Origin of the sequence: Sphingomonas endolithica, assembly GCF_025231525.1 — a bacterium.
GTDB lineage: Bacteria > Pseudomonadota > Alphaproteobacteria > Sphingomonadales > Sphingomonadaceae > Sphingomonas > Sphingomonas endolithica.
The window spans coordinates 2,836,557-2,890,772 of the sequence record NZ_CP103057.1 but is presented as its reverse complement, the minus strand read 5'-3'; the positions used below and the strand labels follow the sequence as shown (position 1 = coordinate 2,890,772).

General features: G+C 66.0%; 63 protein-coding genes and 1 tRNA gene (2 of these 64 running past the window's edge). 37 read left to right on the top strand and 27 right to left on the bottom strand.

The annotated features are described in order from the left end of the window. Together NV382_RS13655 and NV382_RS13650 are read left to right on the top strand one after the other, a co-directional pair. Window positions 1-229 carry the final stretch of a ubiquinol-cytochrome C chaperone family protein gene (locus NV382_RS13655; protein WP_260597278.1) on the top strand. It extends 278 nt beyond the left edge of the window, so the window shows 229 of its 507 coding nt (coding positions 279-507); its start codon lies beyond the left edge, outside the window; its stop codon occupies window positions 227-229. Then, entirely contained in the window at window positions 226-750 is a 525-nt protein-coding gene (locus NV382_RS13650) for a YceD family protein (RefSeq protein ID WP_260597277.1), read from the top strand. The genes NV382_RS13655 and NV382_RS13650 overlap by 4 nt, the downstream gene beginning before the upstream one ends. 121 nt (window positions 751-871) lie before the next feature. Here NV382_RS13650 and NV382_RS13645 read toward each other — a convergent pair whose 3' ends face one another. The 3 genes from NV382_RS13645 to NV382_RS13635 all read right to left on the bottom strand — a co-directional run bounded on the left by NV382_RS13645 (window position 872) and on the right by NV382_RS13635 (window position 4,565). Beyond that, window positions 872-1,411, bottom strand: a complete 540-nt coding sequence (locus NV382_RS13645) for a SixA phosphatase family protein (protein WP_260597276.1) — start codon at window positions 1,409-1,411, stop codon at window positions 872-874. A 10-nt stretch (window positions 1,412-1,421) separates the two neighbouring features. Next, on the bottom strand, window positions 1,422-4,133 hold the full coding sequence (locus tag NV382_RS13640) for an ATP-dependent DNA helicase (protein WP_260600417.1): 2,712 nt from the start codon (window positions 4,131-4,133) through the stop codon (window positions 1,422-1,424). Between the two features lie 63 nt (window positions 4,134-4,196). After that, a complete protein-coding gene (locus tag NV382_RS13635) occupies window positions 4,197-4,565 on the bottom strand; it encodes a DUF4087 domain-containing protein (protein WP_260597275.1) in 369 nt (122 codons plus the stop codon). 132 nt (window positions 4,566-4,697) lie between these two features. On the opposite strand from NV382_RS13635, the gene NV382_RS13630 reads away from it, so the two are divergent. From NV382_RS13630 to NV382_RS13620, 3 genes are read left to right on the top strand one after another with little or no spacing between them, the layout of a single operon-like run. After that, entirely contained in the window at window positions 4,698-6,287 is a 1,590-nt protein-coding gene (locus tag NV382_RS13630; protein ID WP_260597274.1) for a lysine--tRNA ligase, read from the top strand. Continuing rightward, on the top strand, window positions 6,280-7,473 hold the full coding sequence (gene nhaA / locus NV382_RS13625) for a Na+/H+ antiporter NhaA (protein ID WP_260597273.1): 1,194 nt from the start codon (window positions 6,280-6,282) through the stop codon (window positions 7,471-7,473). The genes NV382_RS13630 and nhaA overlap by 8 nt, the downstream gene beginning before the upstream one ends. Then, entirely contained in the window at window positions 7,473-8,483 is a 1,011-nt protein-coding gene (locus NV382_RS13620; protein WP_260597272.1) for a histone deacetylase family protein, read from the top strand. The genes nhaA and NV382_RS13620 overlap by 1 nt, the downstream gene beginning before the upstream one ends. 44 nt (window positions 8,484-8,527) lie before the next feature. Here the strand turns inward: NV382_RS13620 and NV382_RS13615 are convergent, their stop codons facing one another. Then, entirely contained in the window at window positions 8,528-8,683 is a 156-nt protein-coding gene (locus NV382_RS13615) for a hypothetical protein (RefSeq protein ID WP_260597271.1), read from the bottom strand. Between the two features lie 126 nt (window positions 8,684-8,809). On the opposite strand from NV382_RS13615, the gene NV382_RS13610 reads away from it, so the two are divergent. Further along, complete coding sequence (locus NV382_RS13610; protein WP_260597270.1) at window positions 8,810-9,745, top strand: ribose-phosphate pyrophosphokinase; 936 nt, start codon at window positions 8,810-8,812, stop codon at window positions 9,743-9,745. Beyond that, complete coding sequence (locus tag NV382_RS13605; protein WP_260597269.1) at window positions 9,745-10,263, top strand: 2'-5' RNA ligase family protein; 519 nt, start codon at window positions 9,745-9,747, stop codon at window positions 10,261-10,263. Before NV382_RS13610 ends, NV382_RS13605 begins: the two co-directional genes overlap by 1 nt. Window positions 10,264-10,482: 219 nt before the next feature. On the opposite strand, the gene NV382_RS13600 is transcribed toward NV382_RS13605, so the two are convergent. Continuing rightward, window positions 10,483-11,013 carry a sterol desaturase family protein gene (locus tag NV382_RS13600; protein ID WP_260597268.1) on the bottom strand — a complete coding sequence of 177 codons (531 nt, stop codon included), beginning with the start codon at window positions 11,011-11,013 and terminating at the stop codon, window positions 10,483-10,485. A 147-nt stretch (window positions 11,014-11,160) separates the two neighbouring features. Here NV382_RS13600 and sucC point away from each other — a divergent pair, with 147 nt between their 5' ends. From sucC to NV382_RS13575, 5 genes are all read left to right on the top strand, one after another. Continuing rightward, window positions 11,161-12,360, top strand: a complete 1,200-nt coding sequence (gene sucC, locus NV382_RS13595; protein ID WP_260597267.1) for an ADP-forming succinate--CoA ligase subunit beta — start codon at window positions 11,161-11,163, stop codon at window positions 12,358-12,360. A gap of 5 nt (window positions 12,361-12,365) precedes the next feature. Next, window positions 12,366-12,656, top strand: a complete 291-nt coding sequence (locus NV382_RS13590) for a hypothetical protein (protein WP_260597266.1) — start codon at window positions 12,366-12,368, stop codon at window positions 12,654-12,656. A 39-nt stretch (window positions 12,657-12,695) separates the two neighbouring features. Further along, window positions 12,696-13,442 (top strand): electron transfer flavoprotein subunit beta/FixA family protein, encoded by a 747-nt coding sequence (locus NV382_RS13585; protein WP_260597265.1) that lies wholly within the window; start codon window positions 12,696-12,698, stop codon window positions 13,440-13,442. Continuing rightward, window positions 13,439-14,368, top strand: a complete 930-nt coding sequence (locus NV382_RS13580; RefSeq protein ID WP_260597264.1) for an electron transfer flavoprotein subunit alpha/FixB family protein — start codon at window positions 13,439-13,441, stop codon at window positions 14,366-14,368. The genes NV382_RS13585 and NV382_RS13580 overlap by 4 nt, the downstream gene beginning before the upstream one ends. Before the next feature lie 403 nt (window positions 14,369-14,771). After that, window positions 14,772-16,097 (top strand): glutamate--tRNA ligase, encoded by a 1,326-nt coding sequence (locus tag NV382_RS13575; RefSeq protein ID WP_260597263.1) that lies wholly within the window; start codon window positions 14,772-14,774, stop codon window positions 16,095-16,097. 22 nt (window positions 16,098-16,119) lie between these two features. Here NV382_RS13575 and NV382_RS13570 read toward each other — a convergent pair whose 3' ends face one another. Further along, entirely contained in the window at window positions 16,120-16,725 is a 606-nt protein-coding gene (locus NV382_RS13570) for a class I SAM-dependent methyltransferase (RefSeq protein ID WP_260597262.1), read from the bottom strand. 328 nt (window positions 16,726-17,053) lie between these two features. Between NV382_RS13570 and NV382_RS13565 the strand changes: the two genes are divergently transcribed. The 8 genes from NV382_RS13565 to NV382_RS13530 all read left to right on the top strand — a co-directional run bounded on the left by NV382_RS13565 (window position 17,054) and on the right by NV382_RS13530 (window position 23,467). After that, complete coding sequence (locus NV382_RS13565) at window positions 17,054-17,728, top strand: energy transducer TonB (protein ID WP_260597261.1); 675 nt, start codon at window positions 17,054-17,056, stop codon at window positions 17,726-17,728. Between the two features lie 48 nt (window positions 17,729-17,776). After that, window positions 17,777-18,133, top strand: coding sequence for a hypothetical protein (locus NV382_RS13560; protein ID WP_260597260.1), 357 nt, complete (start codon window positions 17,777-17,779; stop codon window positions 18,131-18,133). Window positions 18,134-18,156: 23 nt separating this feature from the next. Beyond that, on the top strand, window positions 18,157-19,140 hold the full coding sequence (gene ribD, locus NV382_RS13555) for a bifunctional diaminohydroxyphosphoribosylaminopyrimidine deaminase/5-amino-6-(5-phosphoribosylamino)uracil reductase RibD (protein WP_260597259.1): 984 nt from the start codon (window positions 18,157-18,159) through the stop codon (window positions 19,138-19,140). Between the two features lie 4 nt (window positions 19,141-19,144). Further along, complete coding sequence (locus tag NV382_RS13550; protein WP_260597258.1) at window positions 19,145-19,762, top strand: riboflavin synthase; 618 nt, start codon at window positions 19,145-19,147, stop codon at window positions 19,760-19,762. Between the two features lie 50 nt (window positions 19,763-19,812). Continuing rightward, the gene (ribB, locus tag NV382_RS13545) at window positions 19,813-21,114 is read left to right on the top strand and encodes a 3,4-dihydroxy-2-butanone-4-phosphate synthase (RefSeq protein ID WP_260600416.1); all 1,302 of its coding nucleotides are present in this window, start codon (window positions 19,813-19,815) and stop codon (window positions 21,112-21,114) included. 1 nt (window position 21,115) lies between these two features. Further along, window positions 21,116-21,538 (top strand): 6,7-dimethyl-8-ribityllumazine synthase, encoded by a 423-nt coding sequence (gene ribH, locus NV382_RS13540; RefSeq protein ID WP_260597257.1) that lies wholly within the window; start codon window positions 21,116-21,118, stop codon window positions 21,536-21,538. Then, window positions 21,535-22,023, top strand: a complete 489-nt coding sequence (locus NV382_RS13535; RefSeq protein WP_260597256.1) for a hypothetical protein — start codon at window positions 21,535-21,537, stop codon at window positions 22,021-22,023. Before ribH ends, NV382_RS13535 begins: the two co-directional genes overlap by 4 nt. A gap of 70 nt (window positions 22,024-22,093) precedes the next feature. Then, window positions 22,094-23,467, top strand: a complete 1,374-nt coding sequence (locus NV382_RS13530; RefSeq protein ID WP_260597255.1) for a cytochrome P450 — start codon at window positions 22,094-22,096, stop codon at window positions 23,465-23,467. Here NV382_RS13530 and NV382_RS13525 read toward each other — a convergent pair. Further along, window positions 23,445-24,332, bottom strand: coding sequence for an aldo/keto reductase family oxidoreductase (locus tag NV382_RS13525; RefSeq protein ID WP_260597254.1), 888 nt, complete (start codon window positions 24,330-24,332; stop codon window positions 23,445-23,447). The genes NV382_RS13530 and NV382_RS13525 overlap by 23 nt on opposite strands. A 93-nt stretch (window positions 24,333-24,425) precedes the next feature. On the opposite strand from NV382_RS13525, the gene NV382_RS13520 reads away from it, so the two are divergent. Then, complete coding sequence (locus tag NV382_RS13520) at window positions 24,426-25,328, top strand: LysR family transcriptional regulator (protein ID WP_260597253.1); 903 nt, start codon at window positions 24,426-24,428, stop codon at window positions 25,326-25,328. 152 nt (window positions 25,329-25,480) lie between these two features. Here NV382_RS13520 and NV382_RS13515 read toward each other — a convergent pair whose 3' ends face one another. Continuing rightward, entirely contained in the window at window positions 25,481-26,569 is a 1,089-nt protein-coding gene (locus NV382_RS13515; RefSeq protein WP_260597252.1) for an alkene reductase, read from the bottom strand. 99 nt (window positions 26,570-26,668) lie between these two features. Here NV382_RS13515 and NV382_RS13510 point away from each other — a divergent pair, with 99 nt between their 5' ends. From NV382_RS13510 to NV382_RS13485, 6 genes are all read left to right on the top strand, one after another. Next, the gene (locus NV382_RS13510; RefSeq protein WP_260600415.1) at window positions 26,669-27,577 is read left to right on the top strand and encodes a DMT family transporter; all 909 of its coding nucleotides are present in this window, start codon (window positions 26,669-26,671) and stop codon (window positions 27,575-27,577) included. Beyond that, window positions 27,574-28,239, top strand: coding sequence for a COQ9 family protein (locus tag NV382_RS13505; protein WP_260597251.1), 666 nt, complete (start codon window positions 27,574-27,576; stop codon window positions 28,237-28,239). The genes NV382_RS13510 and NV382_RS13505 overlap by 4 nt, the downstream gene beginning before the upstream one ends. A 91-nt stretch (window positions 28,240-28,330) precedes the next feature. Continuing rightward, a complete protein-coding gene (locus tag NV382_RS13500) occupies window positions 28,331-28,597 on the top strand; it encodes a FeoA family protein (protein ID WP_260597250.1) in 267 nt (88 codons plus the stop codon). 19 nt (window positions 28,598-28,616) lie between these two features. Continuing rightward, window positions 28,617-30,482 (top strand): ferrous iron transporter B, encoded by a 1,866-nt coding sequence (gene feoB / locus NV382_RS13495; RefSeq protein ID WP_260597249.1) that lies wholly within the window; start codon window positions 28,617-28,619, stop codon window positions 30,480-30,482. Window positions 30,483-30,508: 26 nt separating this feature from the next. Then, on the top strand, window positions 30,509-31,072 hold the full coding sequence (ssb, locus tag NV382_RS13490) for a single-stranded DNA-binding protein (RefSeq protein WP_260597248.1): 564 nt from the start codon (window positions 30,509-30,511) through the stop codon (window positions 31,070-31,072). Window positions 31,073-31,116: 44 nt separating this feature from the next. Then, window positions 31,117-32,640 carry a sensor histidine kinase gene (locus NV382_RS13485; RefSeq protein WP_260600414.1) on the top strand — a complete coding sequence of 508 codons (1,524 nt, stop codon included), beginning with the start codon at window positions 31,117-31,119 and terminating at the stop codon, window positions 32,638-32,640. Window positions 32,641-32,657: 17 nt separating this feature from the next. On the opposite strand, the gene NV382_RS13480 is transcribed toward NV382_RS13485, so the two are convergent. The 4 genes from NV382_RS13480 to metX form a co-directional block, all read right to left on the bottom strand. Beyond that, entirely contained in the window at window positions 32,658-33,053 is a 396-nt protein-coding gene (locus NV382_RS13480) for a response regulator (protein ID WP_260597247.1), read from the bottom strand. A gap of 64 nt (window positions 33,054-33,117) precedes the next feature. Next, a complete protein-coding gene (gene metW / locus NV382_RS13475) occupies window positions 33,118-33,705 on the bottom strand; it encodes a methionine biosynthesis protein MetW (protein ID WP_260597246.1) in 588 nt (195 codons plus the stop codon). Next, window positions 33,702-34,139 (bottom strand): GNAT family N-acetyltransferase, encoded by a 438-nt coding sequence (locus tag NV382_RS13470; protein WP_260597245.1) that lies wholly within the window; start codon window positions 34,137-34,139, stop codon window positions 33,702-33,704. Before NV382_RS13470 ends, metW begins: the two co-directional genes overlap by 4 nt. After that, window positions 34,136-35,284 (bottom strand): homoserine O-acetyltransferase MetX, encoded by a 1,149-nt coding sequence (gene metX / locus NV382_RS13465; protein WP_260597244.1) that lies wholly within the window; start codon window positions 35,282-35,284, stop codon window positions 34,136-34,138. The genes NV382_RS13470 and metX overlap by 4 nt, the downstream gene beginning before the upstream one ends. 66 nt (window positions 35,285-35,350) lie before the next feature. Here metX and hisC point away from each other — a divergent pair, with 66 nt between their 5' ends. Together hisC and NV382_RS13455 are read left to right on the top strand one after the other, a co-directional pair. Beyond that, window positions 35,351-36,451, top strand: a complete 1,101-nt coding sequence (hisC, locus tag NV382_RS13460) for a histidinol-phosphate transaminase (RefSeq protein WP_260597243.1) — start codon at window positions 35,351-35,353, stop codon at window positions 36,449-36,451. Further along, window positions 36,451-37,359: a prephenate/arogenate dehydrogenase family protein gene (locus tag NV382_RS13455; RefSeq protein WP_260597242.1), complete on the top strand. Its 909-nt coding sequence runs from the start codon at window positions 36,451-36,453 to the stop codon at window positions 37,357-37,359. Before hisC ends, NV382_RS13455 begins: the two co-directional genes overlap by 1 nt. A 17-nt stretch (window positions 37,360-37,376) precedes the next feature. Here NV382_RS13455 and NV382_RS13450 read toward each other — a convergent pair whose 3' ends face one another. From NV382_RS13450 to ftsE, 4 genes are read right to left on the bottom strand one after another with little or no spacing between them, the layout of a single operon-like run. After that, a complete protein-coding gene (locus tag NV382_RS13450) occupies window positions 37,377-38,069 on the bottom strand; it encodes a lysophospholipid acyltransferase family protein (protein WP_260597241.1) in 693 nt (230 codons plus the stop codon). Next, window positions 38,066-38,614 (bottom strand): YdcF family protein, encoded by a 549-nt coding sequence (locus NV382_RS13445; protein WP_260597240.1) that lies wholly within the window; start codon window positions 38,612-38,614, stop codon window positions 38,066-38,068. The genes NV382_RS13450 and NV382_RS13445 overlap by 4 nt, the downstream gene beginning before the upstream one ends. After that, window positions 38,611-39,504 (bottom strand): cell division protein FtsX, encoded by an 894-nt coding sequence (locus NV382_RS13440; RefSeq protein ID WP_260597239.1) that lies wholly within the window; start codon window positions 39,502-39,504, stop codon window positions 38,611-38,613. The genes NV382_RS13445 and NV382_RS13440 overlap by 4 nt, the downstream gene beginning before the upstream one ends. A 2-nt stretch (window positions 39,505-39,506) precedes the next feature. Next, window positions 39,507-40,214 (bottom strand): cell division ATP-binding protein FtsE, encoded by a 708-nt coding sequence (ftsE, locus tag NV382_RS13435; RefSeq protein WP_260597238.1) that lies wholly within the window; start codon window positions 40,212-40,214, stop codon window positions 39,507-39,509. 198 nt (window positions 40,215-40,412) lie between these two features. Between ftsE and NV382_RS13430 the strand changes: the two genes are divergently transcribed. The 7 genes from NV382_RS13430 to NV382_RS13400 all read left to right on the top strand — a co-directional run bounded on the left by NV382_RS13430 (window position 40,413) and on the right by NV382_RS13400 (window position 47,002). Then, window positions 40,413-41,180 carry a zinc-ribbon domain-containing protein gene (locus NV382_RS13430; protein WP_260597237.1) on the top strand — a complete coding sequence of 256 codons (768 nt, stop codon included), beginning with the start codon at window positions 40,413-40,415 and terminating at the stop codon, window positions 41,178-41,180. A 120-nt stretch (window positions 41,181-41,300) separates the two neighbouring features. Then, a tRNA-Leu gene (locus NV382_RS13425) sits at window positions 41,301-41,387 on the top strand. 68 nt (window positions 41,388-41,455) lie between these two features. Further along, window positions 41,456-42,586, top strand: coding sequence for a type III polyketide synthase (locus NV382_RS13420; protein ID WP_418066700.1), 1,131 nt, complete (start codon window positions 41,456-41,458; stop codon window positions 42,584-42,586). Further along, a complete protein-coding gene (locus tag NV382_RS13415) occupies window positions 42,583-43,269 on the top strand; it encodes a methyltransferase domain-containing protein (RefSeq protein WP_260597235.1) in 687 nt (228 codons plus the stop codon). The genes NV382_RS13420 and NV382_RS13415 overlap by 4 nt, the downstream gene beginning before the upstream one ends. Beyond that, entirely contained in the window at window positions 43,248-44,348 is a 1,101-nt protein-coding gene (locus tag NV382_RS13410) for an NAD(P)/FAD-dependent oxidoreductase (protein WP_260597234.1), read from the top strand. The genes NV382_RS13415 and NV382_RS13410 overlap by 22 nt, the downstream gene beginning before the upstream one ends. 29 nt (window positions 44,349-44,377) lie before the next feature. Next, window positions 44,378-44,782 (top strand): peptide-methionine (R)-S-oxide reductase MsrB, encoded by a 405-nt coding sequence (gene msrB, locus NV382_RS13405; RefSeq protein WP_260597233.1) that lies wholly within the window; start codon window positions 44,378-44,380, stop codon window positions 44,780-44,782. Window positions 44,783-44,851: 69 nt separating this feature from the next. Further along, a complete protein-coding gene (locus tag NV382_RS13400) occupies window positions 44,852-47,002 on the top strand; it encodes a transglycosylase domain-containing protein (protein ID WP_260597232.1) in 2,151 nt (716 codons plus the stop codon). Here the strand turns inward: NV382_RS13400 and NV382_RS13395 are convergent. Genes NV382_RS13395 through NV382_RS13385 form a run of 3 tightly spaced genes read right to left on the bottom strand, consistent with a single transcriptional unit; the run spans window position 46,978 to window position 48,686 of the window. Then, window positions 46,978-47,661, bottom strand: a complete 684-nt coding sequence (locus tag NV382_RS13395) for a M48 family metallopeptidase (protein WP_260597231.1) — start codon at window positions 47,659-47,661, stop codon at window positions 46,978-46,980. The two genes, NV382_RS13400 and NV382_RS13395, sit on opposite strands and share 25 nt — an antisense overlap. Window positions 47,662-47,664: 3 nt before the next feature. After that, window positions 47,665-48,108 (bottom strand): YcgN family cysteine cluster protein, encoded by a 444-nt coding sequence (locus tag NV382_RS13390; RefSeq protein ID WP_260597230.1) that lies wholly within the window; start codon window positions 48,106-48,108, stop codon window positions 47,665-47,667. Beyond that, window positions 48,096-48,686, bottom strand: a complete 591-nt coding sequence (locus NV382_RS13385) for an SCO family protein (RefSeq protein WP_260597229.1) — start codon at window positions 48,684-48,686, stop codon at window positions 48,096-48,098. The genes NV382_RS13390 and NV382_RS13385 overlap by 13 nt, the downstream gene beginning before the upstream one ends. 73 nt (window positions 48,687-48,759) lie before the next feature. Here NV382_RS13385 and NV382_RS13380 point away from each other — a divergent pair, with 73 nt between their 5' ends. After that, window positions 48,760-49,362 (top strand): ankyrin repeat domain-containing protein, encoded by a 603-nt coding sequence (locus NV382_RS13380; protein ID WP_260597228.1) that lies wholly within the window; start codon window positions 48,760-48,762, stop codon window positions 49,360-49,362. Between the two features lie 247 nt (window positions 49,363-49,609). Here the strand turns inward: NV382_RS13380 and NV382_RS13375 are convergent, their stop codons facing one another. From NV382_RS13375 to coaE, 8 genes are all read right to left on the bottom strand, one after another. Then, a complete protein-coding gene (locus NV382_RS13375; protein WP_260597227.1) occupies window positions 49,610-50,104 on the bottom strand; it encodes an MmcB family DNA repair protein in 495 nt (164 codons plus the stop codon). Between the two features lie 61 nt (window positions 50,105-50,165). Then, a complete protein-coding gene (locus NV382_RS13370; protein WP_260597226.1) occupies window positions 50,166-50,780 on the bottom strand; it encodes a cell wall hydrolase in 615 nt (204 codons plus the stop codon). 199 nt (window positions 50,781-50,979) lie between these two features. Further along, window positions 50,980-51,318, bottom strand: coding sequence for a DUF1491 family protein (locus NV382_RS13365; RefSeq protein WP_260597225.1), 339 nt, complete (start codon window positions 51,316-51,318; stop codon window positions 50,980-50,982). 10 nt (window positions 51,319-51,328) lie between these two features. Next, on the bottom strand, window positions 51,329-51,799 hold the full coding sequence (locus tag NV382_RS13360) for a PaaI family thioesterase (RefSeq protein WP_260597224.1): 471 nt from the start codon (window positions 51,797-51,799) through the stop codon (window positions 51,329-51,331). Further along, window positions 51,789-52,256 (bottom strand): PTS sugar transporter subunit IIA, encoded by a 468-nt coding sequence (locus tag NV382_RS13355; protein WP_260597223.1) that lies wholly within the window; start codon window positions 52,254-52,256, stop codon window positions 51,789-51,791. Before NV382_RS13355 ends, NV382_RS13360 begins: the two co-directional genes overlap by 11 nt. Window positions 52,257-52,322: 66 nt before the next feature. Beyond that, entirely contained in the window at window positions 52,323-52,910 is a 588-nt protein-coding gene (gene hpf, locus NV382_RS13350) for a ribosome hibernation-promoting factor, HPF/YfiA family (RefSeq protein WP_260597222.1), read from the bottom strand. A gap of 93 nt (window positions 52,911-53,003) precedes the next feature. Then, window positions 53,004-53,687 carry a DNA polymerase III subunit epsilon gene (gene dnaQ / locus NV382_RS13345; protein ID WP_260597221.1) on the bottom strand — a complete coding sequence of 228 codons (684 nt, stop codon included), beginning with the start codon at window positions 53,685-53,687 and terminating at the stop codon, window positions 53,004-53,006. 8 nt (window positions 53,688-53,695) lie between these two features. Further along, window positions 53,696-54,216, bottom strand: the 3' portion of a protein-coding gene (gene coaE / locus NV382_RS13340; protein ID WP_260597220.1) for a dephospho-CoA kinase. Its footprint extends 73 nt past the window's final position; 521 of the gene's 594 nt are visible here — the last part of the coding sequence; its start codon lies off the right edge, out of view — the gene reads right to left on this strand; its stop codon occupies window positions 53,696-53,698.

Below are 54,216 nucleotides of genomic sequence, written 5' to 3'. Positions count from 1 at the left end.
CGTCGGCAAGCATATCGGCAAGATGATGGGGATGCTGGGCGGTCGATTGGGCGCCTATCGCACCGGCCTGGCCGGCGGCGGGATCGATACCGCGCTGGTGCGCAACCTGTACCGCGGGGAAGCGCCCGCGCCGGCTGCACTGGCCCATGTCCGCGATGGCCTGCTGGCATTTCGGGATCGGCTTGGGGCGACACCGCTGGCAACGCTGCGCGCGGGTGACCTGCCATGAGCAATCCGGAATTCTCGCGTGTCGAACGCATCGACATGCTCGGCGCTGGGGAGCGCAGCGTGACGATTGCCGCCAACGAGACCGAGCGCCACGCCTTGGCGGCGCGGTTCGGGCTGGTGGCGGTCGATCGGCTGGAAGCGACCTTCCACGTGCGCACCGAGACCGCCGGGATCGTCGCGCGCGGGATCGTCTCGGCGTCGGTGGTGCAGAGCTGTTCGGTGACCGACGAGCCGCTGAAGGCCGAGGTGCGCGAAGAGGTCGCGCTGCGCTTCATCGAGGAAGCCGCGGTCGACGAGGAGGAAATCGAACTGGCCGAGGACGCGCTCGACACGATGTTCTATTCGGGCGGAACGATCGACCTGGGCGAGGCAGCGGCGGAAACCGTGGCGCTGGCACTCGATCCGTTCCCGCGCGGGCCCAATGCCGCAGCGGCGCTGAAGGCGGCCGGCGTGATCAGCGAGGACGAGGTGAAGCCCGCAGGCGCGCTGGCGGGGCTGCGGGATTTGTTGGGCAAGGGCTGAACTGTTCCCCGGCGGAGGCCGGGGTCCAGTCGTCGGACGGCAGGTGGCTGGTGCTGCGCTTCGTTACCTCTGCCCCTTGCTGGGCCCCGGCCTTCGCCGGGGAGCAGTCCGGGCGGGATTTTCAGTCCTCGTCCGGCCCCAGCGCCGGATCGAGGTCGCGCGGACGGATGAAGCGCGTCAGCGTTGCGGCGTTTGCCGCGACTTGTGCCCAGCTGCCCTCAATTGTCATCTCGGCCGTGCTGGCGGTGGGGAATTTCTTCTCTACCGTATCGCGCAGGTCGTCGGTCTCGCCGCCCGGAACGAGCAGCAGCACGAGATCCTCCAGCCCCGGATTGTGCCCGACCAGCAACACGCCCGCGGCGCTATCGGGCAGATCGTGGATCACATCGAGCAATGTGACGGCGGAGGCGAGATAGATGCGGCGGTCCTCGACCGGCGCCAATTGCGTGCCATAGCCGGATTCGAGGTGGGCGATCGTCTCCTGCACGCGCTTGGCCGGGGACGCGACGACATGGTCGAAGTGCAGCCCGAGGCTGCGCCAATGCCGGCCGACGGTCGCAGCGGCGCGCATGCCCTTGCCGTTGAGCGGGCGATCGACGTCGCGCGCGACCTTGTCGTCCCAGCCCGATTTGGCGTGGCGGAGCAAAGTCAACGTCTTCATGGGCTCTCCGTCAGGCGTCCAGGCGGGTCTCTTGCACCAGCCGCGTGACGGAAGGAAGACGCGATGCGCGCCATACCGCCTCGTCCAGCGTCACGCGCTCGACGCGCACGCCCGGCGGAAAGGCGGTCAGCAGCCGCGACGGCATGGCCGAGGAGAGCAAGACGAACATGCCGCGGTCATCCGCGCGCCTGATGAGACGGCCGAATGCCTGTGCCAGCCGCGCACGCACGATGCGGTCGTCATAGGCGCTGCCACCACTCGCCAGTCGCCGCGCGGCATGCAGTACCGTGGGTTTGGGCCAGGGCACGCCTTCCATCACCACCATACGCAGCGAATCGCCCGGCACATCGACGCCGTCGCGCAGCGCATCGGTACCGAGCAAAGAGGCACTCGCATCGTCGCGGAAGATATCGATCAGCGTGCCCGTGTCGATCGGATCGACATGCTGCGCGTAGAGCGGCAGGCCATCGCGCGCCATGCGGTCGGCGATGCGCGCATGCACGCCGCGCAGCCGCCGGATCGCGGTGAACAGGCCGAGCATGCCGCCATGGCTCGCGCACCCCAGTCTCGCATAAGCGTTGGCCAGCGCGCCCATGTCGCCGCGCTTGACGTCGGTGACGATCAGCACCTCGGCCTGTGTGGCATAATCGAACGGGCTCGGCGCCTCGAAGCGGCTGGCGCCGCGCAGCAAGTGCGACGCACCGGTGCGCGCCTCCGCCACTTGCCAACCCTCGTCCGGGTCGGCCCCGCCGCCGCGCAAGGTCGCCGAGGTGACGAGCGCCCCATGCGCCGGCTTGAGCACGGTCTCGGCGAAAGGCTTGGACGGATCGAGCCAATGACGGTGCAATCCGATATCATATTCGCGCCCCTCGGCCCGGTCGACCGCGAGCCAATCGACAAAGTCGGGCGACGCCGGCCCGCCGACGCGCGCGAGCAGCGACAGCCATGCAGCGACCGTCTCGGCGCGCCAGCCGATCGAGGCAATCGCGCCTTCGATGCGGGCGCGGGCGGGGCCATCCATCCAGTCGGGCGCTTCGGCCAGCACTGCTTCCAGGCGGCGGCCAAGCGCAACGAGCGGGCGGACCAGCGCGTCGAGCGCGTGCGCCGCTGGGCCGGCGGCTTCGACCAGGGCGGCATCGGGCTCGGCGAGTTCGGTCTCCAAGCCATAGCCGGCATCGCCATTCGCCTCGGCCCGGGCATAAGCCAGCCCGCGCACCGCGGCGAGCAACGTCTCGATCGGTCCGAACGGTGCGCCCTCGCCGACACGCTGCAGCCAACCGTCGCTGGCCAGCGCGCCTGCCGCCAGCACCGCCTCCGAGATCGCCCGCGCGCCACCCTCGTCATAGCTCGCCACGTCGGAGAGGCGCGCCTGCAGGCCACGCCGCCGCCCCCGCCCGCCCGACTCGGGCCCGAGGATCCAGCGCCGGATCTCGATCGTCTCCTGGCCGGTCAGCGCGGTGGAGAACATGGAATCGGCCGCGTCGAACAGGTGATGGCCCTCGTCGAACACGTAGCGGGTCGGCCGCGTGGTCAGCTCGCGGCCGCGCGCGGCATTGACCATCACCAGGGCATGGTTGGCGATGACGATATCCGCCTCGCTGCTCGCGCGCGCCGCGCGCTCGATGAAGCATTTGCGGTAATGCGGGCAGCCGGCATAGACGCATTCGCCCCGCCGATCGGTCAGCGCGGTAGAACCGTTGCGCCGGAACAGGGTGGGCAGCCAGCCCGGCAGATCGCCACCGACCATGTCGCCGTCCGCGCTGTACGCCGCCCAGCGCGCCACCAATTGCGCGAGGATCGCCGCGCGACCGGCAAAGCCGCCCTGCAGCGCATCCTCCAGATTGAGCAGGCACAGGTAATTTTCGCGGCCTTTGCGCGTCACCACCTTCTGCTTGCGGATCGCCGCATCGGGGAACACGCGCGCGCTTTCCTGCCCCAATTGCCGCTGCAACGCCTTGGTGAAGGTCGACACCCACACCGCGCCACCGGCCTTTTCCGCCCACAGCGACGCCGGGGCGAGATAGCCCAGGGTCTTGCCGATCCCGGTGCCCGCCTCGGCCAACACCATATTAGGCGATTCGCGCACCATGCGTGGGGAAAACGCGTCCATTGCCGCCTGAGCGAAGGCGCGCTGGCCAGGACGCTGTTCCGCGGTGCTGCCGGTCAAGAGCGCGAGCCGGTCCTGCGTTTCGGCACCATCCAGCGTGATCGTGCGCGGCGCCGGGCGCGGCGCGCCTTCCGACCATTCGGGCAGCTTCGAAAATAGCCAGCGCTCGGCCTCGGCCGGCTTGGTCAGATGGTCACCGACCAATGGCGCCCAGGGCCAGCGCATGCGGAACAAGGATTGCGCCGAGGTCCAGGCGCCTTCCTTTTCCGGCCAGTCCCCCTTGGGCAGATCGAGCAGCGCCTGCGCGGCGGCGAGCAGAAAGGCGGCGACATCCTCGTCGCGCGCCGGCGCATCGAGCCCGGTAACGCGCGCCAGCCCGCGCGGCGTCGGCACCATGAACCGCGCCGGGCACATGAAGGCGAACAGTTCCAGCACGTCGAGCCCCGACAGATCGCCATAGCCCAGCCGCTGCCCGACCAGTGGTGCATTGAGCACGATCACCGGCGTATCGGCAGCGATGCGGATCGCCTCGCCCCGGCCGATCGGTCGCGTGCCATCCTCGCTCGCGATCCAGATGCCGCTATGGCTGGCGTGGAGGGCAGGATAGCGAAGCATGGGCACGAGATACGCTATCGGAACAGAATGGCAACCTGGTCCAGGGTGGCTGCGGCCCTGTCTTCAGCGTTTCGGCAGCGTGCGATCGTTGCGGCACTGGCGCAGTGACCTGGGCTGGCCCGAGACCAGATCGATCACCCGCCGGCTCTTGGCGTCCGTCCGCGCGGTGATGCAGGCGCAGCTATAGCCATGAGGCCCATTGGTCGCGACGCCTCCTTTGCTCGACATGTCCGGCAGCCGATCGAAGCCGGGTGCTTCGTACCCGCCCTGCTGCGCGATCGTCCACCGACCGTCCCGATCGACGAGCTCGAAATTACCCGGCGTGACGTTGTCGAGCCAGCCGCAGCGCCGTTCGGCGGCAGCACGCGCCGGGGCCGGGCCAGTCAGCAGCGTCATGGTCATCGCAGCGCACCACCACAGCTTCACTGCCATCCGCCTGCTCCCCGTCGCCAATCGATTGATGCTATCGAACCAGCAACGTGCCGTCACCAGCAATGCAGGCGCTCAATGGCGATCTTAGCGAGCCGGGGTGACGAAAAGCGCACGTGTCGTTAGGAACGCGGCATGACGACCGACCTTCGCAGCTTCGCCCTCGAGTCAAAAGCCTGGCCATATGAAGAGGCGCGCAAGCTGCTCAAACGCTATCCGGACGGCAAAGCGGGCGACAAACCCGTGCTGTTCGAAACCGGCTATGGCCCATCGGGCCTGCCGCATATCGGCACGTTCAACGAAGTGCTGCGCACGACGATGGTGCGCAATGCCTTCCACACCCTGTCCGACCAGCCGACGCGCCTGATCGCGTTCAGCGACGACATGGACGGGCTGCGCAAGGTACCGGACAATGTGCCGAACCGCGAGATGCTGGCCGAGCATCTCGGCAAGCCGCTCAGCCGCGTGCCCGATCCGTTCGGCACCCACGAGAGCTTCGCTGCACACAACAATGCGACGTTGCGCGCGTTCCTCGACCAATATGGCTTCGACTACGAATTCGCCTCGTCGACCGATTATTATGCCAGCGGCACGTTCGACGAGAAATTGCGCGAGGTGCTGCGCCGCTATGACGACATCATGGCCGTCATGCTGCCATCGCTGCGCGGCGAGCGGCAGGCGACCTATTCGCCGGTGCTGCCGATCAGCCCGAAATCGGGCATCGTGCTGCAGGTGCCGGTCGAGGTCGTCAATGCCGAGGCGGGACTGATCGCCTTCGTCGACGGGGGAGAGCGGATCGAACAATCGATCCTGGGCGGCTTGGCCAAGCTGCAGTGGAAGCCCGATTGGGGCATGCGCTGGGCGGCGCTGGGCGTCGATTACGAGATGCACGGCAAGGACCTGATCGACTCGGCGCAGCTCGGCGGGCGGATCGCGCAGATCCTGGGCGGCCGCAAACCGGAGGGATTGATCTACGAACTGTTCCTCGACGAGCGCGGCGAGAAGATTTCCAAGTCGAAGGGCAATGGCATCAGCCTGGAGCAATGGCTGACCTATGCGCCCGAGGAATCGGTCGCGTTCTACGCCTACCGCGAGCCGAAAAAGGCCAAGTCGCTGCACATGGGCGTGATCCCGCGCGCGGTGGACGAATATTGGCAATTCCGCGGCAATTATGCAGCGCAGGAACCGAAGGAGCGGCTCGGCAACCCGGTGCATCATATCCATGACGGCAAGCTGCCGGCGGGCGAGATGCCGGTGACGTTCGGGCTGCTGCTCAACCTGGTCAGCGTGATGGGCGATGCCAGCAAGGCGCAGGTATGGGGCTATCTCGGCAATTACGTCGCCGATGCCACGCCGGACAAATATCCCGAGCTCGACCGCTTGATCGACCGCGCGCTGGCTTATGGGCGCGATTTCGTCACGCCGATGCTCAAGCGCCGCGCGCCGGAAGGCGTGGAGGTGGCGGCGCTGGAGCGGCTCGACAGCGAGCTTGCCGCCTTGCCCGCCGGCACGAGCGCAGAGGACATCCAGAACATCGTTTACGAGATCGGCAAGAGCCAGTTCGGCGACGCGGGCGGGTTCGACAATCTCCGCGACTGGTTCAAGGCGCTGTACGAGACGTTGCTGGGCGCCGAGCAGGGACCGCGCATGGGCAGCTTCATCGCGCTGTACGGCATCGACAATAGCCGCAAGTTGATCGCCCAGGCCCTCGCCGCGAGTGGCTGAGCGAAGCCGCACGGCAAGCGCACTGCGCGCGTTCCTGCGCGACGAGGCGGCGGGCGGTATCGTGCTGATCGCCGCCGCTGCCTGCGCGCTGATCGCGGCCAACTCGCCGCTGGCCGACGGGTATATGCACCTGCTGGAGGCGCGGACCGGGCCTGTGCTGGCGCCCGCGATCGGGCCGATGACGGTGCATCTGTGGATCAACGATGCGCTGATGGCGCTGTTCTTCCTGCTCGTCGGGCTCGAGATCAAGCGCGAGCTGGTGCAGGGCGAATTGGCCGATCCCGCTGGACGGCGGCTGCCGGTGATCGCCGCGGCGGCGGGCATGATCGTGCCGGCACTCGTCTATCTTGCCGCGACCGGCGGCGATCCTGCGGCGCTGCGCGGCTGGGCGATCCCGGCGGCGACCGACATCGCCTTTGCCGTCGGCGTGATGGCGCTGCTGCGATCGCGCGTGCCGGCGGCGCTCAAGCTGTTCCTGACAACGGTGGCGATCGTCGACGACATGGGCGCGGTGGCGATCATCGCCGTCGCCTATAGTCACGGGCTCGATATCGGCGCGCTGGCCGCGGCGTCAGGGGTGCTGGCGATCATGGCGGCGATGAACAAGCGGGTGCACAGCCTGGCGCCATATCTGGTCGCGGCTGCCTTGCTGTGGTGGCTGGTGCTGCTGTCGGGCGTACACGCGACCGTTGCCGGCGTGCTGGCCGCCGCGTTCATCCCGATCGGCCGTACTGAGGACTCGCCGCTGCACCGGCTGGAACATGCGCTGAGCCCGTGGGTGGCGTTCGCCATCGTGCCTTTGTTCGGCTTCGCCAATGCCGGCGTGGCGCTGACCGGGGGCGGCCAGGCGGCGGCTGGCTCCGCCACCGACCTGTCGATGCTGGCGATTGCGGTGGCGGCGGGGCTGTTCCTCGGCAAGCAGGCGGGCATCTTCGGCGGCGTTGCGCTTGCCGTGCGGTTGAAGATCGCCCCGAAGCCCGCTGGCGCCAGCTGGTTGCAGATCTACGGCGTCGCATTGCTGGCCGGGATCGGCTTCACGATGAGCCTGTTCATTGGCGGGCTGGCGTTTCCGGGAGATGCGGCGATGCTGGATTCGGTCAAGATCGGCGTGCTCGCGGGCTCGGTGCTGTCCGCGTTCGCCGGGTATCTGGTGCTGCGGTTCGCGCCGCAGCGGAGGAGCAAGTGATGCGGATGTTCTTCGATTCCCGCCAGCTGGCGCATGCGCCGGCCAAGGAGCTGCACAATGGCGCGTTCGTGGATCATGTCGAGACGCCCGCGCGGGTCGCGGCAATCCTCGCCGCGCTGCCGCCCATGGAAGCGCCGCAGGATCATGGCGAGGCGCCGATCCTGGCGGTGCACGATGCCGGCTATATCGACTTCCTCAAGACCGCACCTGCACGCTGGGCGGCCGCAGGGCGATCGGGTGACGTGATGGGCTATGTCTGGCCGATCGTCGGCCGGCGGCCGCTGAACCTCGATCGGATCGACGCGTTGGCCGGGCGCTACAGCCTGGATGCCTCCACGCCAATAACCGCCGAGACGTGGGACACGACCTATTGGAGCGCGCAAAGCGTGCTCTCGGCGCTGGATGCGGTACTGGCCGGCGATCCTGCCGCTTTCGCGCTGTGCCGGCCGCCGGGCCATCACGCGGGTGCCGATTACCTGGGCGGCTATTGCTACCTCAACACCGCGGCGATCGCCGCGCAGGCCGCACGCGACCGGGGCGTGGCCAAGGTCGCGATCCTCGATATCGACTATCATCACGGCAACGGCACGCAGGACATCTTCTGGACCCGCGGCGACGTATTCTACGCCAGCCTGCATGCCGACCCGCGTACCGATTATCCGTTCTACTGGGGCCATGCCGATGAGATGGGCGAGGGCGCAGGGCATGGCACGACGCTGAACCTGCCGCTGGCACAAGGTGCTACGCTCGATGCGTTCCGCCGCGCACAATCGACAGCGCTGGAAGCGATCACTCGCTTCGGTGCCGATCTACTGGTGCTGAGCTTCGGCGCGGACACCTGGGAAGGTGACCCGATCTCGCACCTGAAACTCACCACGGAAGATTATGCGGTGCTGGCGGCCGACATCGCAGCCTGCCGACTGCCTACAGTCGTTGCGATGGAAGGAGGATATGCGGTGGCCGCGCTCGGCGCCAATGTCGCGAGCTTGCTTGGAGGGTTCGCGCGCTAGGTGGGCGTGGCTCTAGCGGCTACGCCCCACCTGAACGCCACGCTTCACTTGTTGGGCGGTGCCAATTCACTGCCGGCGGGTTCGGGATAATCCTCCGGCTTCACCGTAGACTGGTTCTTCACCGCCTGCTGATCCTTCACCGGGCGCGCATCGCCATCGTCTTCGAAAGCACCGGCGGGTTTGTTGGGCTGGTCTGGCATGATCGTCTCCTCGGGCAATTGAACGTCCGGGATAGGCGACAGGTTGCGTGATCCAGATTCCGACCGCCTTGCGGTGAACCCCAAGCGGCGACTAAGGAGCGGGCCACAACGAGGGACGGGTACGCGATGAAACTTCTAACCGGCAATGCGAACCTGCCGCTCGCCAGCGACGTGTCGCGCTATCTCGAGATTCCGCTGACCAAGGCCAGCGTGCGGCGTTTCGCGGACGAAGAAATCTTTGTCGAGATCCAGGAGAATGTCCGCGGCGAGGACGTGTTCGTGCTGCAATCGACCGGCTACCCGGCGAACGACAATCTGATGGAATTGCTCATCATGATCGACGCGCTGCGCCGCGCATCGGCCAAGCGCATCACCGCCGTCATCCCCTATTTCGGCTACGCCCGACAGGATCGGAAGCCCGGCCCGCGCACGCCGATCTCGGCCAAGCTCGTCGCCAACATGATCACCGTCGCCGGCGCCGACCGCGTGCTTTCCGTCGATCTTCACGCCGGCCAGATCCAAGGCTTCTTCGATATCCCGACCGACAACCTCTACGGCGCGCCGGTGATGTCGGCGGACATCCTCACGCGTTTCGGCGACCGCAACCTGATGGTCGTCTCGCCTGACGTCGGTGGCGTGGTGCGCGCGCGCGCGCTGGCCAAACGGCTCAACAACGCGCCGCTGGCGATCGTCGACAAGCGCCGGGAGCGCGCAGGTGAATCCGAGGTGATGAACATCATCGGCGAGGTCGAAGGCCGCTTCTGCATCCTGATCGACGATATCGTCGATTCGGCCGGCACCTTGTGCAATGCCGCCGCGGCACTGAAGGAAGCCGGCGCGGCGGGGGTCGTCGCCTATGTCACGCACGGCGTGCTCTCGGGCGGCGCGGTGGCGCGAGTCGAGGGGTCGGCACTGGAGGAACTGGTGATCACCGACTCGATCGGCAGCCACGAGGTGATCGCGGCCGCCAAGAGCATCCGTCACCTGACGATCGCACCACTGCTGGCAGAGGCGATCCGCCGCATCGCCGACGAAAGCTCGGTGTCCTCGTTGTTCGACTGATGCCGTCGGAGCCGTTCCACCGCCTGTTCTTCGCGGTGCGGCCTTCGGCGGAGGTAGTGCCGCAAATCGCCCGGTTGCGCGATCATTTTGGTCAGGCGCGCAACATCGTCGCCGATGATCGGCTGCACCTGACGACGTGGCTCTTTCCGGACGAACAGGATTTCCCCGCCGACGCCGCGGCGTCGGCGCAAGCGGCGATGCAGGACGTGCCGCTACAGCGGTTCGAGATCGTGCTCGACGAGATGGTCGCCAGCCTGAGCCATGTCGTGTTGGTGCCGCGGCAGATTTCCACGCGCTACGGGCTGTTGCAGGCGCAACTCGACAAGTCGCTTCGCCGCCGCGGGTTGTTGCCGCGCCTCGGCTGGCGCTTCAATCCGCATCTCACCTTGGTCTATGGCGAGCATGAGGCGATATCATCATTTGCGCCTATCGCATGGACGGCGGAAGAAATCGTGTTGATCAACAGCGTCGTCGGCGAACGCCGCCACGATGTGATCGCGCGCTGGTCGCTTAACTAAGCCAGCCCATTGCTCGGAAGGCGGCGGCGCGGTTCCAGCTCCCAGCCGTCGCCGCGGACTTGTTCCGGGTCACCGTGCCGCACGCTCTGCTTTGGAAGAACGATCCTCATCGAAAGACGCCTGGTGGACCCCGGAACAGGTCCGGGGTGACGGATGGGGGTGATTGGCCGAGATCGTCATGTCTTTTCCACTAGCGAAGATCGGCATCGCCAGCGACGGTTACTCTACGCGAGCCGACTCGGTCCTGTCCTCGGCTCGCACCGGTGCACGCATCCCGGCGCGGTCGCGGCGCTTCAGCTCTGCCTTTAGGTCCTCGGGACGCGGCGCCCACAGGAAGCCGAAGCTGACCGTGCCGCGTTTGCTCTCCACCACATGGTGGAGCCGATGCGCCTGCATGATGCGCTTCATGTATGCCGATTTCGGCAGATAACGGTGGCTGACGCGGCGATGCACGATGATGTCGTGGAACCCGAAATAGATCGTACCGTACGCTGCGATCCCGCCACCGATCCAGGCGAAGCCGGGCCACCAGCCGAAATGCAGTCCCCCCAGCATCAGCACCACCGACGGCACGGCGAAGATCGCCGCATACAGATCGTTCAATTCCCAGATGCCATGCCGGGCGCGGTGATGGCTTTCGTGCAGGAACCAGCCGGGGCCATGCATCACGAACCGGTGCGCCACATAGGCGAACCCTTCCATGAAGATGACCGTCGCCAGGAACAGCGGGATGCCGATTGTCCAGTTCATATCCGTAATATAGCGGCGACGTCGCCCAGTTGCGAGCCGAAGCTGTCGCACATGGCCCCGGCTGGCGCCCCGGGGGTGGATTCCACGGGGCCATTGTGCTTAAGGCGGCTGCAATCCCCGATTTTCCTGAAAGGTGCGCGTTCACCCATGAACATCCATGAATATCAGGCCAAGGAGCTGCTGGCCAAGTTCGGCGTCCCCGTTCCCGCAGGCTTCGCGGCGCTGACCGTCGAAGAAGCCGTCGAGGCTTCGAAGAAGCTGCCCGGGCCGCTTTATGTCGTCAAATCGCAGATCCATGCCGGCGGCCGCGGCAAGGGCAAGTTCGTTGAACTCGGCCCTGACGCCAAGGGCGGCGTGCGCCTCGCCTGGAGCGAGGACGAAGTCCGCGCGGCGGCGACCGACATGCTCGGCAACACGCTGGTGACGATCCAGACCGGCGATGCCGGCAAGCAGGTCAATCGCCTGTACGTCACCGACGGCGCCGACATCGATAAGGAATTCTACCTCGCGCTGCTCGTCAACCGCGCCTCGGGCCGTGTCTCGATGGTCGTCTCGACCGAAGGCGGCATGGACATCGAAACCGTCGCGCACGACACGCCGGAAAAGATCCAGACGTTCGACATCGACCCCGCGACCGGCTTCATGCCGCATCACGGCCGTGCCGTCGCCAATGCATTGGGCCTTGAGGGCGATCTCGCCAAGCAGGCATCGAGCACTGCCTTCAAGCTGTATGACGCGTTCATCGGCACCGATGCCGAGCAGATCGAGATCAACCCGCTCGCTGTGACCAAGCAGGGCCAGCTGCTGGTGCTCGACGCCAAGGTCGCGTTCGACGGCAATGCCATGTTCCGCCACAAGGACCTGATGGAACTGCGCGACGAGACCGAGGAGGATCCCGCCGAGCTGGAAGCCTCCAAGTACGACCTCGCCTATATCAAGCTCGACGGCGACATCGGCTGCATGGTCAACGGCGCGGGCCTTGCCATGGCGACGATGGACATCATCAAGCTCAACGGCATGTTCCCGGCCAACTTCCTCGACGTCGGCGGCGGCGCCACGACCGAAAAGGTGACGGCGGCGTTCAAGATCATCCTCAGCGATCCCGCAGTGAAGGGCATCCTGGTCAACATCTTTGGCGGCATCATGAAGTGCGACATCATCGCCGACGGCATCGTCGCGGCGGCCAAGGAAGTGAACCTTTCGGTGCCGCTGGTGGTTCGCCTGGAAGGCACGAACGTCGAAGAGGGCAAGCGCATCCTGTCGACCTCGGGCTTGGCGATCGTGCCTGCAAACGACCTGGGCGATGCGGCACGCAAGATCGTGGCAGAGGTACAGAAGGCGGCCTGATGGCCATGAGCGATCTGATCCCGGTGATGATGCTGGTGGTGCTTGCCGCCAGCCTCATCCTGGGGCTGATCGGTCGCCATATCGGCTGGGCCCTACTCGCGTCGGCGGCCTTGTTCGTCACAAGTTTGTGGTTTCCGCAACCGGTCGCGGAAGAGCATATGCGGCTGCATTGGTTTCCCGTCTCGCTGCTGATCCTGATCCTGACGGTGATGGGCACGGCGGGAACATGGCTGATCGGGGTGGTGGCGCGGTTCGTTTATCGATCGATGCGGAACCGCCAGGCCGGAACTGCCTGACCGCGCGGCGGTTGTGAGAAGAACCTTGGAAGGATTGCGATGAAGGTGGTTGTTCCCGTCAAGCGCGTGCTTGACTATAATGTGAAGCCCCGCGTGAAGGCGGACGGCACGGGCGTCGATCTGGCGAACGTCAAGATGAGCATGAACCCGTTCGACGAGATCGCGGTCGAAGAGGCGATCCGCCTGAAGGACAAGGGTGTCACCGAAATCGTCGTCGTCTCGATCGGCGAGCAGAAGTCGCAGGAAACGCTGCGCACGGCGCTTGCCATGGGCGCGGACCGCGCGATCCTGATCGTGACCGAAGAGCGCATCGAGCCGCTGGGCGTCGCCAAGCTGCTGAAGGCGATCGTCGATGAGGAAAAGCCCGATCTGGTAATCCTCGGCAAGCAGGCGATCGACGACGACAACAACCAGACTGGCCAGATGCTGGCGGGGCTGCTTGGCGTGGGACAGGCGACCTTCGCCTCCAAGGTCGAGCTCGCCGCCGACAGCGTCACCGTGACGCGCGAAGTGGATGGCGGCTCGGAGACGGAAACGCTCAAGCTGCCGGCGATCATCACCACCGATCTGCGGCTCAACGAACCGCGCTACGCTTCGCTGCCCAACATCATGAAGGCGAAGTCAAAGCCGATGGCGCAGAAGACGGCCGCCGATTACGGCGTCGACGTGGCGCCGCGCCTCACCACGCTGAAGGTGGTCGAGCCGGGCAAGCGCACGGCCGGCATCAAGGTCGCCGATGTCGACGAACTGGTGATGAAGCTCCACGCGATGGGGATTGCGAAATGAAGACGCTCGTCTGGGTCGAACACGACAATGCTGCGGTCAAGGACGCGACGCTCGCTGCCGTAACGGCAGCATCGAAGCTCGGTGAGGTTCATCTGCTCGTCATCGGGCAAGGCGTGGGTGCCGTGGCCGAGGCCGCGACGAAGATCGCCGGCGTGGGCAAGGTCCATGTCGCCGACGATGCCGCTTATGCGCATGCGCTGGCCGAGAACGTCGCACCGCTCATCGTGCAGCTGATGGCGACGCACGATGCCGTGCTGTTTCCCTCCACCACCAACGGCAAGAACATCGCGCCGCGAGTCGCCGCCTTGCTCGACGTGATGCAGATCAGCGACATCCTGTCGGTCGAGTCGGAGGATACGTTCACCCGTCCGATCTATGCCGGCAATGCGATCGCCACCGTGCAAACCAAGGACGCCAAGAAGGTCATCACCGTGCGTGGTACCGCCTTTGACAAGGCCGAAGCAACAGGTGGTTCGGGCACGATCGAGCAGGTCGCCACCACCGGCGACACTGGCCTGTCGAGCTATGTCGGCAGCGAGATCGCCGCCAACGAGCGGCCGGAACTGACCAGCGCGACGATCATCGTTTCGGGTGGCCGTGCACTGGGTTCGGGCGAGCAGTTCCATGCGCTGATCGATCCGCTTGCCGACAAGCTGGGTGCTGGCGTCGGCGCGAGCCGTGCGGCGGTGGATGCGGGCTATGCCCCGAACGACTATCAGGTCGGGCAGACCGGCAAGATCGTCGCGCCGCAAGTCTATGTCGCGGTGGGCATTTCGGGCGCGATCCAACACCTTGCGGGGATGAAGGATTCCAAGGTGATCATCGCGATCAACAAGGACGAAGATGCGCCGATCTTCCAGGTCGCGGACATCGGCTTGGTCGGGGATCTCTTCAAGATCGTGCCTGAGCTGACCGAGAAGCTCTGACGCTCGCAAAGGGCTGGTGGTGCGGTGTGATCCCGCGGCGGCACTGACGGGCGACCATCATGGGGCGGTGCGGCTAGGTCGCGCCGCCCCGTCGTGTCTTTAAGACCTGCGCGAGTTACCCTGCTCAATGTTCGATGTGGGCGGGTCGTCATCGAGATCGGTGGTCGGAAGCTATCCCTCGCCGCGCGGTGGCAACGCGAGGTGCGAACAGAGGATGATTGGCGCGTGATCATGCGCTATCGTCACCGCGACTTGAATGTTCGCTGGGCGCCCAGTTCATAGGAACACCGAACGAGCGTTGGGCGCATTGCGTCTATACCGAAGAGGTTGGCCAACGGCTGAGGTGTTGCATCGAACGGTGCGAAGTGACGGCTGCGGTACGACTATAAGAGATTGATTTCGCATGACCATCATCACCCGCTTCGCTCCCTCGCCTACCGGGCGCCTGCATGTCGGCAATATCCGCACGGCGCTGCACAACTGGATGTGGGCGCACAAGAATGGCGGGCAGTTCTGGCTACGGATCGACGATACCGACGCCGAGCGTAGCGAAGAACGGTATGTCGATGCTATTCGCGCCGATCTTGCCTGGCTCGGCCTCGTTCCCGACGGCGAGGAACGCCAGTCCGCACGGTTCCATCGCTACGAAGCGCGTCTTGCTGCGTTGCATGCCGCGGGCCGGGCCTATCCGGCGTACGAGACGGCGCAGGAGCTGGACCTGAAGCGCAAGATCGCCGCCGGACGCGGCCTGCCCCCGGTCTATGACCGCGCCGCATTGGCGCTGAGCGACGACGATCGCGCCCGTCTGGAGTCAGAAGGCGTACGGCCGCATTGGCGCTTCCAGCTGGATCACGACACGCCGATCGAATGGGACGATCTGATCCGCGGCCATCAGAAGTTCGATGCCGCGACGATGAGCGATCCGGTGATCCGCCGCGCCGACGGCTCGTGGCTGTACATGCTCCCCTCGGCGATCGACGATGCCGAGATGGGCGTCAGCCATGTCGTGCGTGGCGAGGACCATGTGTCCAACACTGCGCTGCAATTGCAGATGTTCGATGCGATGGGAGCCGCCCCGCCCGCATTCGCGCACGAGGCGCTGTTGGTGGGAAGCGAGGGCAAGCTCTCCAAGCGGCTGGGGTCACTGGGTGTCGATGCGTTTCGCGAGATCGGGATCGAGCCCGAGGCGGTGCGCGCATTGCTGGCGCGGATCGGCACCAGCGATCCGGTCGAGCCGATCGCCGACCCCGAGCGCCTGATCGAGACGTTCGACTTTGCGCGATTCGGCCGGGCGCCGGCGCGATTCGATGATGCGGAACTGGCGGGGCTCAACGCCAAGATCGTCCATGCGATGAACTATGATATTGTGGCGCCGCGCCTGCCCGCCGGCATGGGCGAGACGGAATGGCTGGCGGTCCGTCCCAATCTGAAGACGGTCGCCGAGGCGGCCGATTGGTGGGCGGTGATCGACGGTGAGGTGCCGGGCGACATCGACGACGCCGATCGCGACTTCCTGGCCGAAGCGGTGCGAGTCGCGGGCACGATCGATTGGTCGGCCGATCCCTGGCACGCGCTGACCGGCACGTTGAAGGCCTCCACCGGCCGGAGCGGCAAGGCACTGTTCCTCCCGCTGCGTCGCGCCTTGACCGGGCGCGATCACGGGCCGGACATGGCAGCGTTGCTGCCGCTTATCGGCCAAGACCGCGCAGTGGCACGGCTGGGGAGCTAAACCCACCGAGCTGCCGCGTCGCTCAACCGCGTTGTCGGGCCAGCCAGATCGTACGGAAACCGCAGGTCGGATCCTTCTCGGCATGCGCAATGACGGCAAAGCCCGCCTCGTCGAGCAAGCTGCGATACTCCTCGGCATCCAGGCTACCATGATAGAGAGGATCGCCCTCCAACTCACCCATAGCGACGCCCTCGACGTCTCCACTGGTGAACATCAATGCCGTCCCAGCGGCGGCATGTGCCTGGAAGCGCGGGAACATGCCCCGTTGATCGCTGGGGGAGAGATGAAAGAAGCTGTCCCAGGCGAGCAGCCCCGCAAACCGTCGGCCGAGGGCGAGTTCCCGCATGTCGCCAAGATGGGCTGCGATGTTGGGCAAGTTGGCCTGGAACTGCGCCAGCATCGTCGGGGTCGCGTCCAACCCGGTGACATCATAGCCGCGCAGGATCAGCTCGCGTGCGATCGGCAGGCCGGAGCCGCATCCTATATCGAGCACCGCCGCGCCCGTCGGCACCAGCGCGCAGAAGCGGTCGAGCCACTTTTTTTCGACCAGTCCATCGCCGCGCAGCCTCGCCCAGGCCGCGCCGTGACGCTGATAGACATCGATCACGGAGTCGGTGCTGCTCGCCATTCTTCCCTCGCTCCGATGCTAGGCCCACGTGATAACAGAAGGTGTCCGATCGTTCCTAAGCCATGGCTGTTCGTTATCGCAATTCGCCTATCCGGGGTGGGCACCGGCGTTGGCGTGCCAGACGCGACCCGTTCTATAAGGCGTGCAATCGTGTGCCGCATACCAATCGCAAGCGTGCGATTACCCATAAGGTAGCATGAATGGCGCTAATTTGCCCGAATGTAACAAAGTATCCCTTGCCCCGGGATAGTGATGATGTATCATCGCGGCGTCGAGTCCGACATGAGACCGGGCCGGCACACCCGCGAGGAGATAGAGGAGACGGCCAATGTATGCGGATCGTTACGGGAAGCCGGGGATCAAGCCCGGCGCGCTGGGTGTCGCGGTTGGGTTGAACGGGGCGATCATTGCCGCGTTGATCTTTTCATCGCCGGAAATCCTGACGCATATCGACTCCAAGTTCGAAGCTATCAACATTCCACTGCCGCCCAAGCCGCAGCCGATTTCGGACAAGAAGCCAGAGCTCAAACCGCGGCTCAAGACCGAGCAACGCACCGTGACACCGCCGCCGCCGGAGCGACCAACCACGACCGACAGCCCGAGGCCCGATACGAGCGGCTTCACCATTGATCCAGGCCCTCCCGGGCTCGATGGCGGGGTGATCGGCGGTACCGGTACCGTGCTGCCGCCCTATGTGCCGCCGCATGTGCCGGTTCTGGTCGGTGCCCGGCCCGATCCGCGCTTCGCCCGTGCGCTGCAGCCGGATTACCCGCCGGGAGAGCGTCGTGCCGAGCGCGAGGGGCGGGTCACCGTGCGCGTGCTGGTCGGCATCGATGGCCGGGTGAAGCAGGTCGAGCTGGTCAGCGCAGCGAGCGATCAATTCTACGAAGCGACGCGCCGGCAGGCGCTGGAGAAATGGCGGTTCACGCCGGCAACACGCGACGGCATACCCGAAGAAGCATGGCGCACGATGAGCGTCACGTTCGTACTCGCCAACAGCTGACCGGGTATACACGCGCAGGGCTGGCGTACGCCACCCTGCGCGCTTATCTTGGGTGCCATGCAGTTCTTCCGGCACTTCAACATCCTGCGCGCGATCAACGATCTGCGCGTGTATCTCTCGCAGGAATCGCCGCACAAGCTGGTCTTCCTGGTGCTGTCCGTGGTCGTGTTCGGCGCGATGCTGGTCGGCTTCACGCTCGATAGCCGGCAGGCGCCGGTCTATCACCGCGAGATCACCTATGTCGAACAGTGGCCGGCGGACCGCACCGATGCGCAGATCATCGCGCAGCAGAAGATCGACGGGCCGATCGAGGCCAAGCGTAAGGCGGAGGCCGATGCGGCGCGGCGCAAGCTGCAGCAGGATTTCAAACGGCTGAACGACAAGCTCGAGAAAGTCGGCATCTGAACGCCGCTCGCGATGCGCGGATGATGGCGGCGGCGCTGGCACTCGGCGTGCGCGGCCGCGGTCGCACCGCGCCGAACCCCGCGGTCGGCTGCATCATCGCGCAGGGCGAGCGGATCGTCGGCCGCGGCTGGACGCAGCCCGGCGGCCGGCCGCATGCCGAGGCAATGGCGTTGGAGCAAGCCGGCGCCGAGTCGCGCGGCGCGACTGTCTATACGACGCTGGAACCGTGCGCGCATGTGTCGCCGCGCGGACCGGCCTGTGCCGATCTGCTCGTGGCCGCCGGCGTCGCGTGTGTCGTCGTGGCGCTAAGAGATCCCGACGTGAGGACGAACGGCCTCGGCCTGGACAAGGTGCGCGCCGCGGGGATCGTGGTCACCAGCGGCGTGCTGGCGGACGAGGCGCGTCGCGCGATGGCGGGGTTCCTGACGCGCCAGGCGCGGGGTCGGCCGTTCGTCACGCTGAAGCTTGCGCTCTCGCTCGACGGCGCGGTTGCCATGGCTGATGGCACCAGCAAGTGGATCACCGAGCCCGAGGCGCGGGCGCATGCGCATCTCGAGCGCAGCCGGCACGAGGCCATCCTGGTTGGACGCGGCACGGTCGATGCCGATGCGCCGACGCTTGATGTGCGGCTGCCCGGGCTGGAGGATCGATCGCCGCGACGGGTAATGCTGTCGAGCACGCTTCCTCGCTCCTGTGGAGGTGACGACGCGCGTTCCGCGTGGACGGTCATCGACGCGCCAGCCGACATCGCGACGTTGAAGGGTGTCGACCACCTCATGGTCGAAGGCGGTATCCAGACCACGGCCGCGTTCCTCCGCGCCGATCTGGTCGACCGGTTGCTGCTGTATCGCGCGCCGATCCTGATCGGTGGCGGGCGCACGCTGCCGGATATCGGCCTTGCCGACCTGCCCGAGGCGCACGCCCGTTGGACGCGGACCGACACTCGCCGACTTGGCACCGACTTGCTCGACGTCTACGAGCGCGCCCATAGTCTCTCCGGGAGTTAGCGCCATGTTCACCGGCATCGTCAGCGACATCGGCACGATCTCCGCCGTGGAAACGGTGGAGGATACGCGCGTCACGATCCACACCGTCTACGATCCCGCCACGATCGATCTGGGCGCGTCGATCGCCTGTTCGGGCGTGTGCCTGACGGTGATTGACAAAGGCACCGACGAGGATGGCAATTGGTTCGCCGTGGACGTGTCGGGCGAGACGATCCGCCGCACCGCCGAAGGTCAATGGACGGCCGGGCGGCGCCTCAACCTGGAACGCGCGCTGAAGCTCGGCGAGGAATTGGGCGGGCATATCGTCACCGGGCATGTCGACGGTATCGGCCGGATCGCGGACATCACCGATGAGGGCGGATCGAAGCGTATCCGCATCGTTGCCGGCCCCGACATCGCACCGTTCGTTGCCGAAAAGGGTTCGATCACGCTCGATGGGGTGTCGCTGACCGTCAACGATGTCGAGGATGCGGGCGGGCTGTTGACGATCGGCGTCAACATCATCCCCCACACGGCAGCCGTGACGACGTTCGATGGCTTGGCTGCCGGTGATGCCATCAATATCGAGATCGACGTGCTGGCCCGCTATCTCGGTCGCATGAAGTCCCTCCTTCCAAGCTGATGTGAATTCTATCGTTGACGATCACATTGTGGTGTGATTACCTGATGGCTATGAGTACGATCCTGATCCAGAAGCTGCGCAACCTCGTCACCGATGGTGGCATGTCGCGCTCCGGTCTCGCCCGCGCGGCGGGGCTGCATGCCAATACGCTGCGCGATCTCGACCAGCCGGACTGGAATCCGACCGCCGATACGTTGCGCAAGCTGGAGACCTTCATCTTCGCCAATGACGACACGCCGGCCTTGGTGTCGATCGAGGAGATCATCGACGAGGCGCGCAATGGCCGGATGTTCATCCTGGTCGATGACGAGAATCGCGAGAATGAAGGCGACCTGATCATCCCGGCGCAGATGGCGACACCCGATGCGATCAACTTCATGGCCACGCATGGCCGTGGTCTGATCTGCCTGGCGCTCGGCAAGACACGGATCGATACGCTCGGCCTCGAACTGATGAGTCGCGCCAACGGCACGCGGCATGAAACCGCTTTCACCACCTCGATCGAGGCGCGCGATGGCGTGACGACGGGCATTTCCGCTGCCGACCGCGCGCGCACCATCTCGGTTGCGATCGATGCGTCGAAGGGCAAGGACGATATCGTCACGCCGGGCCACGTCTTCCCCTTGGTCGCGCGCGACGGCGGCGTGCTGGTGCGCGCCGGGCATACCGAGGCGGCGGTCGATGTCGCGCGGCTGGCCGGGCTCAACGCCTCGGGCGTGATCTGCGAGATCATGCGTGACGACGGCACGATGGCGCGGATGGACGATCTGGTCGCCTTCGCACGGCTGCACAATCTCAAGATCGGCACGATCCGCGACCTGATCGCCTATCGCCGCCGCCACGATCATCTGGTCGAAAAGCGCGCGGAGATGACGTTCGACAGCAAATGGGGCGGCGACTGGCGCGCGATGACCTTCTTCAACAAGGCCAGCGGTGACGAGACGATCGCCCTGGTCAAAGGCCATATCGATCCGAGCAAGCCGACATTGGTGCGCATGCACACCGCCTCCTTCTTCGTCGACATGTTCGGCGAGCAGAACGAACGGTCGGGATTGCTGTCGCGCTCAATGGAAATGATCGCCGAGGCGGGCAGCGGCGTGATCGTGGTGATCAATCGCCCGATGAAGGACAGCATCTCGCGCTTCATCCGCCTGCGCGGCGAAGGCAAGGGCGCCGGCGCACCCGAGGTCGAGGAATTACGCGATTACGGTGTCGGCGCGCAGATCCTGGCCGAACTCGGCGTCGAGGAAATGATCCTGCTCACCAACACGCACCACACATTGGTCGGGCTGGAAGGCTATGGCCTGTCGATCGTCGGCGAACGCCCGATTCCGGGCACGGGAGGAGACTGAGTTGGCCAATATCCTGATCGTCGAGGCACGCTTCTACGACCATCTGAACGACCTGCTGCTGGAGGGCGCGCGCGCCGCGATCGAGGCGGCGGGCCATAAGCACGAGACGATCACCGTCCCCGGCGCGCTGGAAGTGCCCGGTGCGATCGCGCTCGCCTCAGATAGCGGGCGCTATGCCGCCTATGTCGCGCTTGGCGTGGTGATTCGCGGCGAGACCTATCATTTCGAGATCGTCGCCGGCGAAAGCGCGCGCGGGTTGATGGCGCTGTCGATGGATGGCCTCGCGATCGGCAATGGCATCCTCACCACCGAGAACGAGGCCCAGGCGCTGACCCGCGCCAAGAAGGACGAGAAGGACAAAGGCGGCGAGGCAGCCAAAGCGGCGCTCGCTATGCTCGCGCTGCAAGGCAAGTTCGCCCGGTGACCGATATCCCGCCCCCGCGCTACAAGATCGTGGAGCGTAAGGGGCGGATCGTCGTGACCGACACGTGGGCGGAGGGCGGGCGTCCCGGCCTGCCGCCGTCACCGCCGCCGGGCGGGAAGCGCAACCCATCTCTCGTCCCCGCTGGCACTCATGCCGCCATAGTGCGGTCTCGCGACATACTTGTCGCTCTTGCCTGCGGCACTCGTGAGGATTCCGGGCGCCCTGTTGTGACCACCAGCGTCCATATAGATGAAAAAGGCCCGCGCAGCATTGCGCTCAGCGATGCCGGTGCCGCGCGGCTCGGTAACTGGATGATCGCTGCGCTCGCGCTCTGCGCATTTGTGCTGATCCTCTTCGCGGTGTCGTTCGTGCCGGCCATGCTCCTGCTCGGTGGCATCGGGCTTGCGCTGAGCAGCGCCAACACCACCGCGCGCCCGGCAATTACCCGGTGGCTCGACACGTTGGGAGAGACGATCCCGCGCTGACCCGTAGAACGGCGCAATTGCGCCTGACCAGGCGCTTATTTATACTCATGTCAGTAACGGGAGAGATAGCGTGGCGCTCGCACACAGCTTCAAGGCCAATCCACATTGGCTGCCACGGCAGGCGAAAGGCGTACTCGATACGATCCCGGGCGAGAACGGCCTGCCCTTCGTCGGCAACACGCTCCGGTTGCTGAAGGATCCCGTCGCCTTCGGCAGGCGGATGGCGAAGACCTATGGCCCGGTCTATCGCAACAACACGTTCGGCGGCCCCAACATCGTGCTGATCGGCCCGGAGGCCAACGAACTCGTCCTGTTCGATCGCGACAAGATCTTCTCGTCGGAACAAGGCTGGGGCCCGATGCTCAACCTGCTGTTCCCGCGCGGGCTGATGCTGATGGATTTCGACCATCACCGCGCCGATCGCAAGGTCCTGTCGGTGGCGTTCAAGCCCGAACCGATGCGGCATTATGCCGAGCAGATGAATGCCGGCATCGCGCGGCAGGTCAGCGGCTGGGGCGGACGCCCGATCCGCTTCTACGACGCGATCAAGGCACTGACGCTCGATCTCGCTGCCGACAGCTTCTTCGGCATGCCGCTCGGGCCCGAGGCGGATCGCATCAACCAGGCGTTCGTCGACGAAGTACAGGCCTCGATCGATCCGATCCGCCGGCCGCTGCCCGGCACCAAGATGCGACGCGGGGTCAAGGCCCGCACCTACCTGATCGCCTTGTTCGAGCGCGAGATACCGAAGCGACGTGCCGGCGAAGGCCAGGATTTCTTCTCGCAATTCTGCCGTGCGGTGGATGACGAAGGCCGCCCATTGTCCGATGCGGCGATCGCCGATCACATGAACTTCCTGATGATGGCGGCACACGACACGATCACGTCATCGGCAACCAGCCTGGTCATGCTGCTCGGGCGCAACCCCGAGTGGCAGGAACGGATCCGCGCGGAAATCCTGGCGCTGGGCCGCGACGATGTGGCGGGCATCCCGCATAGCCAGCTCGACCGCCTGGTACTCACCGAACAAGCGTTCAAGGAAGCGCTGCGGCTGATCCCGCCGGTGCCGTCGCTCCCGCGCCGTGCGCTGAAACCGTTCAGCTTTGGCGGCTATGACATTCCGGCGGGCACTAATGTCGGCATCAATGTCGGCTACACCCACCGCATGCCCGAGCATTGGCCCGACCCGGACACGTTCGATCCGCTACGCTTCGCGCCTGAGGCGGTCCGCGCGCGCCATAAATATGCCTGGGTGCCGTTCGGTGGCGGCGCGCACATGTGCCTTGGGCTACATTTCGCGACGATGCAGATCAAGCTGCTGATGGCGCATCTGCTCGGCCGCTACCGGATCGAACTGGACGCGGGATCGGGCGACCAATGGCAGGCCTGGCCGATCCCCAAGCCCCGCGACGGGCTGCCGCTCAGGTTCGTGCCGCTGGACTGACTCCGATCGCGTACAGCGCGGTCAGCGCCGATGCCGGCAGCACGAGATCCGCAACGGCCAGGTTCTCGCGCAGGTGCACGACCGACGATGTGCCCGCAATCACGAGGATGTTCGGCGACCGTTGCAGCAGCCAAGCAAGCGCCACCTGCATCGGCGTAGCACCCACGTCCGCTGCCACGTCATCCAGCGCGCCGGACTGTAGCGGCGAAAATCCCCCGAGTGGGAAGAAGGGGACGTAAGCAATCCCTGCCGCCGCCAACTCGTCGATCAGCGCGTCATCGTCGCGGTGCGCGAGGTTATACTGGTTCTGCACGCAGACGATCTCGGCGATCTTGCGCCCTTCTGCGACTTGGGCCGCGGTCACGTTGCTAAGGCCGATATGGCGCACCAGACCCTGCTGCTGAAGCGCGACGAGCGCAGTCAATGGTGCCTCGAGCGAACCTTCGGCGGGGCCGTGTCCTTCCCCGAACATCAGCCGCAGATTGACGACATCGAGCACCTCGACGCCTAGGTTGCGCAGATTGTCATGTACCGCCTGGGCCAGCTCCTCGGCGGACAGCGCCGGGTTCCATGAGGCATCGGCGCCGCGCACCGCACCGATCTTGGTGACGATCGTCAGGTCGTCCGAATAAGGCGACAGCGCCTCGCGGATCAGCTGGTTGGTGATGTGCGGCCCGTAAAAGTCGCTGGTGTCGATATGATCGACGCCGGCCGCCACGGCGGTACGCAACACGGCCAACGCTGCGTCGCGATCCTTAGGCGGACCGAACACCCCCGGGCCCGCCAACTGCATCGCGCCATAGCCGATCCGCTTCACCTGAGCGTCGCCGAGCCGATAAGTCCCTGCCTTGCCGATATCCGTCATGTCTCGTTCCTTGATTGTACGTGACGGATATAGGCTCCTCCTGCTGTGTGATTAGCCGGGACAATCGGCACGACCCGTGCGACATCACGCACAATGGCCGATCTTGGTGACCTCAGTACCTTCCTCGCCGTGGCGCGCGCCGGCGGATTTCGCGAGGCGGCGCGTGCCGGTGGCGGGAGTGCCTCCGGGCTGAGCGAGGCTGTACGCCGCGTCGAAGCGAAGCTTGGCGTACGGCTGTTTCACCGCACCACGCGCAGCATCGCACCGACCGAGGCAGGCGCGCAGTTGATCGCGCAGCTATCGCCTGCACTCGCGGAGATCGACGCCGCACTCGACGGCGTGAACCGCTTCCGCGACTCGCCGGCAGGCACGCTGCGGCTGAACGTCCCGGTCAGCGCCGCGCGGCTCATCCTGCCAGGGATCATCCCGCCCTTCCTGGCCGCCTATCCCCATATCCGGGTGGAAGTGACCGCCGATAGCGGGCTGGTCGATGTGCTCGGCGGCGGGTTCGACGCCGGCATCCGCTACGATGAGCGGCTGGAGCAGGACATGATCGCCGTGCCGATCGGCCCGCGCCAGCAGCGCTTCGCCACGGCGGCGGCCCCTGCCTATCTCGGGCGCCACGGCACGCCGGCGCATCCGCGCGACCTGCTCGATCATGCCTGTTTGCGGGGGCGATCGCCGAGCGGTACGATGGAGCCGTGGGAATATGAGCGCGACGGGGAGATCGTTCGCGTCGATCCGACAGGACCGCTGGTCGTGCAGATCGGCGCGGCGGTCGAACTCGCGGTCGATGCGGCGCTCGCGGGCTCGGGCATCATCTGCCTGTTCGAGGAATGGCTGCGCCCGCATCTCGATTCCGGCACTTTGATGCCGGTGCTGGAGGAATGGTGGCAGCCCTTTTCGGGACCGTTCCTGTATTATGCCGGCCGCCGCAACCTGCCTGCCCCGCTCCGAGCCTTTGTCGATTTCATCACGCGGTCTTCTAAACTGTAACGAAATACCACTGACCGTTCGTGTCGAGCGAAGTCGAGACACTGCATCCGTGCGCAGGTGTCTCGACTTCTCTCGACACGAACGGATGGTGATAGATCAAGTCAAAGTGATTCTACTCCGGGACGGACTTAACCCCGTCCCGGCACATCAGCTCAGGCCGCTGCGGTCTCCAGCGCCGGAAAGTCGATATAGCCCCTCGGTCCCTGGCTATACCAGGTGCTCATCTCCGACGTTGCCAGTGGCGCATTGGTGCGCAATCGCTCCGGCAGATCCGGGTTGGCGATGAACGGGCGGCCGAACGCGATCGCATCGGCAACGCCGCTGTCGATTGCAGCCTGCGCCTCTTCGGCCGTCATATAGTCGGAATTGAGCACCAGCGGGCCGTTGAACACCTGGCGGATCTGCGGCGAGAGCTTGGGGACGTCGGTGCGGCCGAACGTACCCTCGGGGCCTGGCTCGCGCAGTTCGAGGAAAGCAATGCCGATCTCGTCGAGTGCCTTGGCCGCCAGCGTAAACAAGCTGCCCGGATTGCTGTCGTCGACGCCTTGTGAATCGCCATTGGGCGACAAGCGGATCGAGGTGCGGTCGGCACCCGCGACGCTCGCCACGCGCTCGACCACTTCGCGCATCAGGCGAACGCGGTTCTCGCTCGTGCCGCCATAGATGTCGTCACGGAAATTGGCGTTGTCGCGCAGGAACTGATCGATCAGATAGCCATTCGCGCCATGCACCTGGACGCCGTCGAACCCGGCGGCGAGCGCGTTTTTGGTCGCGGTGGCGTAATCTTCCAGCAGGCGCGGGATCTCGTCGATCTGCAGCGGCCGCGCGGTCTCGAATTCCTGCTTGCCGTCATAGGTGTGCGCATGGCCCGCGGTGGCGGTCGCGGAGGACGATACCGGCTGGCCGCCGATCACCGAGGAGTGGACCTGACGGCCCATATGCCACAATTGCGCGACGATATGCCCGCCTGCGGCATGGAGCGACGACGTGATCGGCTTCCACGCCTCGACCTGCTCGTCGTTCCACAGCCCCGGGGCATACGGCCAACCGAGACCTTCACGGCTGATACCGGTCGCTTCGCTGATGATCAGCCCCGCGCGGGCGCGCTGCGTATAATATTCGGCCATGATCTCGGTCGGCACGTGATTGCGATCAGCGCGCCCGCGCGTCAGCGGCGCCATGAGGATACGGTTGGGGGCGGTAATGGCACCCAGCTGAATGGGATCGAACAGGCTGGGCACGAAATTTCCTTTTGCTGTGACGCAGCAAAGATAGGGCGCTACAGCGCGGCATGCATCCCGCAACCCCCAAGAAAAACTAACGTGGCCGAAACCAGCGTGATGACCAGCGGTGCCAACCGGCTCGCTTTCGCCGCACTGATCGGCGCCAATGTCGCATTGGCTTTCGGCCCATGGTTCGTGCGCATGGCAGATACCGGGCCGGTCGCCGCAGGCTTCTGGCGCGTGACGCTGGCGGCACCGGTACTGCTGGCGGCGGCATTCGGTACCGGGTGGCGGCCGACCGGGCTCGGTCGCGGGCTTTGGCTGATGCTGGCGGTCGCGGGAGTGAGCTTTGCGGCGGATCTTGCTAGCTGGCACCTCGGCATCCTGCGCACGACGCTTGCCAATGCGACCTTGTTCGGCAATTCGGCGACGTTGATCTTCCCGCTCTACGGCTTCCTGATCGCTCGCGCCTGGCCCAGTCGCATGCAAGGCGTGGCGTTGCTGCTGGCGGCGATCGGCGCGGCGTTGCTGATGGGCCAGTCGTACAGCCTCAACCCGCGTAATCTGGCCGGCGACCTGCTGTGCCTGCTCGCTGGCATTCTCTACACCTTGTACTTCATCTGCATGGCGCGGGCGCGCGACACGATGGCGCCGCTGCCCGCGCTGGCGCTATCGACGATTGCCGGGATCGTGCCGTTGCTGGTGTTCGCCCTGGCCCTGGGTGAAAAGGTGATGCCCAACGACTGGACCCCGCTGGTCGGCCTGGCACTGGCCAGCCAGCTGATCGGCCAGGGGCTGATGATCTACGCGCTGGGGCGTTTGTCGCCGCTGGTCGTCGGGCTGGCATTGCTGACGCAGCCGGTGGTCGCCGCGGCGATCGGCTGGATCGTGTATGACGAACGGCTGGGCTTCCCCGATTTGATCGGCGCAGGCCTCGTGGCGGTAGCGCTGGTGCTGGTCCGGCGCACGCCTGCGGTTGCACCCGCCGATGCCGGGCCTAGAATGGCGGCGAAGGACATATCATGATCGAACCGCTGCCTGCCGATGCCACATTGGACGAGATCCGCGCCGGTCTCGCCCCATTGCTTGCCGCCAATGCCGCCTTTGACGGCTGGGGCGATATCGCGCGGGACGCCGCAGCGGACGCGGTGGGGGTCGATCGCGATGTCGCCTTGCTCGCTTTTCCCGGCGGCGCGGTCGACATGATCTCCGCCTGGTTCGCTTATGTCGATGCCGCCATGCTGGTCGCACTGCCCCCCGAACGGCTGGCATCGATGAAGATCCGCGAGAAGATTGCCGCGCTGGTGGAAGCACGGCTGGAGGCAGTGGCACGTGACCGCGAGGCGCTGCGCCGCGCACTGGCGATCCTGGCCATGCCGCAGAACCTGGCCGCCGCCACGCGCCTTGCCTGGCATGCGGCCGACGTGATGTGGCGCGCGGCGGGCGACACGGCGACTGACTATAACCATTATACCAAGCGCACGATCCTGGCCGGGGTCTACGGCGCCACCGTCACCGTCTTCCTCGATGATGACAGCGCGGACTATGCCGACACGCGTGCCTTCCTGGCGCGCCGCATCGACGGCATCATGACCTTCGAAAAGGCCAAGGCGCGGCTGCTCGGCCGCGGACAGCATCGTCCCAGCCTCTCGCGGTTCATCGGCCGATTGCGCTACCCGGCGGTCTAAGCGCCTGATTCCATTAGGCGCCGGCCCGGCAATCTGCAGCCCAGGCAAATTGCCACTGGCAATGCCGCGCAGTTATTGATAATCAATCGCAATGAACGCAGCAGCAGCCATTGCGAGTCCCGTCAGCCTCGAGAGGCTACCCCGCCGTCACCAGGCACGCGTCGCACAGATCGACTGGTCGGGCCTGACGCTCCCGGAGGCGCGCCGCTTGCGTGAACTGGGCTTCGACGAAGGTGTCGATGTCGAGGTGCTGCACCGTTCGCCATTCGGCAACGGGCCGATCGCCTGCCGGATCGGGCGTATGACGGTCGCGCTGCGCCGTGCGGTCGCTGCCTCGGTGCGCGTGCTCCCCGCCTGATCCAACGCCGCTTTACAGCATGAGCATCCTGCCGCTGGTCGCGTTGGTCGGTAACCCCAATGCCGGCAAGAGCGCGCTGTTCAACGCCCTGACCGGGGCACGGCAGAAGGTCGGCAACTATCCCGGCGTGACGGTCGAGCGCCATTCCGGCCGTCTCGCACTGGACGATGGCCGCCCGATAGAACTGGTCGACCTGCCCGGCGCCTACAGCCTCGATCCAAGCAGCCCCGACGAACGCGTCACGCGCGACGTGGTGACCGGCGCACAAGTCGGCGAGCGGCTGCCCGATGCGATCGTCGTCGTCGTCGACGCCTCCAATCTCGACAATCATCTGCGCTTCACGCTGCAGCTGATCGCGCTCGGCCTGCCAGTGATTGTCGCGCTCAACATGGTCGATCTCGCCGAGCGGGACGGGCTGACGCTCGACGCCGCCGTGCTGGAGCGCGAACTCGGCGTGCCCGTGGTTCCCACCGTCGCGGTACGCAAGCGCGGGCTGGAACAGCTGAAGGCACGGCTGACCTGCCTGATCGAGGGTACGGCTGGCGGCGCGATGCGCGTTCGCGCCAATCAGGGCCATGTCGGCGAGGATATCGTCACGTTGCAACGTCGTGCACGCGCGATTTCCGTCGCCGCCACGGTATCGGAAACGAGTGGCCGGCGCTGGACGCACCTGTTCGATGCCGTGGCGCTGCACCCGGTAAGCGGCCCGATCCTGCTGCTCGCCTTGCTGTTCCTGATGTTCCAGGCGGTGTTCGCCTGGTCCGAGGCGCCGATCAGCTGGATCGAGACATTGTTCGCCGGGATTGAGAACGGCGTCTCCGCCGCGCTGCCGCCAGGGTTCGTGCGCTCGTTCCTGACCGAGGGCGTGATCGCAGGCGTAGGCGCGGTGATCGTGTTCCTGCCGCAGATCTTGATCCTCTTCACCTTCATCCTGGTGCTGGAGGCGACCGGCTATATGGTCCGCGCCGCCTTCATGATGGACCGGCTGATGGCGGGCGTCGGCCTGTCAGGCCGCGCGTTCATTCCGTTGCTCTCCAGCTTCGCCTGCGCGGTGCCCGGCATCATGGCCACGCGCACGATCGACGACGAGAAGGATCGCCTGACCACGATCCTGATCGCGCCGCTGATGACCTGTTCGGCGCGCCTGCCGGTCTATACCTTGGTGATCGGCGCGCTGATCCCCAATACGAAGGTGCTGCCGTTTGTCGGGCTGCAGGGAATGGTGATGTTCGCGCTCTACGTGCTGGGCATCATCTCCGCTTATGTCGCAGCACTCGTCCTGCGCCGCACCGTCACCGCCGGGCCGTCCTCGGGCTTCATGATGGAGATGCCCAAATATCAATGGCCCCGGCTGGGCGACGTGGCGCTCGGGCTGTGGAGCCGCGCGCTGATCTTCCTCAAGCGCGCCGGCACGACGATCGCGGTGACGGTTGCGTTGCTGTGGGTGCTAGCGAGCTACCCGGTCGCGCCCGCCGGCGTGCGGCAGAGCGAATATTCGATCGCCGGGCGCATCGCCAGCGGCATCGAGGTGGTCGTGGCGCCGATCGGCTTCAACCACGATATCGCACTCTCGCTGCTGCCCGCGATGGCGGCGCGCGAGGCGGCGGTCGGTGCGATGGCCACCGTCTATGCGATCGACAATCCCGACGACGAAGCCGGCCAGGGCAAATTGTCGCAGAACCTGCGTGGGCGCTGGAGCCTGCCGACCGCGCTTGCCTTCCTGATGTGGTTCGTCTTCGCCCCGCAATGCATCTCGACCATCGCCGTGACGAGGCGAGAGACCAATGGATGGAAGTGGCCCGCCTTCATGGTTGGCTATTTGTTCGCCCTCGCCTACATCGCAGCAGGAGCGACCTATTGGGCCGCGGTGGGACTCGGTCTGTAAGGCCGATCAAGCGTAGGAATTGAGATATGGCGGGCAGCGTCAACAAGGTGATCATCGTCGGCAATCTCGGCCGCGATCCGGAAAGCAAGAGCTTCCAGAACGGCGGCAAGGTGGTCAACCTGCGCATCGCCACGTCCGATTCGTGGAAGGACAAGAATACCGGCGAGCGCAAGGAAGCGACCGAATGGCATTCGGTGGCGATTTTCAACGAGGGCCTTGCCAATGTCGCCGAGCGCTATCTGCGCAAGGGCAGCAAGGTGTATATCGAGGGCGCGCTCAAGACCCGCAAATGGCAGGATGCGCAGGGCCAGGATAAATATTCGACCGAGATCGTGCTGCAGGGCTTCAACAGCGTCCTGACGATGCTCGATGGCCCCGGCGGCGGTGCAGGCGGTGGCGGCAGCGCGTCGGGCGGCGGCTTCGGTGGCGGTGCGCGCGATGACTTTGGCGGCGGCAACGATTTTGGCGGCGGGTCCGGTGGCGGATCGGCCGGCGGCTATGGCGGTGGTCGTGGCGGCGCAGGAGCGGGATCCGGCGGCGGCGGGCGGCAGAGCTTCGCCGATGATCTCGACGACGACGTTCCGTTTTGAGGCTCGAGAGCAGCCCCGACGCCAGTGACGTAACCGCTGTCGATCTGCCCGCCACGATCGGCTGGCAGGTCGACGAGGCGGCGCGCGCCACCGCCATCGCCAGCCACGATATCGAATCGCTGCGCGATGCGGCGAACCTAAAGTCGATCACCGATTTCGCGGCTGCCTTGTGCGAAGTGCCGATCGCCCTGGTCAGCCTAGTCGAGGAGCGCCGTCAGACCTTCATCGCGCGCACCGGGCTAGACGCAACCGACACGCCGCGCGAGACCAGCTTCTGCGCCTTTGCGATGCGTGAGGACGACATCATGGTCGTGCCCGACGCCCGCGTCGATCCGCGCTTTGCCGAGAACCCGCTAGTCACCGGCGATCCGCATATCCGCTTCTACGCCGGTGCACCGCTCGTTGCCGATGACGGCGTACCGCTCGGCTCGCTGTGCGTGATCGATACCAAGCCGCGCGCCGACCTGACGCCGCTGCAGCGCCAGGGGCTTACCACGCTCGCCGAGCAGGTGATGGCCCGCCTGCGCGACAGCCGCGATGCGGCGGCCTGGCGCGACAGCGAGAATGCGAGCCATCGCGCGCTGACCGAGAGCCATAATCGCTTTCGCGTGCTGGCGGATTCGATGCCGCAGATGGTGTGGTCGACGCTCCCTGACGGCTATCACGATTATTACAATGCGCGCTGGTACGAATTCACCGGCATGGCCGAGGGATCGACCGACGGAATCGAATGGAACGGGATGTTCCATCCAGACGATCAGGAACGCGCTTTCGAGCTGTGGCGACACAGCCTGGCCACCGGGGAACCCTATCAGATCGAGTACCGGCTGCGCCGTCATGATGGCGATTATCGCTGGACGCTCGGCCGCGCGCTGCCGTTGCGCAACGACGCGGGCGAGATCGTGCGCTGGTTTGGCACCTGCACCGACGTGCATGAAGCAAAGGAAGCAAGCGAGGAACGCGAGATCATCGCGCAGGAATTGTCGCACCGGATCAAGAACATCTTCGCCGTCATTTCCGGCCTGATCGGCTTTGCGGCGCGTGCCAATCCCGGCTTCCGTAGCATCTCCGACGATCTGCGCGAGCGTGTGATGGCGCTTGGCCGGGCGCATGATTTCGTCCGGCCGCACAGCGTGCAATCGCGTCCCTCGGCAGCGCAGGGCAGCCTGCACGGGCTACTTGGCGAATTGTTCGCGGCCTATCAGCCGGCCGACGCGCCGCGCATCATGGTTTCGGGTAACGATGTCGCGATCGACGATCGCTCCGCCACCCCGCTTGCCTTGCTGTTCCACGAGCTAGCCACCAACGCGACCAAATATGGCGCGCTGTCCAAGGACGGTGGCACCATCACACTAGAGTGCACTACCAGCGATGGCCAGGTGACGTTGTGCTGGACCGAGACGGGTGGCCCGACGATCGGCGCGGCTCCTGCAGCCGCCGGTTTCGGCTCGCAGTTGATGGAGATGAGCGCCGTACGCCAACTGGGTGGCAAGATGGAGCGAGACTGGCGTCCCGAAGGTCTTCGCGTGACGATCCGCGTGCCGCAACGTTCGTTCAGCCGCAGCTAAGCCTAGAGCTGCGAGGCTCAATCCTCGTCTATTAACACCAGATCACCGCTCGGCACGGGCGCGGCATGGCTCGCGCTCGCCAATGCAGCCGCAGCCAGGATCGCTGCCTCGCTGAACGGTTTGCGCACATAGCCGAGCGCGCTGGTCGGCGTGCCGATCTGCGCCGGATTGGCGGTGACGAACACCACCTTCATCCCGTATTCCCGCGATAATCTGGCGGCGAGTTCCGGCCCGGTTGGTCCATCGCGCAAGTTGATGTCGACCAGCGCGAAGCTGCATTCGTCCGCCTCTTCGATCGCGGTCGAGCAATCCGCGGCGATCGCCTTCACCTTGTATCCGGCATCGGTGAGGATGCGCTCTAGGTCCAGAGCGACGAATATTTCGTCTTCTACGATAAGGGCGGTGGCAGACATTCAAGTTCCGATGACGATATTCGTAAAGTCAACCATCCGGCGATAGATTGGTTCCTGATCGAGATCAATGCCTTAGCAGGAACACCGCATGCTCGGCCAGGAAGTTGGCCGCAGCCGACGTCGTCTGCTTGTCGCCGGACAGGAACCAGGCGCCCTCCACGGTCACCCCATGTTCCTGCACATAGGCCCGAAAATCATCTATCGTCAGGTGGTGGATGTTGGGCGTGTCGAACCAGCGTTCCGGCAACAAACGGGTCACCGGCATCCGTCCGCCCCACAACAGCGAAGCGCGCACCCGCCAATGCGCGAAATTGGGAAAGGAGACGAACGCACGCCGACCGATCCGCAGCAATTGATCGAGCACCACGTCCGGCCGCCGGGCGGTCTGCAGCGTCTGACTGAGGATCGCGTAGTCGAAGCTGGCATCAGGATAATCCGCCAGATCGGTGTCGGCATCGCCCTGGATCACGGACAGGCCGCGCGACACAGCTGCCGCGACATTGCCGCCGTCAATCTCCAGCCCCCGGGCATCGGCACCCCGCGTGCTTTGCAACGCCGCCATCAGCGCGCCATCGCCGCAGCCGACGTCCAGGACGCGTGACCCGGCCGCGACATGCTCGGCGATGATTGCAAGATCGGGGCGCAGGCTCATGGCTGGTTTCGCAAGATGTCGGCCGCGCCGGGCTGGAGCCGTTCCATGTAGCGCTCCGGCCGGATCGGCGCGTGAAAGCCAATGCCCTCGTAGACGCCGTGCGCATCGAGCGTCGCCAAAGGGATGCGCCGGATGCCCGCGAAGAGAGGATGATCGACGAACCAACTGACCATGCGCCGCCCCAGCCCCTGCCCACGCCCGGCTTCATCAACCCATACATCGGCGATCCACGCGAAGGTCGCATGATCGGTAATTGCGCGCGCATACCCCAATTGCTCGCCATCCCGATAGGCGCCCAGACAATGCGATCCGGAGATCGCACGCTCGACCAGCGCCCGTTCGATGCCCGGCGACCAGTAGCTCGATGCCAGCCAGTTATGGATGCGATCGACCTGGAGCAGCGCCTTGTCGTCGGACAGGATGATCTCGCTCACTGCCACGCCCTCAGGAAGCCATCCACCACCCGGTTCAACTCGGGTGACTCGAGCAGGAACGCATCATGGCCGAACGGGCTGGAAAGCTCGACGAAGCTTACCGGCGCGCCGGCGGCGTTCAGCGCATGGACGATCGCGCGCGACTCCGCGGTCGGATACAGCCAGTCGGTGTCGAAGCTGACCAGGCAGAAGCGCGCCTTGCTGGCGGCGAATGCCTTGGCCAGATGTCCGCCATGTTCCTCGGCAAGATCGAAATAATCCATCGCCCGCGTGATGTAGAGATAGGAGTTCGCATCGAAGCGATCGACGAAGGCGATCCCCTGGTGACGCAAATAGCTTTCGATCTGGAAATCCGCGTCGAACCCGAACGTCTTGGCGCCATTGGGATGATCGGGACGCGCCTGCAACTTGCGGCCGAATTTCTCCGTTAGACCCGCCTCGGACAGGTAGGTGATGTGCGCGGCCATCCGAGCTACCGCAAGGCCGGCGGCCGGCGGATCCTGATCGCCGTAATAGGCCCCGCCGCGCCACTTGGGATCGGCCATCACCGCCTGCCGCCCGACCTCATGAAACGCGATGTTCTGCGCCGTGTGCCGCGCCGTGGAGGCGATCACCACGCACGCTTTCACGCGTTCGGGGAAGGTCGCGGGCCAGCTCAGCGCCTGCATGCCGCCCATCGATCCGCCGACCACCGCCTGCAGCGTGGCGATGCCGAGATGATCGAGCAGCATGGCTTGCGCGCGCACCATGTCGCGAATGGTGATCACCGGGAAGGCCATCGCCCATGGCGCGCCGGTCGCGGGGTTGACGGTCGCCGGCCCCGACGATCCCATGCAACTGCCCAGCACATTGGCACAGACGATGAAGTGCCGCGCCGGATCGACCGGTTTGCCCGGACCCACCATGCGCGCCCACCAACCGGGCTTTCCCGTCGCCGGATGGCTGCTGGCGACATGCTGGTCGCCGGTCAGCGCATGACAGATCAGGATCGCGTTGCTGCGCTCGGCATCCAGCGTGCCGTACGTCTCGTAAGCGATGTCCACCGGCGACAGCAGCCCGCCGCCGTCGAGCCGCAGCGGCCCTGCCAGCGTGATGCGGCGGTCGAGGCCAAAGCGTTGGTCGCTTGCGGGGTCGGTGACGGTCACGCGCGGAGCGCTAGGGTGCGTCTGCCCTGCTTGTCAATTTTCCCCCGCTCGCTATGCCCGGCAACCATGACAGCACCTCAGCCAAAACCCTGGATCATGGCCATCGCGCCATACATTCCCGGCCGCTCGACCACCGATGACGGGCGCAAGGTCGTCAAGCTCTCGTCGAACGAAAACCCGCTCGGCACCAGCCCCGCCGCGCGTGCGACGTTTGCCGGCGCAGCCGACACGCTGGAACGCTATCCCGACGCCGGCGCGACCGAACTGCGCGAGGTGCTGGCGGCCAGGCACGGCCTGGATCCCGCCCGCATCATCTACGGCAACGGTTCCGATGAAGTGCTCCACCTGATTGCCGGCGCCTATGCCGGGCCGGGCGACGAGATCATCCACGTGCGCTACGGCTTCGCTGTCTACGAGATCGCCACCCGCCGCGTCGGCGCCGAACCGGTCATCGCCCCCGACAAGGATTACGCCACCGACGTCGACGCGGTGCTCGCCTGCGTCACCGATCGCACGCGCGTGATCTACATCGCCAATCCCAATAACCCGACCGGCACCTACGCCGCACGCGACGAGATCGCCCGCCTGCACGCCGGTCTCCGCCCCGACATTCTGCTCGTGCTCGACCATGCCTATGCCGAATATATCGACGGCGATGCCGAGGATGGCGGCATGGCGCTGGCGGAGACCGCCAGCAACGTGCTCGTCACGCGCACCTTCTCCAAGATGTATGGGCTGGCCGCCGAGCGCATCGGCTGGGGCTATGCCGCGCAACCGATCATCGACGCGATGCACCGCATCCGGCTGCCGTTCAGCATCACCATCGCCGGGACTGCCGCGGCGGTCGCCGCGCTCGGCGACACCGACTTCGTCGCGCACACCAAAGCGCACAATGCTAAGTGGCGGCGCTGGTTCTCGGATGAGATTGGCAAGCTCGGCAATGCGGGCCTGCGCGCCGTACCCAGCCAAGCGAACTTCGTGCTCGTCCTGTTCGAGGGCAAGCTGACGGCCGAGGTCGCGTACAAAGGGCTGATGGACGCCGGCTATATCGTCCGCTGGCTCCCGGGTCAGGGACTGCCCCACGGCCTTCGCATCACCATCGGCACCGCGGACGAGACACAAGGCGTTGCGGCGGCGCTGCGCAAGCTGGTCGACGACGCCGGCTGATGCTGCCCTTCGCGCGCGTCACGATCGTCGGGCTCGGGCTGATCGGCTCGTCAATCGCCCGCGCGGTGCGCGCGCATATGCCGAACGTGCGCCTCACCGGCTATGACGCCGATCCGGACGTGCGCGCCACCGTCGATCGCTTGCAATTATGCGACGACGTCACCGATTCTGCCGGCGCCGCGGTGATCGACGCCGATCTCGTCGTCCTGTGCGTGCCCGTCGGCGCAATGGCCGCCGCCGCTGCCGATCTCGCCGCCGACCTTCCTGCCGATGCGATCGTCAGCGATGTCGGGTCGTCCAAAGCCGAAGTGCTTCGCGTGCTGACCGCGGCGCTGCCCGGCGCGACGATCGTTCCCGCCCATCCCGTCGCCGGCACCGAACGCAGCGGCCCCGAGGCCGGCTTTGCCTCGCTGTTCCAGAAGCGCTGGTGCATCATTACCCCGCCAGAGAACGCCAATTCGGTCGCTGTCGAGCGCGTTTCCGAATTCTGGCGGCGTCTGGGCGCCGATATCGAAACCATGGCGCCCGAGCATCATGACCGTGTCCTCGCCGTCACCAGCCACCTACCGCATCTCATCGCCTATACGATCGTCGGCACCGCCTCGGATCTCGAGGAAGTGACGCAATCCGAGGTGATCAAATATTCTGCCGGCGGGTTTCGCGATTTCACGCGCATCGCGGCATCCGATCCGACGATGTGGCGCGACGTGTTCCTCACCAACCGGGAAGCGGTGCTCGACATGCTGCAGCGTTTTTCGGAGGATCTCACCGCCCTGCAACGCGCCATCCGCCTGGGCAAAGGCGACGAGTTGTTCGACCATTTCACCCGCACCCGCGCGATCCGCCGCGGCATCATCGAACAAGGCCAGGACGACCCCGCGCCCGATTTCGGCCGCACGCATGATTAGGCTCACTTAGCCAGTCGTCACCCCGGCACATCCAGCACGTTGATCGCTGCATGCACCCGCGCCTCCGCTTCGGCGCGCGGCAGCCCCGGTGGGATCGCCTCCCCGAAGCGGAAGCGCACGATCCCCGATCGTTTCGGCCCCTTGCGCGGCCACACGGTGGCACTGTCGATCGCGATCGGCACCACCGGCACCTTCAGCATCTGGTACAATCCGGCGAAACCCGCACGCAGCGGCGGCTGCTCGCCTGGCGGTACGCGCGTGCCTTCGGGAAAGATCACGATCGATCTCCCCTCGGCGAGCGCTGCCTTCGCCTCGCGCACCATGCGCATCAGCGCCGCCGCCGATGCCTCGCGATCGACGACGATGACGCCGTAGCGTTTCGCCGCCCAGCCCCACACCGGGATGTTGGCCAATTCCTCCTTCATCACCACCGCCGAGGTGCTGAGCATCCGCCCCAGTTCGATCGCCTCGTACATCGCCTGGTGCTTGGCGGCATAGATCACTGGCGTGCCGAGCACCGGCTGCCCCTCGATCTGCTGGCGGATCCCCAGGAACGTGCGCGTTGCCCAATGATGGAAGCGCGTCCAGAAATGCGTGTGCAGCACCATCGCGCGGCGCCCGAACAAGGCGGTGATCGGCGTCGCCAGCACGATCGGGGCGGAGATGGTGTAGAACACCATCATGTAAAGGATGTTGCGCAGCCAGATCATCGCCCGATCCCTACCCACATGGCGAACTGGCGCAGCAACAATTTGTTGTACTCGGCGACGAGCAGCATCAATCGCGGGTGGCTCCGCACGCCATCACCCACCACGCGCACGTCGCGTTCCGGCTCGAGCCGGTGCAGCGCGTTGACCAGTTCCAGCCGCGCGCGTGCGACATGCCAGTCCGACGTCACCAGTCGTACCGATGTATAGCCATGCGCCTGCACCCATTGCGCGGTCTCCTCGGCATTGGATTGCGTATCGACGGCCTCGTGCCCCAGATCGATGCAGCAGGCGAACAAGCGCGCACTCTTATAGTGCACCGCCAGTTCGACGACGCGAACCTCCGGTGCCACGCCGCTGATCAGCATGCGCCGCGCAGCCTTGGCCTTGAGCAACACCAGCCCGCGATCGATCCGCCCTGCGCCGCCGGTCGGCACGACGATCGCGTCGGTCCGCACATTCTCCAGCGGCTTGGCCAGCGCTAGCATGAACAGCGCGAAGCCGGTGAGCCACAGGAAGACGACGATGCCGATGAGGCGGCGGATCACAGGATCTTGCTCAGCGCGGCGATGATTGCGACCCGCGCCGCCATCGTCGCGAGCAAGGCGAACGCCACCGGCAGGAGCGCCAGCGCGATCCAGTCGCCCGTCGCCAGCGTCATGCCGCCGAGCAGGTCCGATCCCAGCAGCCCGAGCTGCGACCCCACCACCACGATCACGCCGCCTGCCAACACCGCCCCCAGCGCTCCGCCCAGCAGCGTATCGAGCGCGATGCGCCGCTGGAACAGGCGCGACACCTGGATGTCGGTCGATCCCAGCATGTGCAGCACTTCGATCGTGTCGTTATGCGTCTCCAGCCCCGCGCGTGCCGCCAGGATTACCACCACCGCGGTGGCCGCTGCCATCAACAGCACCAGTGCGAGCGCCAGCCCGGTTACCATGTCCATGAAGTCGGCCACCGGCGACATCCAGCTTTCCTGCCGATCGATCCGCGCCGATGGCGCTGCCGCCAGCACCGCCCCGCGCACCTGCGCCAGCGCGGCGGCGTCGGTAACGCGCAGATCGGCGTCGATCATCGCCGGGATCGGCAGATCGGGATCGGCGCCGTCCGAGCCAAGCCACGGGCGCAGCAGCGACGCCAGCGCGGCGCGATCCACCGCCGCAGCGTGCCGCACCTGCGGCTGCGCCCGGAGCGTCGCCAGTGCCGCCGCCGCCTCCCGGGCGCGTTCGCCTTCCACCGGCGCCAGGATCTGCACCGTCAGGCGCCCGGCGAGCTGACGGTCGAGCAACGACGAAGCCGAGCGTGTCGCCAGCCCCAATGCACCGGCAAGCACCGTCAGGAACAGCATGATCGCCATGATCCACATCATCGCGCGCGTGCCGCGACGTTCGTCGAGCAAGCGCCGATCGGCGGACGAAGGAACTAGCTTGATCGCCAACTTTATCGCTCAGGTGGCGGCAGCGGGAAGCGCAGCGATCCGGTCGGGTCGAGCAGCTTGCCGTTGTCGAGCCGCATCATGTTGGCGTTGGGGATGCGGCCGAGCAGGTGGAAATCGTGCGTTGCGACGACCACCGTCGTCCCTAGCCGGTTGAGCGATTCGAACAAATGCAGCAGCCGTTCCGCCATGTCGGGATCGACGTTCCCGGTCGGTTCGTCTGCAACCAGGATTTCGGGCCGACTGATTACCGCGCGGGCGATCGCCACACGCTGCTGCTCGCCGCCCGACATGGTCGGCGGCTTGGCGCGAAGCTTGTCGGAGAGGCCGACCCAGGCCAGCATCTCGCGCACCGGCGCCGCGATATCGGCCTCAGGCACGCCCGATACGCGCAGCGGCAGCGCGATATTGTCATAGGCAGACAGATGCGGCACCAGCCGGAAATCCTGGAACACCACGCCGATGCGGCGGCGAAAGCCCGGCAGGCGCTTGCGCGGCAACGTCACCGCATCCTCGCCGAACAGCTTGATCAGCCCGCGCGTCGGGCGTTGCGACAGATACAGCAACTTCAGCAGCGATGTCTTGCCCGCGCCGCTCGATCCGGTGAGAAAATAGAAGGCGCCGCTGGCCAGCGTGAAGCTGACGTCGCTCAGCGTCTCCTGGCCCGCGCCGTAGCGGAGGCCGACATTCTCGAATTGTACGATATTGGCCATTACCGGCGCGTGCCCGTCTCGCTGAATACACTGCCCTGTTAAGGTCTTCGCACGATCACACCCTGCGCAGCAAGCACGAGGGCGGGCGACACGCCGCGCCGACCGGTCGCCGCAGCCCTTGCGCGCTGGCCGCTTCGGGTGTTTAGTTTAGCGATAACGCGTTCCGGCTCCGGACGTCTGCTGAAGCGAAGCCGCCCGATGATCCTCGAATGTACCGAATGCCACACCCGTTACGTCGTACCCGATAGCGCCATCGGCCCCGATGGCCGCACGGTGCGCTGCGCCGCCTGCCGGCACAGCTGGTTCCAGGCACCGGCACCGGTCGCGCCGCCGCTCGACCTGATCGAGCGCGCCAAGCTCGCGCCCGCCGTGGCGCCGCCGGCCCCTGTTCCGCCCCCCGCCCCGACGGCGCCATCGCCGGTGGCCGCGCTCGCCCCCACTGCCATCGACGCGCCTGCCGCACCGATCGTACGCGAGGTGATCACGCCACCCAGTGATCCCGATTACGACGCCTTCGCGCATCAACCGCCCTTCCGGCCGCGGCGCAACCCGGCGCGACTTTGGACGATGGTCGCGCTCGCCACGGGCATGCTGATGCTCGCCGCTCTTGCCGCGCTGCTGTATTTCGGCAGCTCGAACATTGCCGGACAGCTCGGCCTGCCGATCGCCGCCGAGGAGTCGCCGCTGCGCATGGTCGAGAACCCGATCGAGCGCCGCGATCTCGCCAATGGCAGCGAGATGTTCGCGGTCAGCGGCAAGGTCGTCAATCCGACCGACACAAAGCAGCCGGTGCCCGACATCCGCGTCGAATTGCGCGATGCGCAGGGGCGGCTGGTGTATAACTGGACGATCCGGCCGGAGAAGATGGCACTGCCACCGCGTGGTAGCGTGGAGTTCAACAGCGCCAAGCTCGACGTGCCGGTGAATTCCGAAAAACTGGTGCTCAGTTTCGCCGGCGCGCGCTGAGCGCGCCCACAGCAGGGTGACGCTCGGCGCCTCACGCATCGCACCGCTTGCCATCGTGCCTGCTGCTTGCTAGGGGCGCTCGCCTACCAGCTGCCGGGTTCGCCCGGCTCCAAGTTACGTGCGGCCGTGGCGGAACTGGTAGACGCGCAACGTTGAGGTCGTTGTGGGCGAAAGCCCGTGGAAGTTCGAGTCTTCTCGGCCGCACCAATTTTCCAGAGCTTCCGACGCAGCCAGCGCAATCGGCGCTGGCGGATCGACTGTGACATACTAGCGTTATGTTACCGACGCGGAGACACCTCCGCGCGCCTGAAAGCCGCTACTTGTCCTCAGCATCGTCCGCCCACGCCTATCTCAACGCCATCGGCACCGCCGTTCCGGACCATGACATCCACCACGCGTTCATCGGCTGGGCACGCCAACGGCTGCCCGATCCGCGTGCCGCCAGGCTGTTCGACCGCATGGCGTCGCGCGCCGGCATTGGGCATCGCTGGTCGGTGCTGCCGGCGCAGGCGGATGGCGGATCACCGGTCGATCCCGGCGGCTTCTATGCCGATGCGATCCTGCCCGGCACGGGCGATCGCATGCTGCTCTATGCCGAGGCCGCGCCGATACTGGGGCTGGCCGCGATCGATCGGCTGCGCGCTGAGGCGTCGCTGGAGGGCATCACGCATCTCGTGGTTGCCAGTTGCACCGGCTTCGTCGCGCCCGGCATCGACCAGATCGTCGCCCGCCGCCTTGGCCTGCCCTCCTCGGTCGAACGGCTGCTGATCGGCTTCATGGGCTGCTATGCCGCGGTCGCCGCGCTGCGCAGCGCGCGCCACATCGTGCGCTCCGAGCCCGCCGCGCGCGTGCTCGTCCTGTGTGTCGAGCTGTCGACATTGCACCTGCAGGATACGCCTGAGATCGAGCCGCTGCTCGCCATGCTGCAATTCGGCGACGGCGCGGCGGCGGCCCTGGTGACCGCCGACCCGCAGGGCTTCGCGCTCGGCCAGCCCTTCGCCACCACGCTCGACGATTCGCACGACCTGATCCGCTGGGCGATCACCGATCGCGGCTTCGCCATGCATCTGTCGGGCGAGGTGCCGGGCCGAATCGCCACGGCGCTGTCCGATCCGTTGTTCGCCGCTGCCGCGACCGGCGGGCGCACGCCGCAGCAGATCGACGGTTGGGCGGTTCATGCCGGCGGCCGCTCGATCCTCGATGCGGTCGAGACGAGTCTGCACCTCGCGCCCGAGACGCTTGCCGCCTCGCGCGGGGTTCTGGCGGAAAATGGCAACATGTCCTCGGCCACCTTGATGTTCGTGCTGGCGCGGCTGCTTGCCGGTCCGCCGATCCGTGATGGCGTCGCGCTCGCCTTTGGCCCGGGTCTCGCGGCCGAGGGGTTCGCCTTCGCGAGTGCGCCATGACGCTCGAGACGCGCGCCATTGCCGAGGAGCTGATGGATGCCGAGGATCTCGACGCCGGCACCTATGCCGATGTCATGGCCGATCTCGCGCGGGTCAACATGGTTACCATGGCCGCCCGCCCGACGCTCGACTTCCTCGCCCGCGGAACCGTCGGTCTAAATCGCTTCCGCTTGCTCGACGTGGGGTTCGGCGATGGCGACATGCTCCGCCGCATCGCGCGCTGGGCACGCAAACGCGGGCTGGACACGGAGCTTATCGGCGTCGACCTCAACCCGCGCAGCGAACAGGCCGCCCGCGCGCATACGCCCGCCGACCTGCCGATCACCTGGATCACCGGCGACTATGCCGATCACGCCGAGGGCATGGATTTCATCATCAGCAGCCTTGTCGCCCACCACATGACTCGACCGCAGCTGCTCGATTTCCTTCGCGTCATGGAAGCGCGGGCAAGCAAGGGTTGGCTGGTCAACGATCTCCATCGGCATCGTTTCGCCTATCACGGCTTCCCGATCCTGGCCGGCCTGTTCCGCTGGCACCGCATCGTCCGGCACGACGGTCACCTGTCGATCGCGCGGTCCTACCGCCCCGCCGAATGGCCGCCATTGCTGGGTGAAGCCGGTGTGACCGGCGCTCGCATCCACCGCTTCTTTCCGTTCCGATTATGCGTCGAACACCTGCGCTGATCCTGGGCGGCGGCCCGGCGGGTGCGAGCACCGCGATACGCTTGGCCCAGGCCGGCCTGCCGCATCTGCTGATCGAGCGCAGCCGAGAGACCGGCGATGCCCTGTGCGGCGGTTTTCTCAGTTGGCGCACGCTGGAATCGCTCGTCAGCCTTGGCATCGAACCCGAGGCACTCGGCCCGGCGCGCGTTCACACCGTGCGATTGTTCGCCGGCGCGGCCATGGTGGAGGCACCGCTGCCGCGCGCGGCGCATGGTGTCTCGCGCCGCCATCTCGACACTTTGCTGCTTGCCCGTGCCGCCGCGGCCGGTGCCGCGATCGAGCGCGGCGTCACCGTGCGCGAGACGACCGGTAATAGCGCGCGACTGCACGACGGCACGGTGATCGAGGCAGACGCGCTGTTCCTCGCCAGCGGCAAGCATGACGTTCGCGGCCTAGCTCGCCCCGAATCCGCCCGCGGCAACGATCCCACGCTCGGTCTGCGCGTGCGCCTCGGCCCGTCGCCGACGCTCGACCGGCTGATCGGCAGCGCGATCGAACTGCATCTGTTCGAACGCGGCTATGCCGGCATCGTCCGCCAGGAGGATGGTACCGCGAACCTGTGCATGGCAGTGCACCGCTCCCGGCTGGCCGAGGCCGGCACGCCCGACACGTTGCTAGACATGCTGGCCGCGGAAATGCCGCACCTCGCGGAGCGCCTCGCCTGGCGTGTAGCGGGGCAGGTGGATGCGGTCGCCAACGTGCCCTATGGCTGGCGCGCGCGTCAGGGCACGGCCGGTCTGTTCCGGCTCGGCGATCAGGCCGGCGTCATCCCGTCGCTCGCGGGCGAAGGCATGGGCATCGCCATCGCCAGCGGCATCCGGGCCGCCGATTGCTATGCCGCGGGGGGCGCACAGGCATCCACCCGCTACCAGCATCGCCTGGCGCGCGACCTTGCCTGGCCGATCGGCCTTGCCGGCTTGGTTCGGGACGCGGCGGAGCGGCCGCGGATTGCCCGGGCGCTCTTGCCATTGGCGCAACACACGCCATTTCTGATCGAGATCATCGCGCGTGCCACCCGCATCGGCTATGTGCGGCCGTGACTTCCGCTACCAAACCCGAAAGCAATTCAATGGATCATCTGACCCTGTCCGAGGCCGAATGGCGCAAGAAGCTGAGCGCCGAACAATATCACGTGCTGCGCGAAGCGGGCACCGAACGCGCCTTTTCCGGCCGTTACAACAACAACAAGGCCGACGGCATCTATCCTTGCGGCGGCTGTGCCCTGCCGTTGTTCGACAGCGCCGACAAATATGATTCGGGATCGGGCTGGCCCAGCTTCACCCAGCCGATCGCCGCGGATCACGTCATCGAACATAGCGACACGAGCCATGGCATGCGCCGGACCGAGGCGCGGTGCGCACGGTGCGACGGGCATCTCGGCCACGTCTTCCCCGATGGTCCGCCGCCGACTGGGCTTCGCTATTGCATGAATTCGCTCAGCCTGGATTTCCGCCCCCGCAGCGACGGCGAATAATCGGTCGCTCGGCCGTGGCCGCGCCGTCTTGTTCAGGCGGCGTATAGCGCCTATCCGTAGGTGCAACCCATGGCCCGCGCGATCCCGTCCAAGAAACAGCCTTCGTGGCGCCGTCGGCTGGTCTTGCTGCTGCGTGTCCTGATCGGCCTCGGCGTGCTCGCGCTCATCGGGCTGGTCATTGCAGTGTATGTCGCGCGCGCGCAGCTGCCGAGCTATGACGAGCTGAAATCCTCGCCCAACGGGCAAATGATCCGCGTCCATGCCGCCGACGGCACGGTGATCGTGTCACTGGGGCCGAGCTATGGCGAGTGGCTGCCCTATGACCGCATCCCGCGGGTGATGCGCGATGCGATGGTGTCGGTCGAGGACCGGCGCTTCCGCTCGCACATCGGGGTGGATCCGATCGGCGTCGCGCGCTCGGTGAAGCTGGCTTACGAGAATCGCGGGCGCGGCCGACGGCTGCAGGGCGCCTCGACGATCACGCAGCAGGTCGCGCGCACGATCTTCCTGTCGAACAAATACGATGTCGGCCGCAAAACGCGCGAGGCGATCCTGGCGCTGGCGATGGAGCGTAAATTCTCCAAGGACCAGATCCTCGAACTGTATCTCAACAAGGTCTATTTTGGCGGAGGCGCCTACGGCATCGATGCCGCATCGCGCCGCTTCTTCGGCCACGGTGCCGATACGCTGTCGCTCAGCGAAGCGGCGGTAATCGCCGGGCTAGTCAAGGCCCCGTCGCGCTATTCGCCTACCGCCGACGCCGAGGCTGCGGTCGGCCGCGCCGGCGTCGTCATCCAGGTGATGCAGGAAACTGGCGCAATTACCGCCGAACAGGCGGCGAGTGCCAACCCGACCGGCGTGACGCTCGCGCCCGAACCCAAGCAGAACAGCGTTCGCTACTTCACCGACTGGGCCCTGCCGCAGCTAGAAGTGCTGATCGACGAGACGACACGTCCGCTGGACGTATGGACCACGCTCGACCTCAACATGCAGCGTGCCGCCGACGCCTCGATCCGCGCCAATGCGCCGCGGGGTGCGCAGGGTGCTTTGGTCGCGCTGGATCGCGACGGGGCGGTGCGTGCGATGGTCGGCGGGACCGATTACGTGTCGTCCAACTATAACCGCGCTACCTCGGCAGTGCGCCAGCCGGGATCCGCCTGGAAGCTGTTCGTCTATCTCGCGGCGCTTGAGGCGGGGCACAAGCCCGAAGACAACGTCGTCGACGAACGGGTGACGATCAACGGCTGGACCCCGCGCAATTCGTCGGGCGCCAATCGCGGCGCGATGACGCTGCGCACGGCCTTTGCCTATTCGGTGAACACGATCGCCGCCAAGCTCGGGCAGGAAGTCGGCTTTGCCACGATCGCCGACATGGCGCGCCGCTTCGGGATCACCACGCCGGTGGATACGCATCCGGCAATGGTGCTGGGCACGTCGGACGTCCGGTTGATCGACATGACGCGCGCTTTCGCGAGTGTCGCCAACAAGGGCGTCGCGATCACGCCATACGGCATTACCAAGGTGACGGCGCTGGGCGAGACGATCTACCAGCAGACGGTCGATCGTAGCCAAGTTCTGGTCGCGCCCTATGTCGCCGCGCAGATGACCGATCTGCTGCAGACCGCGGTCAATACCGGCACCGGCAAGGCCGCGCAGATCGGCCGCCCCGTGGCAGGCAAGACCGGCACGACGAGTTCGAACAAGGATGGCTGGTTCGTCGGCTTCTCCAGCGGCATCACCACCGGCGTGTGGATGGGCCGCGACGATGCGCGTGTCGTGCCTGGCCTGCAGGGCGGTACCGCGCCGGCGCGGGCGTTTGCGGCGTTCATGAAACCCGCGGTTGCTAACCGGCCGGTGGAGGAATTCGACACCAAGGTGACGCTGCCCGAATGGCAGCTGGAGCCGGACGAGGAATCCTATTTCGGCGAGGCGGACAATACGCTGTTCGTCGATGCCGATGGCAATCCGGTCGAGCCCGGCGCGCAGACGGCGGCGCCGGAGAGCGCGCCGACCGAGCCTGAGGATGATAGCGGCCGGACTCGGCCGGTGCCGGACCAGCGTCCGGAGCAGGCGCCCGAGCGGCTCGACCAGGATTGGATCGACAGGGTGCTGGATCGCAACACCCCGCCCTCGCGCGCGCCGGCGCCGCGGGCACCGGTGATCGATCGCGCGCCGGAACGCCCCGGCGACCGGCTTCAGGAATCCCGCCCCACCCAGTGAAGTGCGGCGCCGTTCGCGCGCAGCCAGGCGCGTGACTCGGCAGGATCGCCCTCGGTCAAGGCGTCAGCCGCGGCGTGGAATTCCGGGCCGTGGTGCATGTGGAGCCGGTGGGCGACCTCATGCGCGACAGTGGAGCGGCGGACGAAGGGGGGCGCCAGGATCAGCCGCCAGCTGTAACGAATTACGCCGTGCGTCGTGCAACTGCCCCAGCGGCCTTTGGCGTCGCCGATCGCGACCTTGCTGACGCTCACCCCCGCCTTCGCCGCAAATTCCGCGGTCTCCATGCTCAGCAGGCGCAGTGCCTCGCGCTGCAGCCACAAGGCAATGCGGCGTGCCAGCCCGTCCAGCGGACCGCCACAATGCAGCGTATCGCCGTCGCGGTTTATCCGCCGCGGCGCGCGTTCATCCCATGCGATCCGCAGGTCGACACCCTCGAACGGAATGGTTGATCCCGGCGCGAACGGCCGCGCCGGGGGCAGTCGCGCCTGCTGCCGGTCGATCCATTCCTGCTGTTCGGCAGCCCAGCGCAGCGCGGGCTTCAGCGCCGCACGCGTGGGCAGCGTCAGGCGAACCTTGCCGCTCGCCGGGTCGATTGACAGCTTGGCGCGCCGCGACCTGGCGTTGCGCACGACTTCAACCGGCGGCGTAGCGCCCGCCATCGGTCACAGGCGCCGGTCGACGATGTGGTTTTCCAGATCGCCGGCATCGACCTCGGAAACGGTCCAGCCGCGTACCGACTCACCGGCGCGGTGCACTGCCTCCCGGTCGCCGCAGACCAGATAATGCCAGCGCGGTAGCGGCTCGCCTTCGCGGCGGAGCCGGTACGCGCAGGTGCTCGGCAGCCAATCGATCTGGTGCACATTGTCGCGGCTCAGCCGCACGCATTCCTCGACGAAGGCGTGGCGGTGGCGATAGTTGGAGCATTGCGCGCTCGCCCGGTCGAGCAGCTTGCACGACACGTTGGTGGCGAGCAGTTCGCCCGTCTCCTCATCCTCCAATTTATGCACGCAGCATTTGCCGCAGCCGTCGCACAATGCCTCCCACTGGCCGCGATCGAGTTGCTCGAGCGGGGTCGTCTCCCAGAATGGCGTGATTATCGTACCCATCGTGCCAATTCCGTAGCGATCGCCTGCGGCGTGCCTTCCTGCGGCAACAACGCGATCGGCTTGCCTTCGGGACTCATCAGATAGGCCACGCGGCTATGATCCATCATGTATCCGCCCGGGCTGCTCTCGCCCTTCTTGTAATAAACGGCATATTCCTTGGCGATCGCGGCAATCGCCTGCGGAGTACCGGTCAGCCCGATCATACGCGGATGAAAATGACCGACGAACTGCTTGAGCACCGCCGGCGTATCCCGCGCGGGATCGATCGACACGAACACCGGCACAACCTTCGCCGCGGCCGCTGCATCCTGCTGCTCGAACGCGCGCAATCCGGCGGCCAGGTTCTGCACGTCGACCGGGCAGACGTCGGGGCAGAAGGTATAGCCGAAATACATGATGCGGTATTTGCCGGCCAGGCTGCGGTCGGTGACGCTCGCGCCATTCTGGTCGGTGAGCGCAAACGGGCCGCCGATACGCGCGCCTTCGAGCGGCGGCGCGGCGGGCGGCGCCGACGGCGAACAGGCGATGGGCAGCACCGCGATCAGCGTCGCAGCGGCCAGACGGGCGATCTGTTTCATGGCGCGGCCAGCCATGATCTGTTAAGCCCCGTCACGCAAGTTAAGCCGATCGTCCACGAGGTTTTCCGCATCCATGTCATTCCGCACGTTTACTCTGGCTCTCGCCGCAACCTTGTTCATCCTGCCCGTCGCTGCCCAGGCGCAAGGTACTCAGTCCGAGGGCTACAAATTCCTGGAAGCCGTGCGCAGCGAGAAGGGCAACGACATCGTCGAAATGCTCAACAAGCCCGGCACGACGGTGATCAATGCGCGATCGGTGACCAGCGGGGAATCGGCGCTGCACATCGTGGTGCAGAACGGCAATGCCGAATATCTGAGCTTCCTGCTCTCGCGCGGGGCCAATCCCAACGTGCGCGATAATGACGGCAACACGCCGCTGCTGCTTGCCGCGGGCAAGGGGCGTACCGACTTGGTCGAGAAGCTGCTTGCCGGGAAGGCCAACGTCAATCTGGGCAACGCCTCGCGCGAGACGGCATTGATCCGCGCGGTCCAGCGCCGCGACCTGCAGATGGTGCAGACCCTGCTGACCGCAGGCGCGGATGCCGACCAGGTCGACCTGTCGGGCACGTCCGCGCGGGATTATGCCAAGCGGGACGGACGGTCCCCGGCGATCATCAAGGCGATCGACGAAGCACCGAAGAAGCCGAAGGCGGCGGTGGCCGGGCCTAAGTTTTAGGGTTGTCATGATCACGCCGGAGGCCAGGTCCGGGCGGATAAGTGGTCGTAACAAGGGTGCGGGCTTGTCACTGATGTCCCGCAATTGGGCCCCGGCCTTCGCCGGGGAGCTCGTGCTGATTGCTAAGGTTGCGCTTCAGATGTCGGTGGGGTGCTCCTGCGAAGGCAAGAGCTTAGGATCACGGAGTACATCGCTGGCGGTTCCTAAGCTCCTGCCTTTGCAGGAGCAGTGTGAGTTTCGCCGCCCCCTAGATCATCGCATCCGCATCGGGATCGAGCGAACCGATCAGCCTGCGCCCCGCGCGCCTGGCAAAGGCAAGCGTGCAACGCTTGCGCGTCGCCGCCGGCAATGGCTCGGTATGCGCCTCGCGGACGATAGCCGCGTCGTAGCGATCGGCGATGATGATTCCGGTACGCGCCGGCAGGAAGGCGGGGCCGTCGATCGGCGAGGCATCGAACCCGGCGGGCACCGCCCAGTAGAAGCGGTCGCAATGCGCTAGATAGTCGGTCCACTTGGCGTCACCCAGCAGATCGGCGCGCGATACCTTGATCTCGACGATGATGATGTTGCCGCGCGAATCGATCGCCATCAGGTCCGCCCGGCGGCCGCCCTCCAACGGCACTTCGTGCATCGCCACGAGATCGTGGCGCAACAACATGCGCGTCGTGCCGCGCGCTACATCGGCGGCACAAAGCGGGGAACCGGGAGCATCGATACAGGAATCAGGGGGACGCTGGAGCATCCGCCGATCCTAGAACATTCCGCGAACAGGTAAAGCCCCGGACGCGCCGAGGCTTGGATCATCACCGATAGAAGACGTGGTTGCCGATCGATGCGACCTTCTGCATCCGCCATCCCGGCGCGGCGCGGCGGGCGTGGAAATACAGTGCGCGCGGGGCAGGACTGTCCCAATCGTCGCCCATCGCAACCTGGGCGATGGCAACGGCCGTGCGATAATTAGCGTTGCCGCCGATCGCCGGAATGCGGCCGCCACGAACGAAGGAGAATTGCCCGCGCTGGGTCACGACGGCGCAGATCGAGGCGGCAAAGCGGCCGGATTTAGCGCGATTGATGATCACCTCCGCGACGGCCAGCTGACCGGCGAGCGGTTCGCCCTTCGCTTCGAAATAGATGGCGCCGGCGAGACAGACCAGATCGGGCGTCATCTCGGGCGTGTCATCCTGCCCGGCGACGGCGGCCGTGAGGCTGGAAAAGGATTGGTCGTCGCTCTGCACCACAGCCGGCAAAATCTCGGCGGGGGCGGCATCAGCAGCGCGGAAGGTCGTCGGATCGGATTCCGTAGCCGAAGCCCGGACCGATGGAACCGGATCAGCGGCCGGTACGTTTACCGTTCGATCCAGTTGAAAAGCAAAGCCCGGGCTGCTTACGCCGATCAAAGAGGCGATCCCGAGCGTCATCGCCGCGAACGTCGCAGCCCGTTGGAATAGAGACATTCGTACTTCGTATTATGCGGTTGGTGTGCGGAAGCGGCCAATTCGTCTTGCAACGAGCTGCCGTCCGGACTTCCCCCCGACTGCGTAATCGACCCGGATCGCACCCGCATCGACACAACGCCTTTGACAATGAGAAGCGCGGTGCATGTTGCAGCGCGGCGGGTCAACCGCCGAGAATGGTTTCCGCGGCGAAGCGTTCCACCGATGGGACATCTAGCTCCACGACCCACAGGTCGGGATCGTTGCGGCGACGGCGCTGCCAATAGTGGGTAATGGCGTCCGGATCCGCTTCGGGTGGGGTCCAACTAAGCAACGCGACTCGACCGTCCGGCCCGATACCACGCTCCAGCGCACGCGGATTGGCGCCCCGATCTAACGCGATGATCAGGATCGCGCCGCCCATCGGATCGCCGCGCGCGAGCATCATCCCCATGCCCCCGGCATCGTTCACGCGCCGGAGCAGTGCGCCGACCAGGAGGCCGCTGGGCAGGCGGTCGCTCACCTGCCCGGCGTCATGGCTGCGGCCGATAGCCCGGTAGCGTGGCCAGCGGGATACGCGATTTCATGAAGGTGCCGGTACCGCGCGCCGCTTCCTCGCCCTGGGCATCGATCAACCGCGCTTCGGCCACGAACACACGACGGCTGCCGCTGATCCAGCGTCCCTCGGCCGTCACCGGGCCAGCGTTCAGAGGCTTGGTCAGCAACAGGTTGAACGCCGTGGTCAGCAGGAAACGATCGGTCACCAGGCTGTTGGCGGCGTAGAAGGCGGCGTCGTCGAGCATCTTGAAATAGCTCGTGCCGTGCGCCGCGCCGCCGGCGTGAAAATAGCGTTCGTCGACGTGGAAGCGGATCCGCGCGATGCCGCGTTCGGGTATTTCGAGCACCGAATCGAACAATCGATTGATCGGCGCTGCGGTGTAGAGCGCCTCCAGCGCACGGAAATGCGCTGCCTCTCCCGCGATTGGCTGCGGATCAGGCGACATCGCGTGCTTCATCGTCGGTCATTAGCGCATAGAGCGCATCCGGCGATCCCGCCCCGCGCAGCTTGGCCACGAAGCCACGATCGCGCAGCCGGCGCGACACTCGGGCCAGCGCCTTCAGATGATCGGCACCCGCATCGGTTGGCGAGAGCAGCACGAACACCAGGTCGACGGGCAGATCGTCGATCGCCTGGAAATCGATCGGTTGCGCAAGGCGCACGAAGGCGCCGACGACGCGCGGCAGATCGGGCAGCTTCCCGTGCGGGATGGCGATGCCACCGCCAAAACCGGTCGAGCCGAGCTTCTCGCGCGCGACCAGCGTATCGGTCACTGCCTTGGCGTCCAAATCATAGGCAGCCGCGAAGACGCTGCCCAATTGCTGGAGCAACGTCTTCTTGGTTGCCGCCGCCCCACCTTGAATCACGGTATCGGGCAGCAGCAGGTCGCTGAAATCGGTCATCATCGCTGGCACATGCCCCACGCTCGCTGGCGCGCCTTAGCGCCGAACGAGCGGGAGCGGAAGCGGCTAGGAGGCGGCGTTGCGCTGCGGTTCGACCCAGCCGATCGTGCCGTCGCCGCGGCGATAGACCATGTTGTACGCACCCGACCCGCTGTTCTTGAACAACAAGGCGGTGGTGTTGCGCAGATCGAGCATCATCACGGCATCCGACACGCTCGATTCCGGCACGTCGACGCGAGTTTCCGCGATGATCAGCGGATGATCCTCGGCCTCGACGTCCTCTGGCGCCTCCTTGAACAAGGTATAGCCGGCATTGTCATAGGCGCCGGCTTCCTGGACCTCCTGCGAGGTGCCGCCGTTGCGATCCTTCAGGCGGCGCATGTAGCGGCGCAGCTGCTTCTCGATCTTGTCGGCGGTACCATCGAACGCGACATGCGCGTCGCGACCGTCATTGCTTCCTTTGAGCACCAGCCCCTGCATCACATGGGCGACGATATCGCAGGTGATGGCATCGTGCGGTCCCTTGCCGAACGTGACATGCGCGGAAATCGCCCGCGCGAAATATTTGGTGGCGATGCCCTGAAGCCGATCGTCGACATGGGTTTTCAACGCATCGCCAGTGGCGATCTGATGACCCGAGATCCGGATTTCCATGAGCATTCTCCTTAGATGGAACACGCAACGTGCGCGTCCCCGGTAGCGGCGTCAATCGGACGCCCCGACCCCCCTTGTAGTTCACTCCCCCACTTACACCTGCTCCCAAATTGGCTTGGTGAGCTTACCGATAAACGCGGCATGACGCGCAAGTTCCGCATCGGAGGCTGTGAAAATGCGCGGCGGACGCGCCTTGGCCGGTGTCGCGGCGGGATGGAAACTGGTCTGCACCTCGATCGTCTCGCTGACCAGGCCAAGCCCGATCTGGCGCCCGCCGGTCAGCTCGACATAGACCTGCGCCAGCAATTGCGCGTCGAGCAGCGCGCCGTGCACCACGCGGTGGCTGCGATCGATGCCGTAGCGATTGCACAAAGCGTCCAGGCTGTGCTTGGCACCGGGATGGCGGCTGCGCGCGAGCACGATCGTGTCGACCATGCGGTGCATGCCGACATGCGGGTGGCCGCATTTGCCCAGTTCGCCGTTGAGAAAGCCGAAATCGAATCCGGCATTGTGCGCGACGAGCGGGCAATCTTCGATGAACTCGAGCAACTCGATTGCATGCTCGTGAAAGCGCCTCTTGTCGGACAGGAAGGCGTCCGACAGGCCGTGCACGCGCTGCGCCTCGGCCGGCATGCTGCGTTCGGGGTGGAAATAGGCGTGGAAGGTGCGCCCGGTCTCGACCTTGTTGACCAGTTCGACGCAGCCGATCTCGACCATCCGGTCGCCATCGGCGAAGTTGAATCCCGTCGTCTCGGTATCGAATACTATCTCGCGCATCGTGCAGGTTATCGGCTGTCGGGGCCGATCAGGCAAGCGATGACCGCATCGACCGCGCGTGCCGTGTCGTCCAGCGAACAGTCGGTCGCGATCACGAAATCGGCACGCGCACGCTTCTCGGCATCGGGCATCTGGCGCGCCAGGATTGCGGCGAACCGCGCTTCGGTCATGCCGGGCCGGGCGAGGACGCGGGCGCGCTGGACGTCGGGTGGCGCGCTGACCACGGCGACCTTGTCGACGCGAGTGTTACCACCGGTTTCGAACAGCAAGGGTATGTCGAACAGCACGAGCGGTGCGTGCTCGTGCTGGCCAAGGAATGCCTCGCGTTCCTCGGCCACTGCGGGATGGACCAGCGCCTCGAGCCGCTTGAGCTGGGCGTCATCACCGAGCACCGCCTCGCCCAGCGCCGTGCGGTTCACGCCCTGGGGCCCGGTCGTATCGGGGAACAGCGCCTCGATCTCGGAGACCAAACGGCCGTCTTTGCCTTGCAGCCGATGCACCGCGGCGTCGGCGTCGAAGACGGGGATGC

What these genes read in the sequence shown, in the direction of transcription:
- ribD (WP_260597259.1), top strand. Translation starts at nt 18,157, where the DNA reads ATGGCGGCGGCGCTGGCACTCGGCGTGCGCGGCCGCGGTCGCACCGCG.
- NV382_RS13615 (WP_260597271.1), bottom strand. Translation starts at nt 8,683, where the DNA reads ATGCCAGACCAGCCCAACAAACCCGCCGGTGCTTTCGAAGACGATGGC.
- NV382_RS13645 (WP_260597276.1), bottom strand. Translation starts at nt 1,411, where the DNA reads ATGAAGACGTTGACTTTGCTCCGCCACGCCAAATCGGGCTGGGACGAC.
- NV382_RS13400 (WP_260597232.1), top strand. Translation starts at nt 44,852, where the DNA reads ATGGCCCGCGCGATCCCGTCCAAGAAACAGCCTTCGTGGCGCCGTCGG.
- hpf (WP_260597222.1), bottom strand. Translation starts at nt 52,910, where the DNA reads ATGGAAATCCGGATCTCGGGTCATCAGATCGCCACTGGCGATGCGTTG.
- NV382_RS13355 (WP_260597223.1), bottom strand. Translation starts at nt 52,256, where the DNA reads ATGACCGATTTCAGCGACCTGCTGCTGCCCGATACCGTGATTCAAGGT.
- NV382_RS13620 (WP_260597272.1), top strand. Translation starts at nt 7,473, where the DNA reads ATGCGGATGTTCTTCGATTCCCGCCAGCTGGCGCATGCGCCGGCCAAG.
- NV382_RS13580 (WP_260597264.1), top strand. Translation starts at nt 13,439, where the DNA reads ATGAAGACGCTCGTCTGGGTCGAACACGACAATGCTGCGGTCAAGGAC.
- NV382_RS13410 (WP_260597234.1), top strand. Translation starts at nt 43,248, where the DNA reads ATGCGTCGAACACCTGCGCTGATCCTGGGCGGCGGCCCGGCGGGTGCG.
- NV382_RS13550 (WP_260597258.1), top strand. Translation starts at nt 19,145, where the DNA reads ATGTTCACCGGCATCGTCAGCGACATCGGCACGATCTCCGCCGTGGAA.
- NV382_RS13630 (WP_260597274.1), top strand. Translation starts at nt 4,698, where the DNA reads ATGACGACCGACCTTCGCAGCTTCGCCCTCGAGTCAAAAGCCTGGCCA.
- NV382_RS13590 (WP_260597266.1), top strand. Translation starts at nt 12,366, where the DNA reads ATGAGCGATCTGATCCCGGTGATGATGCTGGTGGTGCTTGCCGCCAGC.
- NV382_RS13380 (WP_260597228.1), top strand. Translation starts at nt 48,760, where the DNA reads ATGTCATTCCGCACGTTTACTCTGGCTCTCGCCGCAACCTTGTTCATC.
- NV382_RS13420 (WP_418066700.1), top strand. Translation starts at nt 41,456, where the DNA reads ATGTTACCGACGCGGAGACACCTCCGCGCGCCTGAAAGCCGCTACTTG.
- NV382_RS13585 (WP_260597265.1), top strand. Translation starts at nt 12,696, where the DNA reads ATGAAGGTGGTTGTTCCCGTCAAGCGCGTGCTTGACTATAATGTGAAG.
- NV382_RS13570 (WP_260597262.1), bottom strand. Translation starts at nt 16,725, where the DNA reads ATGGCGAGCAGCACCGACTCCGTGATCGATGTCTATCAGCGTCACGGC.
- NV382_RS13505 (WP_260597251.1), top strand. Translation starts at nt 27,574, where the DNA reads ATGATCGAACCGCTGCCTGCCGATGCCACATTGGACGAGATCCGCGCC.
- NV382_RS13650 (WP_260597277.1), top strand. Translation starts at nt 226, where the DNA reads ATGAGCAATCCGGAATTCTCGCGTGTCGAACGCATCGACATGCTCGGC.
- NV382_RS13605 (WP_260597269.1), top strand. Translation starts at nt 9,745, where the DNA reads ATGCCGTCGGAGCCGTTCCACCGCCTGTTCTTCGCGGTGCGGCCTTCG.
- NV382_RS13375 (WP_260597227.1), bottom strand. Translation starts at nt 50,104, where the DNA reads ATGCTCCAGCGTCCCCCTGATTCCTGTATCGATGCTCCCGGTTCCCCG.
- NV382_RS13575 (WP_260597263.1), top strand. Translation starts at nt 14,772, where the DNA reads ATGACCATCATCACCCGCTTCGCTCCCTCGCCTACCGGGCGCCTGCAT.
- sucC (WP_260597267.1), top strand. Translation starts at nt 11,161, where the DNA reads ATGAACATCCATGAATATCAGGCCAAGGAGCTGCTGGCCAAGTTCGGC.
- NV382_RS13390 (WP_260597230.1), bottom strand. Translation starts at nt 48,108, where the DNA reads ATGGGTACGATAATCACGCCATTCTGGGAGACGACCCCGCTCGAGCAA.
- NV382_RS13525 (WP_260597254.1), bottom strand. Translation starts at nt 24,332, where the DNA reads ATGACGGATATCGGCAAGGCAGGGACTTATCGGCTCGGCGACGCTCAG.
- NV382_RS13565 (WP_260597261.1), top strand. Translation starts at nt 17,054, where the DNA reads ATGTATGCGGATCGTTACGGGAAGCCGGGGATCAAGCCCGGCGCGCTG.
- NV382_RS13450 (WP_260597241.1), bottom strand. Translation starts at nt 38,069, where the DNA reads ATGATCTGGCTGCGCAACATCCTTTACATGATGGTGTTCTACACCATC.
- feoB (WP_260597249.1), top strand. Translation starts at nt 28,617, where the DNA reads ATGAGCATCCTGCCGCTGGTCGCGTTGGTCGGTAACCCCAATGCCGGC.
- NV382_RS13415 (WP_260597235.1), top strand. Translation starts at nt 42,583, where the DNA reads ATGACGCTCGAGACGCGCGCCATTGCCGAGGAGCTGATGGATGCCGAG.
- NV382_RS13430 (WP_260597237.1), top strand. Translation starts at nt 40,413, where the DNA reads ATGATCCTCGAATGTACCGAATGCCACACCCGTTACGTCGTACCCGAT.
- NV382_RS13395 (WP_260597231.1), bottom strand. Translation starts at nt 47,661, where the DNA reads ATGGCGGGCGCTACGCCGCCGGTTGAAGTCGTGCGCAACGCCAGGTCG.
- ftsE (WP_260597238.1), bottom strand. Translation starts at nt 40,214, where the DNA reads ATGGCCAATATCGTACAATTCGAGAATGTCGGCCTCCGCTACGGCGCG.
- NV382_RS13635 (WP_260597275.1), bottom strand. Translation starts at nt 4,565, where the DNA reads ATGGCAGTGAAGCTGTGGTGGTGCGCTGCGATGACCATGACGCTGCTG.
- NV382_RS13610 (WP_260597270.1), top strand. Translation starts at nt 8,810, where the DNA reads ATGAAACTTCTAACCGGCAATGCGAACCTGCCGCTCGCCAGCGACGTG.
- NV382_RS13480 (WP_260597247.1), bottom strand. Translation starts at nt 33,053, where the DNA reads ATGTCTGCCACCGCCCTTATCGTAGAAGACGAAATATTCGTCGCTCTG.
- NV382_RS13370 (WP_260597226.1), bottom strand. Translation starts at nt 50,780, where the DNA reads ATGACGCTCGGGATCGCCTCTTTGATCGGCGTAAGCAGCCCGGGCTTT.
- msrB (WP_260597233.1), top strand. Translation starts at nt 44,378, where the DNA reads ATGGATCATCTGACCCTGTCCGAGGCCGAATGGCGCAAGAAGCTGAGC.
- dnaQ (WP_260597221.1), bottom strand. Translation starts at nt 53,687, where the DNA reads ATGCGCGAGATAGTATTCGATACCGAGACGACGGGATTCAACTTCGCC.
- hisC (WP_260597243.1), top strand. Translation starts at nt 35,351, where the DNA reads ATGACAGCACCTCAGCCAAAACCCTGGATCATGGCCATCGCGCCATAC.
- NV382_RS13455 (WP_260597242.1), top strand. Translation starts at nt 36,451, where the DNA reads ATGCTGCCCTTCGCGCGCGTCACGATCGTCGGGCTCGGGCTGATCGGC.
- NV382_RS13510 (WP_260600415.1), top strand. Translation starts at nt 26,669, where the DNA reads ATGACCAGCGGTGCCAACCGGCTCGCTTTCGCCGCACTGATCGGCGCC.
- NV382_RS13520 (WP_260597253.1), top strand. Translation starts at nt 24,426, where the DNA reads ATGGCCGATCTTGGTGACCTCAGTACCTTCCTCGCCGTGGCGCGCGCC.
- metW (WP_260597246.1), bottom strand. Translation starts at nt 33,705, where the DNA reads ATGAGCCTGCGCCCCGATCTTGCAATCATCGCCGAGCATGTCGCGGCC.
- NV382_RS13500 (WP_260597250.1), top strand. Translation starts at nt 28,331, where the DNA reads ATGAACGCAGCAGCAGCCATTGCGAGTCCCGTCAGCCTCGAGAGGCTA.
- NV382_RS13360 (WP_260597224.1), bottom strand. Translation starts at nt 51,799, where the DNA reads ATGTCGCCTGATCCGCAGCCAATCGCGGGAGAGGCAGCGCATTTCCGT.
- NV382_RS13640 (WP_260600417.1), bottom strand. Translation starts at nt 4,133, where the DNA reads ATGCTTCGCTATCCTGCCCTCCACGCCAGCCATAGCGGCATCTGGATC.
- ssb (WP_260597248.1), top strand. Translation starts at nt 30,509, where the DNA reads ATGGCGGGCAGCGTCAACAAGGTGATCATCGTCGGCAATCTCGGCCGC.
- ribB (WP_260600416.1), top strand. Translation starts at nt 19,813, where the DNA reads ATGAGTACGATCCTGATCCAGAAGCTGCGCAACCTCGTCACCGATGGT.
- NV382_RS13385 (WP_260597229.1), bottom strand. Translation starts at nt 48,686, where the DNA reads ATGAAACAGATCGCCCGTCTGGCCGCTGCGACGCTGATCGCGGTGCTG.
- NV382_RS13600 (WP_260597268.1), bottom strand. Translation starts at nt 11,013, where the DNA reads ATGAACTGGACAATCGGCATCCCGCTGTTCCTGGCGACGGTCATCTTC.